48 protein-coding genes, 2 tRNA genes and 2 pseudogenes (2 of these 52 only partly in view) are annotated in these 57,671 nt (G+C 32.0%); 22 read left to right on the top strand and 30 right to left on the bottom strand.

Features of this window, described 5'->3' with window-relative positions:
- Window positions 1-134, top strand: the end of a protein-coding gene (locus AC0L3M_RS15515) for an SRPBCC family protein (protein ID WP_473431330.1). 274 nt of this gene lie to the left of the window's left edge; the window shows 134 of its 408 coding nt (coding positions 275-408); its start codon lies beyond the left edge, outside the window; the stop codon is at window positions 132-134.
- Here AC0L3M_RS15515 and AC0L3M_RS15510 read toward each other — a convergent pair.
- On the bottom strand, window positions 118-783 hold the full coding sequence (locus tag AC0L3M_RS15510; RefSeq protein ID WP_473431329.1) for a biotin--[acetyl-CoA-carboxylase] ligase: 666 nt from the start codon (window positions 781-783) through the stop codon (window positions 118-120). The two genes, AC0L3M_RS15515 and AC0L3M_RS15510, sit on opposite strands and share 17 nt — an antisense overlap.
- Window positions 784-938: 155 nt before the next feature.
- Here AC0L3M_RS15510 and rsfS point away from each other — a divergent pair.
- From rsfS to AC0L3M_RS15475, 7 genes and pseudogenes are all read left to right on the top strand, one after another.
- Window positions 939-1,309 (top strand): annotated as a pseudogene (gene rsfS / locus AC0L3M_RS15505) (ribosome silencing factor).
- A gap of 9 nt (window positions 1,310-1,318) precedes the next feature.
- On the top strand, window positions 1,319-3,283 hold the full coding sequence (ftsH, locus tag AC0L3M_RS15500) for an ATP-dependent zinc metalloprotease FtsH (RefSeq protein ID WP_473431328.1): 1,965 nt from the start codon (window positions 1,319-1,321) through the stop codon (window positions 3,281-3,283).
- Window positions 3,284-3,394: 111 nt separating this feature from the next.
- Window positions 3,395-4,002, top strand: a pseudogene (locus AC0L3M_RS15495) (LUD domain-containing protein).
- A 4-nt stretch (window positions 4,003-4,006) separates the two neighbouring features.
- Window positions 4,007-4,840, top strand: coding sequence for a phosphatidate cytidylyltransferase (locus AC0L3M_RS15490; RefSeq protein ID WP_473431327.1), 834 nt, complete (start codon window positions 4,007-4,009; stop codon window positions 4,838-4,840).
- On the top strand, window positions 4,830-5,480 hold the full coding sequence (locus AC0L3M_RS15485; protein WP_341588372.1) for a phosphatidylserine decarboxylase family protein: 651 nt from the start codon (window positions 4,830-4,832) through the stop codon (window positions 5,478-5,480). The genes AC0L3M_RS15490 and AC0L3M_RS15485 overlap by 11 nt, the downstream gene beginning before the upstream one ends.
- Before the next feature lie 4 nt (window positions 5,481-5,484).
- A complete protein-coding gene (locus AC0L3M_RS15480) occupies window positions 5,485-5,751 on the top strand; it encodes an acyl-CoA-binding protein (RefSeq protein WP_473431326.1) in 267 nt (88 codons plus the stop codon).
- A 7-nt stretch (window positions 5,752-5,758) separates the two neighbouring features.
- Window positions 5,759-6,106 carry an SdpI family protein gene (locus tag AC0L3M_RS15475; RefSeq protein WP_292942389.1) on the top strand — a complete coding sequence of 116 codons (348 nt, stop codon included), beginning with the start codon at window positions 5,759-5,761 and terminating at the stop codon, window positions 6,104-6,106.
- On the opposite strand, the gene pafA is transcribed toward AC0L3M_RS15475, so the two are convergent.
- Window positions 6,103-7,758: an alkaline phosphatase PafA gene (pafA, locus tag AC0L3M_RS15470; RefSeq protein WP_473431325.1), complete on the bottom strand. Its 1,656-nt coding sequence runs from the start codon at window positions 7,756-7,758 to the stop codon at window positions 6,103-6,105. The two genes, AC0L3M_RS15475 and pafA, sit on opposite strands and share 4 nt — an antisense overlap.
- Window positions 7,759-7,868: 110 nt before the next feature.
- Here pafA and AC0L3M_RS15465 point away from each other — a divergent pair, with 110 nt between their 5' ends.
- The gene (locus AC0L3M_RS15465; protein ID WP_028283826.1) at window positions 7,869-8,609 is read left to right on the top strand and encodes an MlaE family ABC transporter permease; all 741 of its coding nucleotides are present in this window, start codon (window positions 7,869-7,871) and stop codon (window positions 8,607-8,609) included.
- On the top strand, window positions 8,606-9,373 hold the full coding sequence (locus tag AC0L3M_RS15460) for an ABC transporter ATP-binding protein (protein WP_292942382.1): 768 nt from the start codon (window positions 8,606-8,608) through the stop codon (window positions 9,371-9,373). Before AC0L3M_RS15465 ends, AC0L3M_RS15460 begins: the two co-directional genes overlap by 4 nt.
- Before the next feature lie 87 nt (window positions 9,374-9,460).
- Here the strand turns inward: AC0L3M_RS15460 and AC0L3M_RS15455 are convergent, their stop codons facing one another.
- Genes AC0L3M_RS15455 through AC0L3M_RS15445 form a run of 3 tightly spaced genes read right to left on the bottom strand, consistent with a single transcriptional unit; the run spans window position 9,461 to window position 12,660 of the window.
- Window positions 9,461-10,942: a DUF389 domain-containing protein gene (locus AC0L3M_RS15455; protein WP_145001000.1), complete on the bottom strand. Its 1,482-nt coding sequence runs from the start codon at window positions 10,940-10,942 to the stop codon at window positions 9,461-9,463.
- A gap of 9 nt (window positions 10,943-10,951) precedes the next feature.
- Window positions 10,952-12,034, bottom strand: coding sequence for a mannose-1-phosphate guanylyltransferase (locus AC0L3M_RS15450; protein WP_473431324.1), 1,083 nt, complete (start codon window positions 12,032-12,034; stop codon window positions 10,952-10,954).
- A gap of 26 nt (window positions 12,035-12,060) precedes the next feature.
- Window positions 12,061-12,660: a SprT-like domain-containing protein gene (locus AC0L3M_RS15445; protein ID WP_145001004.1), complete on the bottom strand. Its 600-nt coding sequence runs from the start codon at window positions 12,658-12,660 to the stop codon at window positions 12,061-12,063.
- A gap of 126 nt (window positions 12,661-12,786) precedes the next feature.
- Between AC0L3M_RS15445 and AC0L3M_RS15440 the strand changes: the two genes are divergently transcribed.
- Complete coding sequence (locus tag AC0L3M_RS15440; RefSeq protein ID WP_292942373.1) at window positions 12,787-13,332, top strand: CIA30 family protein; 546 nt, start codon at window positions 12,787-12,789, stop codon at window positions 13,330-13,332.
- Window positions 13,333-13,441: 109 nt separating this feature from the next.
- On the opposite strand, the gene AC0L3M_RS15435 is transcribed toward AC0L3M_RS15440, so the two are convergent.
- The 4 genes from AC0L3M_RS15435 to AC0L3M_RS15420 all read right to left on the bottom strand — a co-directional run bounded on the left by AC0L3M_RS15435 (window position 13,442) and on the right by AC0L3M_RS15420 (window position 16,736).
- On the bottom strand, window positions 13,442-13,939 hold the full coding sequence (locus AC0L3M_RS15435; RefSeq protein ID WP_473432518.1) for a fasciclin domain-containing protein: 498 nt from the start codon (window positions 13,937-13,939) through the stop codon (window positions 13,442-13,444).
- 262 nt (window positions 13,940-14,201) lie between these two features.
- Window positions 14,202-14,792 carry a porin family protein gene (locus AC0L3M_RS15430; protein WP_473431323.1) on the bottom strand — a complete coding sequence of 197 codons (591 nt, stop codon included), beginning with the start codon at window positions 14,790-14,792 and terminating at the stop codon, window positions 14,202-14,204.
- Window positions 14,793-14,829: 37 nt separating this feature from the next.
- On the bottom strand, window positions 14,830-15,588 hold the full coding sequence (locus AC0L3M_RS15425; protein ID WP_473431322.1) for a membrane metalloprotease: 759 nt from the start codon (window positions 15,586-15,588) through the stop codon (window positions 14,830-14,832).
- 89 nt (window positions 15,589-15,677) lie between these two features.
- Window positions 15,678-16,736 (bottom strand): hypothetical protein, encoded by a 1,059-nt coding sequence (locus AC0L3M_RS15420; protein ID WP_473431321.1) that lies wholly within the window; start codon window positions 16,734-16,736, stop codon window positions 15,678-15,680.
- A 333-nt stretch (window positions 16,737-17,069) separates the two neighbouring features.
- Between AC0L3M_RS15420 and AC0L3M_RS15415 the strand changes: the two genes are divergently transcribed.
- The 4 genes from AC0L3M_RS15415 (at window position 17,070) to AC0L3M_RS15400 (ending at window position 22,083) form a co-directional block, all read left to right on the top strand.
- A complete protein-coding gene (locus tag AC0L3M_RS15415; protein ID WP_473431320.1) occupies window positions 17,070-17,585 on the top strand; it encodes an RNA polymerase sigma factor in 516 nt (171 codons plus the stop codon).
- Between the two features lie 52 nt (window positions 17,586-17,637).
- Window positions 17,638-18,549, top strand: a complete 912-nt coding sequence (locus AC0L3M_RS15410; protein ID WP_473431319.1) for a FecR family protein — start codon at window positions 17,638-17,640, stop codon at window positions 18,547-18,549.
- Window positions 18,509-21,076 carry a TonB-dependent receptor plug domain-containing protein gene (locus AC0L3M_RS15405; protein WP_473431318.1) on the top strand — a complete coding sequence of 856 codons (2,568 nt, stop codon included), beginning with the start codon at window positions 18,509-18,511 and terminating at the stop codon, window positions 21,074-21,076. Before AC0L3M_RS15410 ends, AC0L3M_RS15405 begins: the two co-directional genes overlap by 41 nt.
- Before the next feature lie 77 nt (window positions 21,077-21,153).
- The gene (locus AC0L3M_RS15400) at window positions 21,154-22,083 is read left to right on the top strand and encodes a hypothetical protein (protein ID WP_473431317.1); all 930 of its coding nucleotides are present in this window, start codon (window positions 21,154-21,156) and stop codon (window positions 22,081-22,083) included.
- Between the two features lie 179 nt (window positions 22,084-22,262).
- Here AC0L3M_RS15400 and argS read toward each other — a convergent pair whose 3' ends face one another.
- Entirely contained in the window at window positions 22,263-24,047 is a 1,785-nt protein-coding gene (gene argS, locus AC0L3M_RS15395) for an arginine--tRNA ligase (RefSeq protein WP_473431316.1), read from the bottom strand.
- 356 nt (window positions 24,048-24,403) lie between these two features.
- Between argS and AC0L3M_RS15390 the strand changes: the two genes are divergently transcribed.
- Window positions 24,404-26,536 (top strand): tetratricopeptide repeat-containing sensor histidine kinase, encoded by a 2,133-nt coding sequence (locus AC0L3M_RS15390; RefSeq protein ID WP_473431315.1) that lies wholly within the window; start codon window positions 24,404-24,406, stop codon window positions 26,534-26,536.
- Here AC0L3M_RS15390 and ctlX read toward each other — a convergent pair.
- On the bottom strand, window positions 26,469-27,401 hold the full coding sequence (gene ctlX / locus AC0L3M_RS15385) for a citrulline utilization hydrolase CtlX (protein ID WP_292942343.1): 933 nt from the start codon (window positions 27,399-27,401) through the stop codon (window positions 26,469-26,471). The genes AC0L3M_RS15390 and ctlX overlap by 68 nt on opposite strands.
- Before the next feature lie 83 nt (window positions 27,402-27,484).
- Here ctlX and AC0L3M_RS15380 point away from each other — a divergent pair, with 83 nt between their 5' ends.
- Both AC0L3M_RS15380 and AC0L3M_RS15375 read left to right on the top strand, forming a co-directional pair.
- Window positions 27,485-27,979 (top strand): hypothetical protein, encoded by a 495-nt coding sequence (locus tag AC0L3M_RS15380; RefSeq protein WP_342862541.1) that lies wholly within the window; start codon window positions 27,485-27,487, stop codon window positions 27,977-27,979.
- A gap of 241 nt (window positions 27,980-28,220) precedes the next feature.
- Entirely contained in the window at window positions 28,221-28,658 is a 438-nt protein-coding gene (locus AC0L3M_RS15375; protein WP_473431314.1) for a hypothetical protein, read from the top strand.
- A gap of 71 nt (window positions 28,659-28,729) precedes the next feature.
- Here the strand turns inward: AC0L3M_RS15375 and AC0L3M_RS15370 are convergent, their stop codons facing one another.
- From AC0L3M_RS15370 to porU, 7 genes are all read right to left on the bottom strand, one after another.
- On the bottom strand, window positions 28,730-29,416 hold the full coding sequence (locus AC0L3M_RS15370; protein WP_473431313.1) for an SDR family NAD(P)-dependent oxidoreductase: 687 nt from the start codon (window positions 29,414-29,416) through the stop codon (window positions 28,730-28,732).
- On the bottom strand, window positions 29,406-30,368 hold the full coding sequence (locus AC0L3M_RS15365) for a M28 family peptidase (RefSeq protein ID WP_473431312.1): 963 nt from the start codon (window positions 30,366-30,368) through the stop codon (window positions 29,406-29,408). Before AC0L3M_RS15365 ends, AC0L3M_RS15370 begins: the two co-directional genes overlap by 11 nt.
- A 95-nt stretch (window positions 30,369-30,463) precedes the next feature.
- On the bottom strand, window positions 30,464-32,107 hold the full coding sequence (locus AC0L3M_RS15360) for a pyruvate dehydrogenase complex dihydrolipoamide acetyltransferase (protein ID WP_473431311.1): 1,644 nt from the start codon (window positions 32,105-32,107) through the stop codon (window positions 30,464-30,466).
- A 3-nt stretch (window positions 32,108-32,110) separates the two neighbouring features.
- On the bottom strand, window positions 32,111-33,112 hold the full coding sequence (gene pdhA / locus AC0L3M_RS15355) for a pyruvate dehydrogenase (acetyl-transferring) E1 component subunit alpha (RefSeq protein WP_292942325.1): 1,002 nt from the start codon (window positions 33,110-33,112) through the stop codon (window positions 32,111-32,113).
- A 98-nt stretch (window positions 33,113-33,210) separates the two neighbouring features.
- Window positions 33,211-33,693 (bottom strand): cytidine deaminase, encoded by a 483-nt coding sequence (cdd, locus tag AC0L3M_RS15350; protein ID WP_473431310.1) that lies wholly within the window; start codon window positions 33,691-33,693, stop codon window positions 33,211-33,213.
- An 80-nt stretch (window positions 33,694-33,773) separates the two neighbouring features.
- A complete protein-coding gene (gene porV / locus AC0L3M_RS15345; protein ID WP_473431309.1) occupies window positions 33,774-35,021 on the bottom strand; it encodes a type IX secretion system outer membrane channel protein PorV in 1,248 nt (415 codons plus the stop codon).
- Between the two features lie 33 nt (window positions 35,022-35,054).
- Window positions 35,055-38,948, bottom strand: a complete 3,894-nt coding sequence (gene porU / locus AC0L3M_RS15340) for a type IX secretion system sortase PorU (protein ID WP_473431308.1) — start codon at window positions 38,946-38,948, stop codon at window positions 35,055-35,057.
- A gap of 266 nt (window positions 38,949-39,214) precedes the next feature.
- Between porU and gldJ the strand changes: the two genes are divergently transcribed.
- Together gldJ and AC0L3M_RS15330 are read left to right on the top strand one after the other, a co-directional pair.
- Window positions 39,215-40,897 (top strand): gliding motility lipoprotein GldJ, encoded by a 1,683-nt coding sequence (gldJ, locus tag AC0L3M_RS15335; protein WP_341588402.1) that lies wholly within the window; start codon window positions 39,215-39,217, stop codon window positions 40,895-40,897.
- A gap of 66 nt (window positions 40,898-40,963) precedes the next feature.
- Complete coding sequence (locus AC0L3M_RS15330; RefSeq protein WP_473431307.1) at window positions 40,964-42,241, top strand: UDP-N-acetylmuramoyl-tripeptide--D-alanyl-D-alanine ligase; 1,278 nt, start codon at window positions 40,964-40,966, stop codon at window positions 42,239-42,241.
- Window positions 42,242-42,278: 37 nt separating this feature from the next.
- Here the strand turns inward: AC0L3M_RS15330 and AC0L3M_RS15325 are convergent.
- Both AC0L3M_RS15325 and AC0L3M_RS15320 read right to left on the bottom strand, forming a co-directional pair.
- Window positions 42,279-42,353 (bottom strand) — tRNA-Val (locus tag AC0L3M_RS15325).
- Between the two features lie 101 nt (window positions 42,354-42,454).
- Window positions 42,455-42,529, bottom strand: a tRNA-Val gene (locus AC0L3M_RS15320).
- A 168-nt stretch (window positions 42,530-42,697) separates the two neighbouring features.
- On the opposite strand from AC0L3M_RS15320, the gene AC0L3M_RS15315 reads away from it, so the two are divergent.
- On the top strand, window positions 42,698-44,362 hold the full coding sequence (locus tag AC0L3M_RS15315) for a hypothetical protein (protein WP_473431306.1): 1,665 nt from the start codon (window positions 42,698-42,700) through the stop codon (window positions 44,360-44,362).
- Here AC0L3M_RS15315 and AC0L3M_RS15310 read toward each other — a convergent pair.
- The 9 genes from AC0L3M_RS15310 to AC0L3M_RS15270 all read right to left on the bottom strand — a co-directional run bounded on the left by AC0L3M_RS15310 (window position 44,359) and on the right by AC0L3M_RS15270 (window position 54,355).
- Window positions 44,359-46,848 (bottom strand): Hsp70 family protein, encoded by a 2,490-nt coding sequence (locus tag AC0L3M_RS15310; RefSeq protein WP_473431305.1) that lies wholly within the window; start codon window positions 46,846-46,848, stop codon window positions 44,359-44,361. The two genes, AC0L3M_RS15315 and AC0L3M_RS15310, sit on opposite strands and share 4 nt — an antisense overlap.
- A 6-nt stretch (window positions 46,849-46,854) precedes the next feature.
- Window positions 46,855-47,148 (bottom strand): hypothetical protein, encoded by a 294-nt coding sequence (locus AC0L3M_RS15305; protein WP_292942300.1) that lies wholly within the window; start codon window positions 47,146-47,148, stop codon window positions 46,855-46,857.
- Window positions 47,149-47,193: 45 nt separating this feature from the next.
- The gene (locus tag AC0L3M_RS15300; RefSeq protein ID WP_473431304.1) at window positions 47,194-48,411 is read right to left on the bottom strand and encodes a bifunctional folylpolyglutamate synthase/dihydrofolate synthase; all 1,218 of its coding nucleotides are present in this window, start codon (window positions 48,409-48,411) and stop codon (window positions 47,194-47,196) included.
- A gap of 5 nt (window positions 48,412-48,416) precedes the next feature.
- Entirely contained in the window at window positions 48,417-49,301 is an 885-nt protein-coding gene (locus AC0L3M_RS15295) for an energy transducer TonB (protein ID WP_473431303.1), read from the bottom strand.
- Window positions 49,302-49,303: 2 nt separating this feature from the next.
- Window positions 49,304-49,696 (bottom strand): ExbD/TolR family protein, encoded by a 393-nt coding sequence (locus tag AC0L3M_RS15290; protein ID WP_028283795.1) that lies wholly within the window; start codon window positions 49,694-49,696, stop codon window positions 49,304-49,306.
- A gap of 1 nt (window position 49,697) precedes the next feature.
- The gene (locus AC0L3M_RS15285) at window positions 49,698-50,399 is read right to left on the bottom strand and encodes a MotA/TolQ/ExbB proton channel family protein (protein ID WP_145001067.1); all 702 of its coding nucleotides are present in this window, start codon (window positions 50,397-50,399) and stop codon (window positions 49,698-49,700) included.
- Between the two features lie 51 nt (window positions 50,400-50,450).
- Window positions 50,451-51,845, bottom strand: a complete 1,395-nt coding sequence (gene nhaD, locus AC0L3M_RS15280) for a sodium:proton antiporter NhaD (RefSeq protein ID WP_473431302.1) — start codon at window positions 51,843-51,845, stop codon at window positions 50,451-50,453.
- A gap of 1 nt (window position 51,846) precedes the next feature.
- The gene (locus AC0L3M_RS15275) at window positions 51,847-53,073 is read right to left on the bottom strand and encodes a Glu/Leu/Phe/Val dehydrogenase dimerization domain-containing protein (protein ID WP_292942280.1); all 1,227 of its coding nucleotides are present in this window, start codon (window positions 53,071-53,073) and stop codon (window positions 51,847-51,849) included.
- Between the two features lie 211 nt (window positions 53,074-53,284).
- On the bottom strand, window positions 53,285-54,355 hold the full coding sequence (locus AC0L3M_RS15270) for an anhydro-N-acetylmuramic acid kinase (RefSeq protein ID WP_473431301.1): 1,071 nt from the start codon (window positions 54,353-54,355) through the stop codon (window positions 53,285-53,287).
- 93 nt (window positions 54,356-54,448) lie between these two features.
- Here AC0L3M_RS15270 and AC0L3M_RS15265 point away from each other — a divergent pair, with 93 nt between their 5' ends.
- A complete protein-coding gene (locus tag AC0L3M_RS15265; RefSeq protein ID WP_473431300.1) occupies window positions 54,449-55,591 on the top strand; it encodes an acyl-CoA dehydrogenase in 1,143 nt (380 codons plus the stop codon).
- A gap of 59 nt (window positions 55,592-55,650) precedes the next feature.
- On the opposite strand, the gene AC0L3M_RS15260 is transcribed toward AC0L3M_RS15265, so the two are convergent.
- On the bottom strand, window positions 55,651-57,671 hold the 3' portion of the coding sequence (locus AC0L3M_RS15260) for a helix-turn-helix domain-containing protein (protein ID WP_473431299.1). The gene runs 412 nt beyond the window's last position; 2,021 of the gene's 2,433 nt are visible here — the last part of the coding sequence; its start codon lies beyond the right edge, outside the window — the gene reads right to left on this strand; it ends in the stop codon at window positions 55,651-55,653.

Here is a 57,671-nt window from a genome sequence, read left to right as displayed (position 1 = left end):
ATAAAAGTGAAGTACAATTAACTTTTAAAGGCGAATTTAATGCCATGATGGCTATGATGATAAAAGGACCTATCAATAAATTTATTGAAACCTTAGCTACCAACATGCCTCAAGCAATTAATACAATAGCTTAATCGTTTTTAAATCATAGGTTTTTAAAACTTGATCTTCTATTAAGACCTCAAGTAAACCATGCTTAGAAACACCTTTTATAATACCAGAAAACAAACCTTCGGCAGTTTTAAATGTTGAAGGTTTTTCTTTTCTAAATAAATAAGATTCGTATTGCGATTTTATACTATTAGTATCCTTAACTAAAAGGTCTAATTGTATTTCTAGCTGTTTTAGGATTAGATGTAATATTTCATCTAAATTATAATTAACTCCTGTTACACTTTTTAAAGAGCTTGCTTGAGGTAAACCATTAAAATCTAACTGATTTACATTTAGTCCAATACCAATTATTGAAGATTCAATAACGCTTTGTTTTATGACATTTTCAATCAAAACTCCACACACTTTTTGATTAGCTGACAAAATGTCGTTAGGCCATTTTATGCTTAATTTCGGAATATTTAACTGCTCTAATGCTTTAATAATAGCCAAAGCTACAGACATGCTAATATAAAATTGAGACTCAAACGGAAACAAATTTAATTTTTTATAAACACTAAACGTTAGGTTTTTAAAGGGTTGAGATTGCCAAAGTGTACCCATTTGACCACGACCATTTGTTTGATGGCTAGTCACAATTGTTGTAAAATCTTGCACTGGACTGTCCAAACTAAGATTGCGAAGAAACCTATTTGTAGAATCGGTGGCATTAAGTTTGATTATAAGCATATTAAATAATTATCTTCGTATTGTAAAATCTTATGATTTTTTTAGAGTATAAAGAACTTAAAAATAATAACTTTGCACAAATTTAAATTAAATTAATGGCGAAACAACAACCAAATATTGATGCCCTAATCGCTACAGTGATAGAAGGTATTGAAGATGTAAAAGGAAAAGAAATAAATATTCTTGATTTAAGAGAAATTGAAAATACGGTTTGTGACTACTTCGTAATTTGCGAAGGTACTTCTAACACTCAAGTAAACGCTATTGTTAATTCCATACAAAAAAAGTTAGTAAAACACTTAAGGATAAGCCTTGGCATATAGAAGGAGAAGATAATGCTGAGTGGATACTTATGGATTATGTTAACGTTGTGGTACACGTTTTTCAAAAACATATCAGAGAATATTACGATATAGAAAGTCTTTGGGGTGATGCTAAAGTTACTGTTATCGAAACAAACTATTAAACACATTACATGGCAGATAAAAATAAAAAAGCAGCACCTAAAAAACCTAAATTTAGTCCATACTGGATTTATGGAGGAATTATAATTTTCTTTATTGCTCTTCAAATTTTTGGAAGTAGTGCTGGTACAGAAAATAAAACCTCGCCTTCACAGTTTTTTGAATTTTTAAAAGAAGGTGATGTAGAAAAGGTAGAAATAGTAAACAATACTATTGCAAAAGTATACTTAACAAAAGATGCTGAATCTAAAGAGGAGCACAAAAAATCTAAGCCAACCTCTATTTTTCCAACAACAACTAAGCTTCCAAATTATACATTCCAATTTGGTGACTTAACTTTGTTTCAAGAATCTATTAACACTATAAATAAAGATTTAGATCAGGAAAAGAAAGCTCAAGTAACCTTCACACAAGAAAGCAATCCTTGGGGAGAATTACTTTTTAGCTTACTTCCATTTATCCTATTAATTGGTGTTTGGATTTTTATCATGCGTCGTATGTCTTCTGGAGGTGGTGGAGGTGCTGGTGGACAGATTTTTAATATTGGAAAATCTAAAGCTAAGCTATTTGACGAAAACTCTGAAGTTAAGACAACCTTTAAAGATGTAGCTGGATTAGAAGGTGCAAAAGAAGAAGTTCAAGAAATTGTAGACTTCCTTAAAAACCCTTCAAAATACACAAACTTAGGTGGTAAAATACCAAAAGGAGCCTTATTAGTAGGACCTCCAGGAACAGGTAAAACATTATTAGCAAAAGCAGTTGCAGGAGAAGCAAAAGTACCTTTCTTCTCATTATCTGGATCTGACTTTGTCGAAATGTTTGTTGGTGTTGGTGCTTCTAGAGTTAGAGACCTTTTTAAACAAGCTAAAGAAAAATCTCCAGCTATAATTTTTATTGACGAGATTGATGCTATTGGTAGAGCTAGAGGTAAAAACGCAATGTCTGGAAGTAACGACGAGCGTGAAAACACACTTAACCAACTATTAACAGAAATGGATGGTTTTGGTACAAATACAAATGTAATTGTATTAGCTGCCACTAACAGAGCAGATATATTAGACAACGCATTAATGCGTGCAGGTAGATTTGACAGACAAATACATGTTGATTTACCTAACCTAACAGAGCGTAAAGCAATATTTGAAGTTCACCTTAAGCCACTTAAAAAGGCAGAAGGATTAGATATTGAATTTTTATCAAAACAAACACCTGGATTTTCTGGTGCTGACATTGCTAATTTATGTAATGAAGCAGCTTTAATTGCTGCAAGAAAAGATAAAAAAGCAGTTGAAAAACAAGACTTTTTAGACGCAGTTGACCGTATTGTAGGAGGTTTAGAAAAACGAAGCAATTTATTCTCTGTAGAAGAGAAAAAGACCATTGCTTATCACGAAGCTGGACACGCAACAGTTAGCTGGTTTTTAGAACACGCAGATCCATTAGTAAAAGTAACTATTGTACCAAGAGGTCGTAGTTTAGGAGCTGCATGGTACCTACCTCAAGAAGCTTACATTACCAGAACAAGCAAGTTTTTAGACGAGATTTGTGTTACAATGGGTGGACGTGCTGCCGAGAAAATAATCTTTGATCAAATTTCTACTGGAGCTTTAAGTGACCTAGAAAACGTAACCAAAAAAGCTAAAGCTATGGTTATGATATATGGATTAAATGAAAAGGTTGGTAACATTACATTTTATGATCCAGCAGGAGAAAATGGCTTTGTTAAACCATATAGTGAAAAGACTGCAGAGTTAATAGATAACGAAATTAAAAATATCGTTGAAACTGAATTCCAAAGAGCTTTAACACTATTAGAATCTAAAAAAGATGTTCTTAAAAAATTAGCAGAAAGACTAATTGAAAGAGAAGTTATTTTTAAAGATGACCTTGAAGAAATCCTTGGTAAACGCCCATTTGATAACCATGAAACTAAACTTGTTATTGAAGAAGCAACAACCAACAACGAAGAGGAATAGTATATAAAACATAAATAAGTATTAAAAATCTTAGATTATCTCGTTTGATAGTCTAAGATTTTTTATATTTGATATTCCCATTAACGTAATTCTGATTATAGCAAAGTGTAAATGAGCCTTTTTAGAAAATTATTTAGTTCTAAATCTCAAGTAGAAAAGGAGGATCTAAAGTCCGACGACAGAGGCAAATATATGCCTAAAGAAGAGCTACCTATTGACGAAAGTTTTACTATAAACTTTAAAGAAAATGGTGGTAAATTCCTGTATTGTGACTCTTTAGACGAAGTTTACGACAACTTAAATAATATAATACTAGAAAATAACTGGGAAGATCATTCTGCTTATTTTTATGACAATAACTTGAAAGATAAATTTAAATCTTCTCAACTTAAAATCAGTGACAAACTATCAGAATGCACTTATTTTATAACCACTTGCGAAAACCTAATAGCTAATGATGGCTCTTTATTGGTTAGCTCTAACCAGCTAGCTGAAAAAAACTTAACGAATTCCCTAATAACGTCATAGTATTTGCTACTACAAGTCAAATAATATCAAACATAGGCGAAGGATTAAGAGAAATAAAGCATAAGAATAGTGTAAAAATACCCACTAACATCACAACTATTAAACATTTTAAGCTACAAGAGGAAAAAGACTTTTTATCTTACGGAAGCAGTACAAAAAACTTATATTTGCTGCTTTTAGAAGACCTTTAGTTTTATGAACGAAACCCTTACAAGAGCGCTATCAGGATTCTTATACGTAAGTTTACTTGTTGCATCATTATTAAACCAGCACGCATTTATCGTGTTGTTTTTTGTGTTTGGGCTAATTTGTTTAATAGAGTTTTGTAAACTTATACAGCTTAAAAGCGTCGCACCTTATATAATATTCACAATTCTATATTTTGTGTTTGGCTATTGGCAATTTGTAATGAACTCTAACAAAGGACTAGATGAAGCCACGCAAATATTACAAGTACTTACCATTTTTGTGCAGTTAATTTTAATAAAGGATTTATTTTCCGAAAAGAAAATTCCGCTATTTAGCTCAAAACGTTTTATAATCACCACCTTTTATTTGACTAGTGGTTTTGTATTTTTAGTATTAATAGCTAACCACAAAGGATCGTTTACACCAGAGTACATTTTAGGATCCTTTATATTGGTTTGGATTAACGATACCTTTGCTTATTTGGTTGGTAAAAACTTTGGAAAACAAAAACTGTTTCCAAGTATATCACCTAAAAAAACGGTTGAAGGCTTTTTAGGCGGACTATTTTTCGCTTCAATTGCCAGCTATTTTATTCATATATTTACGGAAACAGAAAAAGAAACATTAACCTTTACAGACTGGTTAATTTTAAGTATTATAATTAGTGTATTTGGCACACTTGGAGACTTAATTGAATCCAAATTTAAACGCCAAGCAAACGTAAAGGACAGTGGTGTAATCATGCCAGGACATGGAGGTTTAATGGACCGTTTTGACAGTATGATTTTTGCAGCTCCTTTTATTTATTTATTTCTAAGAATTTTAAAATATGTTTCATAAAGAAGGCTTTAAAATAATTGCAATCACTTTTCTATTAGTGGCAATTTTAGCGGTTGTTGTTGATAAATTTGTAGCATTACAATGGTTACAATATTTACTATTTTTCACGCTTTTTGTTTTTCTATTCCTTATTCTACAGTTTTTTAGAAACCCAAAAAGATTAACCGTATTAAATGACAACACAGTTGTTTCTCCTGTTGATGGAAAAGTAGTTGTTATTGAAGAAGTCTTTGAACCTGAATATTTTAAAGAAAAACGCTTACAAGTAAGTGTATTTATGTCTCCAATTAACGTGCATGTTACACGCTACCCTATTGGTGGACAAGTAGCTTACAGCAAGTATCATCCAGGAAAATACCTTGTAGCTTGGCATCCAAAAGCTAGCACAGAAAACGAACGTACAACAGTAGTGGTAGATAACCCATTATACGGTAAAGTTTTATATAGACAAATTGCTGGAGCATTAGCTAAGCGAATTGTAAATTATGCTAAAGAAGGAGACGCTGCTAACCAAGGAGAAGACTCTGGGTTTATTAAATTTGGTTCGAGAGTAGATTTATTTTTACCTTTGGACACTAACATTAAGGTTGCCTTAAACCAAAAAGTAAAAGGAGGCGAAAGTATTATTGCCGAAATTTAATAGTATGACTACAGAGGAATTAAATAAAACTTTTGAAGATGCTGTGGACCGCATTAACACACATACAGAACCTTTCCTTGCAGATTTCTTGCTTCGATTGTACGCTTATTACAAAAAAGCTACTAATAACTACGAAAGACCTAGTAGCAAAAAGCCTATAATTAACGCTTTTAAAACAAATGCTCTTTTTCAAATTAAAGACATTACTACTGACGAAGCTAAAGAAACCTATATAGAGTTAGTCAACAATTACTTTTTATACCGAAAATAAAATAGATATGCCTTCTTCATTTGAGAGCATATTACTACCTAGTTTTATATCTGGAATAGTTTTTATTATTGCCAGTGTTATTACACTTATTTATCCTCCTAAAAAAATTAATTGGTATTATGGTTATCGCACAGATTTATCCATGAAAAATCAAAATAGTTGGGATTTTGCACAAAAGTACTCCTCTGTACAATTAATTATAGCTGGCTGTTTAATTATGACATTTAGCTGTATTGGTTTAGTCATACAGTTTAGTAAAATGGCACGTATTAGTATTAGTTTAATACTAATTTTTAGCGCCATTCTATTTATGTGGTTAAAAACCGAACGTGCTTTAAAAGCTAAGTTTAATTAATTTTCTAAAACAAACTCAAGCGGTTTCCCTGTAGCTCCATTTGGAAAGCTAATCCCTAACAACGCAGACATTGTTGGTGCTATGTCAGGAATATTAGTATGTTGCATTGTGCTTCCTGTTTTAATTCCTTTTCCAAAAAACAGTAATGGGATATGCGTATCATAGTTTAAGGCAGATCCATGTGTAGATCCCGTTTTACTATAACTTATTACTGCTGGATCTAGCACAAATAAGACATCTCCAGAACGTTTTTGATTAAATCCATTTTGCAACAAGCTTTCAACACCTCCAGAAAACTCGGTAGTAGTCATACTAGTTGCTGTATAAGCTTTTGAAATATGAGGATAGTCTATTATTGTATTTACAATTTCTTGTTGCACACTAGCTAAATTTAAACCATAGCTTTTAATCAATGCTCTATCCAAAAATATTTGGTTATTACTTATGTTTTTAATTAAATTTTCCGCTTTATAATTTAAAATGGTAGTTTCATTTAAGTTAGTTTTAAACGCATCTGTATCAAAATATCCTGAAGGAATTTTCACTGATTCTAGATAAGCAGGCACCTCAACAGCTCCATGATCTGACGATAAAAACAAGGTGTAGTTACCTTCTCCAACTTTTGCATCTAATGCTTCTAAGATGCGCTGTATATCTTTATCTAACCTAATGTAAGTATCTTCTACTTCTTTACTATTAACACCAAAATTATGTCCTACGTAATCTGTACTAGAAAAACTAACGGTTAGCACATCTGTAATATTATCTTTACCTAACTGTTCACCATCAATAGCTGCAATTGCAAAATCTGCTACAATACTGTTTCCGTAAGGTGTTGCTTTAATAATGTCATAACCTCTATTCTCTTTACTTAAAGCCTTTAAATCATAAGGAAACGTTGCTGTGTCTTTTCCCTTAAAACCGCCTTCAAAAGCATTTAAATCGCTTCCACTTTCAGTATACGTATTTATGTCATATAATGTATTCCACTCCTTTAAATAACTTTCAGCAGCAGCTGTATTATTAAAATCTTGTACCCAATTAGGTAACGTATTTAAATAAAAAGTACTAGTTATAAAACGACCTTCATCTGCACCATGAAACCAATAAGCAGCATTTGCTGTATGTCCTGCTGGTAAAATAGCACCTCTATCCTTTACCGAAATCCCAATAGTCTTACCTTTCATTTGCGTAAATAATCTGTTTTCGTCCGCAAAAGTTGTGGTTTTAAGTCTATGTGGAGACATTTGACCTGCATTATTTAAAGTCCCTACAGGCTGTACCAAAGTATCTCCTGCACAATAAACATAACTATCAGATACTTTGTCATACCAATTATTAGAAATAATACCGTGAGTTTTTGGTGTAGCACCTGTAAATATTGAAGCATGTCCTGGTCCAGTATAAGTTGGTACGTAATTAAAGTGATTATTTTTACAATTAAAACCGTCGTTTATTAATCGTTTAAATCCTCCATCTCCATACTTATTATAAAATCTAGTTAAATAATCGTATCTCATCTGGTCTACTACAATTCCAACCACTAACTTTGGTTGCGAATTTAACTTAGTACTGTTTGATGTTATAGTGCTTTTTTGTGATTGGCAACTAAGAAGAAAACAAATAATAAATAACGATAGAATAGCTCTCATTGTGACAAATTTAATTTTGAACCCCAAAAATACAGCTTTTAAAACATCTAATTTGAAATTAACATTAAATACCTGTTATAATTTTATATTTTAGCAGTAACAAATAACTAATGAATTACCTACACTATATTGGAACCTACTTTTTAATGGTTGTCGAAATGTTTCGAAAGCCCACAAAGTGGTCTGTAATGAAAAAATTAATACTTAAAGATATAGACGATTTAATTATCGGATCTCTAGGTATTGTTGCCTTTATATCATTTTTTGTTGGTGGTGTTGTTACCATACAAACTGCTTTAAATATTGACAACCCATTAATCCCAAAAAACTTAGTTGGATTTGCAACTAGACAATCTATTATTTTAGAGTTTGCTCCAACTTTTATGTCCATAATTATGGCTGGTAAAGTAGGCTCTTTTATTACTTCTAGCATTGGTACAATGCGTGTGACAGAGCAAATTGACGCTTTAGAAGTTATGGGAATAAACAGTTTAAACTATTTAGTGTTTCCTAAATTTATAGCATTAACACTGTATCCTTTTGTAATTTCAATATCCATGTTTTTAGGCATCATGGGTGGATTAGCTGCTTGTGTTTATGGTGGTTACGCTACAATGCCAGATTATATTGAAGGAATACAACTTGATTTTAAGCCTTTTCATATGGCTTATGCCTTTATTAAAACATTACTATTTGCCTTTATATTAGCCACAGTACCATCATACCATGGATATTACATGAAAGGTGGCGCATTGGAAGTTGGTAAAGCTAGTACAACCTCTTTTGTTTGGACCAGTGTCATGATTATCCTTTTAAACTATATATTAACTCAACTCCTGCTAAGTCAATGATAGAAGTAAAGAATCTACACAAATCGTTTGGAGATGCGCATATTTTAAAAGGCGTTACTACCACTTTTGAAAAAGGAAAAACTAACCTTATTATTGGGCAAAGTGGTTCTGGTAAAACCGTATTTTTAAAATGCCTTTTAGGTCTTTTTGATTACGAAGAAGGTAGTATTGCTTACGATGGTAAAATCTTTGCTAAATTAAGCGAAGACGAAAAACGTGATATTAGAGCTGATATTGGTATGGTGTTTCAAGGAAGCGCGTTGTTTGACTCGATGACTATTGCCGAAAACGTTATGTTTCCTCTAAAAATGTTTACCAAACAAAGTAAAAGCGAAATGGAAGATCGTGTAAACTTTGTTTTAAAAAGAGTTAATCTTGGAGATGCACATAATAAAAAACCAAGTGAAGCCTCTGGAGGTATGCAAAAACGTGTTGCAATTGCACGTGCGATTGTAAATAAGCCAAAATATTTATTTTGTGACGAACCTAATTCTGGGTTAGATCCAAAAACATCGATTGTTATTGACGACTTAATTAAAGAAATCACTGAAGAATATCAGATTACAACTGTAATTAACTCGCATGACATGAACTCAGTTATGCAAATTGGAGAAAAAATTATTTTTCTTAAAAATGGTTTAAAAGAATGGGAAGGGTCTCGATACGACATTTTTAAAACAGATAATGAAGCGGTTACAGACTTTGTATACTCTTCAGAATTGTTTAAAAAAGTACGTCAAATGTACCTAGAGGAACGTAGTTAAACACTCTATTATTTAAAGTCAAACTAACTTCTCCGAAAAATATATTTTCAACTAAATTAATAGCTAAACTTATTGCTATACGTGATTTTAGTTATTAGTTTGCTTAACAACCAAGGTGTCTAGTTTCAGCTTTAGCTTTAACCAACGATATAACTTATCTTTCTCTTTAGACAATTGATTAGCGTCTACTATAGTATCATTCCATTTAACAGTAAAAACAGCTAACGTGTCAATGCTTTTAAAATTAGAGTTTACAACACTAGCATAAGATAAGGATTCAATATTTTCATAATTAATATTCACCTCTTTAGATAATTCTTCAAAAGGAATATAACCACGCTCTAGCTTAGATAACTCTTTTACTTTTTCTTCTAAAAATGTAATTTTTTGTTGCTGAGTCATTAAGTCTAAAGAGTCTCTTGTACGTAACTCTTCCATATATTCTAGATTATTAATCTCTCTGTTTTTAGTTTGATTAATTAATAATTTAGAATTTTTTAAGTACGTATACTCTTGTAATCTATTTTCTAAAAAATGCTTCATGTCATCTGAAATTACATCTGTTCCAAATGTTGTTAACTCAATGTTAGAGTCACCATTTGGTGTGTAATTAGGCGTCGCATATTTTTGGATATAACTTGCGTTAGGTAAGGACTTAAGCTCATTAGTAATAAAGTCTTTAGCATCTACTTTAAATTGACTTTCTCTTAACACACTTAAAAACGTGAACATAGCAGGAATCATTACAATAATAGCTACTAAAGAGGCAATTCTTGCAGTACGTTTACGCTTAGCAGAATTAGCATATTTAAGCATTGGAAAACGTAAAATTTTAAGTACTAAAAATGTTGCTAAAGCAATAAATATTGTATTAATGGTAAACAAATACATAGCTTGACCAAAGTAAGTCCAATTACCTTTGGCTAATCCATAACCTGCTGTACATAAAGGTGGCATTAAAGCAGTTGCAATAGCTACTCCAAAAATTACAGAAGCAATAGTCCCACGTTTAGTACGTGCAATAATTAAAGCTAAACCTCCAAAAAAGGCTATTAAAACATCACGTATATCTGGTTGAACACGACCTAGTAACTCTGAAGTATCTTCACTTAATGGAAAAAATCTAAAAAACAAAAAGGCTGTTAACAAACTTAATACGATCATAATCGCTAAATTTATTAGCGATCGTTTAAGTGTATCAATATCATTAATTGCAATAGATAAACCTACACCTAAAATTGGTCCCATTAATGGCGAAATTAACATGGCTCCAATTACCACAGCAGTACTATTAGCATTTAAACCAATAGAGGCTACAAATATTGAGCAAATTAAAATCCATGCAGTAGCACCTTTAAAAGGGATGTCTGCTTTAATAGCTTCGATAGTGGCATCTCTGTCAGTATCGTCTCTAAAATCAAGTAATTCTTGAAGAAAGGTTTTTATACTTTTAAATAGGCCTTCAGCATCTTTTTTTACTGCTTCCTTTTTTTGATTAACCGCTTCGTTTTGTTTCTCTTCATTAGAGAAATTAAACTTATTCTCTTTAGGCTCGTTGTTTTGTTCCATAGTTAAAACCTATCCGTAATGCTCTCCAAAATTATCTTTTACTTTTTGAAGTACTTTTTTAATATCTTGTTCTTTTGACTTCGGAAAGATAAGTAAAACTTCGTCCTTGTCTACAATAATATAATCATTCAATCCATCGACAACAACAACTTTATCCGCTTTAGTTCGTATCATATTTCCTGAAGCATCTTCCGTTAAGGTTTTTGCATTGACTACAGCATTATTGTTCTGGTCTTTATCTAATTTATCGTATAAACTTCCCCAAGTTCCTAAATCATTCCAATCAAAAGTTGCTGGAATTACGTATACATTAGTAGAGGATTCCATGATGGCATAATCCACAGAAATATTTTCTGCTTTAGGATAATTATCTCTTATAAAATCATCTTCAAATTCCGTATTATAAGTAGCCATACCTGTTTTAAACAAGTCAAATAATTCTGGCTGATTACTCTCAAAAGCTTTTATTACACTTGTTGCAGACCACATAAATATACCTGCATTCCATAGAAAGTTACCTTTTGACAAAAATTGTTTTGCAGTTTCATAATTAGGTTTTTCTCTAAACTGCACTACAGGACTTATATTATCCTCAGATGCAGTTCCTGTTTCAATATAACCATATCCTGTATTTGGAAATGTAGGCGTAACACCTAATGTCATTAAGGCATCGTTATCCTGACAATAGGTAAATGCTTGCTTGACATTTGTAGTAAAAGCAACTTCGTCTTCAATCCAATGATCACTTGGTGCTACAATCATTATTGCATCAGGATTTTCCTTTTGTATTTTTAAACTTGCATACAAAATACAAGGTGCTGTATTACGCATAGCTGGCTCCAACACAACTTGACGTTGGGTTACTTCCGGAAGTTGCTCTAAGACTAAGTCGTTATATTTTTCGTTAGTTAAAATGAAAATATTTTCTTTAGGTATTAGTTTACTTAATCGGCTAAATGTTTTTTGGATCAGCGTATCTCCTGTCCCTAGCATGTCATGAAACTGCTTAGGAAACTCCTCTGTACTTACTGGCCAAAAACGTGAACCAACTCCACCTGCCATTAATATTGCGTAATAATTTTTATTCTGCATGTCCTTGTTATTGTATTAAGCTTAACTTAATTATTTAAAATTTCTACCTCAGCATTGGCATTAAACAAATAGGTTTTACCTGTTTTTACCTCGACACACTCATGTCTAGTGCGTCTTTTTGCTCCTTTTTTAAACACACGTCCATTGTGTATTTTAAAAGTCTGATGTAAAGGTACTTCAAATATAAAGCTTTTATTATTTGGAGCGTCCAATAGCTTTAAAGCTAAGGCGAGTTGCACATCTGTGTCGCTAGACGCTTTTGGATTTATAAAATGTTTTGCAACTACAGGCAAAATGGACTCCGGAAACACCTGAGGATTAATAAAAGGCAACATTAAATGCTGGAAGGTACGCTTCCACTCTGCTCCATGTGGTTTTATATGTCTGCCAAATTTAGAAAACGCTTCTAAATGGGCTATCTCATGTATTAACGTTATTAAAAATCGATATTTATTTAAACTTCCATTTACCGTAATTTGATGTTTTCCATTTGGTAATCTACGGTAATCACCATGCCTTGTTTTTCTTTCTTTTTTTACCATTACAACCAAATGATCGTGCTCTAAAAGCTGTAAAACTCTAGAGACTGATGCTTCTGGAATGTAATGAGAAATGGTGTTTTGCATGACTACAAAAATAATAGTTAATTAATATTATTAACTGAATTGATAAAATAAATTTAAGTTGTTTTAAATATCACAAATTAACAGTTTATAAAAAGTTAACACTACTTTGTTTTTGTATCTTTAAATATGAAACAATTAATTTTTATAGTAACCTTATTTATGAGTACAAACCTAGGATTAACAATAGATTTTGGAACAGAAAAAGCAGGTGATGATTGGCGTATAGTTAACGATGGTGTCATGGGTGGATTATCCACATCCAAAACAACTATATTAGAAAACAGCATTGTATTTAATGGCGAAGTTAGTCTAGAAAACAATGGTGGATTTGCAAGTATCCGCACGTTAATTACTGCAGGTGCATTAAGTGACTGTAAAACAATGACTATGCGATTTAAAAGTAATAGTACAGATCGTACCTTTGGATTATCTCTTAAAAATAGTCAACAATACTTCATACCTTATTATAAATACACCTTTACACCTAAAACTACAGATTGGGATACCATTTCTGTAAATCTATCAGATTTTAAACATTACAGAATAAGTGAAGTTATAGGAAATACAATGCCAATAAAAGCTTTGGATGATGTCTATAATATTGCATTAATTATTAGCGACAAAAAAGCTGGTAATTTTAATATTGAAATAGATTATATCAAGTTTGAATAACACAATAGCCTTTTACCTATAGACCATTAAGTTTTTAATTATGTTACAAAAAGAAACCGCTTCCAATTTCTTGAAAGCGATTTCCCATCATTAAACAACCTAAAAAAAATTACTTAGGCATCACTACTGCATCTATTGCGTGAATTACTCCATTTGAAGCTGCAACATCTGCCATAATAACTTTAGATGTGTTTCCTTTTTCATCCATTAATACAACATCTCCATCTTCTAAAGACGCTGTTAATGATCCACCTTGTACTGTAGCAACAGTAAATTTTCCGTTGTTTGCTTTAATAGCCTCAACTACTGCTGATGCATTAAATTTTCCTGGTACAACATGATACGTTAACACTGCTGTTAACATTTTTTTATTCTCAGGCTTCAATAATGTTTCTACTGTGCCTTCTGGCAATTTGTTAAAAGCATCATTTGTAGGTGCAAATACTGTAAATGGACCTTTACCACTTAACGTTTCTACTAAATCTGCTGCTTTTACTGCTGCAACAAGGGTTGTAAAGTTTTCATTTCCAACAGCTACTCCAACAATATTATCATTGTCTTGTGCTTGCCCTACTTTTGGCGAACTGTCTGTTGTGTTAAGCGCCATTTCTTTTGACTGAGTTTCTACATTTTTTGGTGCTTCTTTACAAGCATTTAATCCAATTAGCCCTACTACTGTAAAAGCCATTAATACATTTTTAGTTTTCATAGTTTTGTTTTTTTTGTTTACCCAAAGATAAAACCAGACAATAAATAAAACTATTATTTTTGTTTAAAGTTTAGTTAAACTTATTAAACAAAATAAATTCGGTCTAAAAAAACCGAAACTGAATATTCCAATTTCGGTTAAACAACACAATGCTACACCACTAAAAACCAAAGCCTAACGAGAACTGCCATACTCTGTTTTTTGGTGATCCATCATCGTAAATATCTCCAAGACCTAAATGGTAGCGCACACCTAAGCTAACATTAGCATCCGATTTAAATCCTATTCCAAAATTTACACCATAATCAAAGCTATTAGGCTCAAACTCTTGTGATGTATCAAATAAATCAAAGTTAGCATCATACGTTTCTTTATGTGAGATAGCATAACCTATTTGTGGTCCAGCCTCTAAGTAAAAGGTACTTACAGGATATAGTTTTAAAGATAATGGCACATTAATATAATTCAGTTTTTGTGTAAACGTCCCACCATTAGTTTCTAGTTCATAACCTTGCTGCGAGTACATCACTTCAATTTGAATAGCTGCAAAATTGCTTAAATAAGATTCGCCATATAATCCTAAATGAAAACCGCTTCTTTGACCAGTTTCTTCATTACCATCGTATTGTACTGATGCTAGATTATAACCACCTTTAATTCCTCCATTAGACTTAGACTTTATATCGTCTTGTGCATTTACTAAAAATAAAGCTCCAAAACTTAGTGCTAGTGTTAAACATAGTTTTTTCATAATTAATAATTTAAGTAAGTGTTAAGTTGTTTAAAAATTATTTTCCTCCATTAGCCTGAAGGTCAGCAATACATTGCGCATCCAATTGTGGTATGGATCCTCCAGAAATCATAGACATTGCTCCATTACCATTTTCTGCTTTCCAATACATTAAGCAAGACTCAATATTACAATGCTTTGGATGCTCTAAATCTTCATGATTAGTTTGCAAAGGCGTACCTAAGTTGGTTAATCCTACAATGTGTCCAAACTCATGCGTAATGACCGTAGATTCTAATATAGGTGTTGTATTTGTTATTGTGCCAGAAGTTAATTGTTGAATTGTCTCTTGATAAATTACAAACGATGTATTTCTATAAGCAGTACCCAAAACAACTCCTGTATCTGTATTGTTAGCAGAAGCACCATCCGCAAAAAAAGCCCAAACTGCTATTTGATTACTATTATTAAACAATAATCTATTAGCATCTTCTATAGCTATTATCTCTTGATTTGTATATGGCGTTAAACCAGGAGACGAGATTGCTCGTTTTTGTACCGTAATTCCATTAGGTTTAAAGGTTCTGTTTTCCAAAAAAGAAACAAAATTAGATATTGCTGTTTGAGAAGGCTCAAATCCTTCGACATATACTACCTCAACAACAAGACTAGAAAACGTAGTATCAGATAATAAATCATTGGCAGATGCACCAACATTTAACTTATTTGCTTGTGTATTGTTTAGTGCATCATTTTGTGAATCGTCGCTACTACATGACATTAATACCAACAATATTATTACGCTTAAATACTTCATATTTTTAATTTTTTTAATAATTAAACAAAACAGCCATCGTATTAAAATAGCTGTTTTGCAAAAGGCATACATCTCTGCGCTATACTAACTTATATTTGTGTTAATACTAATGTTAATGCTGCATTGGTTGTACTTTGTAATGATATGGTCGTGTTATTAAAGCTTGTCACAGCCCAATTTTGATTTAATACATTAAATGTAACATTCCCTGTAAAGGTTAAATCTAAAAACACTTCTGTTTGAGAAGCTACCTGATAAGTCCCTTGTACATCTTGCACAGTTACATTAACCGTATTGACTGCTACTAGAGATAAGTCGTTTGCAAAATCTATAGTAAACTCAGCATAATCTGACGCAGTATCAACACCTGCGTTAATAACCGACTCTACCTGAAACAATCCATCCACCAAAATAGTCTCTAAAGCATCAGCATCTTCAGCTGCTTGCTCCTCAACGACTTGCTCATTTAAACAATCAGAAATTGCTGCTTGTAATTCTGCGTCGCTATTAAATGTTATTGCCTGATTACCACTAGCATCGACAGTAGCTGTAATTGGATAATTTATAGCAAATAATTGATCATCACTAAAGTCACTTATATACGCATATAACTGCTGTTCGGTTTCAAATACAACACTCCCTGTTTGTTCTAAACTTAAACTATACGTTAATAAGGTTATTGGAAAATCAATATCTAAACAAGTAATTGCCTCATCTCCTGCTGCTGTTACTGTTTGACATGCATCAATAAAACCATCATATGTTGATTGATTTTCAACAACAACTTCGGTATAATTACTTAGTCTAATCGTTACCGGAAATTGAAGTTCCACAGTATCGTCATCTGTATTAAATTGCGCTAAAATATCAATCACTTGTTGATAATCAGCCTGACTAATAATGGTAACCTGCGTTCCGTTTACGGTTGCAGTTACTGGTAAAAGTATTGACGAGCATGACGTCCCATCTAAAAAATCATCAAAAGACCCATCGTACATTGAGGTACGCTCTAAATTACTAGCAGTTTGAGAGTTTGAAGTATTAGTGTTTGGATTGTTCCCACTTTCATCATCAATTTCATCTTGACAAGATGTTAGTGTCATTAATGAAGTTAAAAATAAGGCTGTAATAAATTTTAAGTTTTTCATAATTTTAAATGTTTGTAAAGTTAATTTTTCTTTTGTTAATGAAACTATTTTCTTTTTGAAAGCTATTTTTTCGCCATTCTATTGGTAAGACAACTGGATATTATTTTACCCTACTTTAAAATTTCAAATAAGTGATTAATTATATAAATTGAAGCGGTAAAGCTTGTTAACAAGATGATTATTAAAATTGTTTCAATGATGGTTATTAGTTTTTCGGTGTCCATGTTTACTATTTTAGATTGTTCTGCCAATAAGACAACACAAAATATTTTTACCCTACTTTTACGCAAACATTATATTTAGCCTAACTTATTTAAAAGCTAAAATTGGTTTATGAGTGAGAATACAAACAACCTTTGTGAGGAAAAAAACTTTAGTGATTTTTATGTCAAGCATTTACAATCTGCCAGTAATTTTGCATTTTATAAATGTGGCGATTCTGCAAAAAGCCTAGACTTAGTACAAGATGCCTTTTCAAAAATTTGGGAAAATTGTGCTAAAATTAATTTTGATAAAGCCAAGACGTATTTATTTACATCTATTAATAATATGTTTTTAAACACCATAAAACATAATAAAGTGGTTATGGAGTATGCTAAAGCTGCACCTTACTTAGATATGAACAATCAAAGTCCAGAATATTTATTAGAAGAAGAAGAGTTTAAAACAAAATTGCAAAATGCTATTGCATTATTAACCGATGGACAGCGTGAAGTGTTTTTATTAAATAGAATTGAAGGTAAAAAGTATCGTGAGATTGCTACCTTATTAAACCTCTCGCAAAAAGCAGTCGAAAAACGCATGTCAATTGCTTTAAAAACTTTGAAGCAACATATACAGAATATTTAATCAAGTAGGGTAAACAAGACATTAGTTGTCTTAATATTGAAGGACGTTTACAATGAAAAAAGAAAAAAACATATTACAATGGTTTAATAACGAGTTATCTAATGAAGAATTAGATGATTTAAAAAAATCTGAAGACTTTAAAACTTTAGAAAAAATAAAGCATTACAGCTCACAACTTGAAGCTCCTAAAGTTGATGCCCAACAAGCGTTGCAACAATTTAAACAAAGACAATTAACAAAAACAAAACCTAAGGTTATTACTTTAAACTTTAAATCATTTTTAAAGATAGCAGCACTATTAATTGTTATGCTTGGAGGTTCTTATTTTGTGTTTTTTAATAATACAGAATCGTTTAGCACACAAATAGCGCAAAACAAAACGGTTACATTACCTGACAACTCTGAAGTGATTTTAAATGCAAAATCTAAACTGTCCTACAACAAAAAAACGTGGGACAAGCAACGTAACTTAAAATTAGATGGTGAAGCCTTTTTTAAAGTAGAAAAAGGTCAAAAATTTACAGTTAACACTACTACTGGACTAGTGCAAGTTTTAGGTACACAATTTAACGTTAAAGAACGTGACAATTATTTTGAAGTGGTTTGCTACGAAGGCTTAGTAAGTGTTACACATAATAACAAAACCGTAAAACTACCTAAAGGCAATGGCTTTAAGGTTACTAACGGAAGCATTGAACTTATAACAAACAACACGACCACAAAACCCGATTGGATGCAAGCAGAAAGCAGCTTTACAAACATAGCATTACAAGAGGTAATTGCAGAGCTAGAACGTCAATATAACGTCACAATAAAAGCAACAGCTGTAGACACAACCCAACTATTTTCTGGTACTTTTACACACAATAATTTAAACACTGCTTTACAATCCATAACCATACCTTTAAAAATTAGTTTTAAAATTGAAGGACAAACCGTTACATTTTATAATTATGGAGGTTAGACATTGGCTTGTTGGTTTTTATCTATTAATAGTTTCTAGTGGTTTTGGTCAAAACCAACAGATCCCATTGGCTGACTATTTAACAACAATCGAAACCACTTTTAATGTCAAATTTAGTTATGCTGTAAAGGACGTGACTAACATTAATATTACACGACCTAATAATACTTTAGACCTAAACAGTACATTAGACTATCTAAATGCTAATACGCTTTTAAATTTTAAAACAATAGACAACCGTTACATTACCGTTTCGGTGTTAGAAAAAACTATTTCTATTTGCGGTACTGTGCTTTCTGCAGAAACAAACCAAGGTCTTTTAGGTGCTTCAATTACTGTAAACAACACTTACTTAGGCACGACTAGTGATTATAATGGTCAATTTAGTTTAAAAGACATTCCGCTTCAAGCGACAATAACCATTTCGTATCTAGGATTTAAAGATTACATTGTTACTGCTACATCCTTTTTTGATAGCAAACAAAGCTGCAAACCTATTACGCTATTAGTAGACAACCAGATGTTAAGCGAGGTTTTAATTACCAAATATTTAACCACAGGATTACAAAAATTAATAGACGGAAACATCGTGTTAAACACAGAACAATTTGGAATTTTACCAGGTTTAATAGCTCCTGATATTTTACAATCCATTCAAGTACTTCCTGGCGTAGAAAGCGTTAACGAGAGTGTTGCTAATATAAATGTTAGAGGCGGAACCAATGACCAAAACTTAATACTTTGGGATGGCATTAAAATGTACCATTCTGGACATTTTTTTGGTTTAATATCTGCCTATAATCCTTATTTAACCAACAAAGTTATGGTTACCAAAAACGGAACAAGTAGCCAATATAGTGATGGTGTATCTAGTACCATTAATATGTTTACTAAGGATAAAATTACAAACACTTTTTCTGGAGGAGCTGGTGTTAATTTAATTAGTGCAGATGCTTTTTTAGAAATTCCGATATCCAAAAAATTAGCACTACATATCTCAGGACGACGCTCCATTACAGATGCATTTAGCACGCCAACATATGATAATTATTTTGAAAGAAGTTTTCAGGATAGCGACATTAACATCAATCCAAATGTAGGCAATAGCACAACACAATCCGATTTTGTGTTTTATGATTATACTGCAAAAATCCTTTTTGATTTAAACGACAAACACCAATTTAGAGCCAATATTATTGGTATAAATAATAATTTAGATTATACCGAAAGCACTACAGATAGCAACACTACGACCTCTACAAAAAGCAGTAATTTAAGGCAAGATAATTTAGGTTATGGCGCAAACTGGAATGCACAATGGAACAATGCTTTTAGCACTAACGTGTCAGGTAGCTACTCGCAATACAACGTAGACGCTTCGGATTTGCGTGTGCAAACCAATCAGCGTTTAACACAAGCTAATGAGGTCTCAGAAACCAACTTACAACTAAAAACGCAATACCAAATCAATCCTAATCTATCTTTTATTAATGGCTATCAGTTTAACGAAATTGGTATTTTAAACCAAACTACAGTCACTGTTCCATCCTACTCTAAAACTAAAAAAGATGTCTTGCTAAACCATGCTTTTTTTACAGAGGTACAATATCATAAAAACAACACGTACGTAAGACTAGGTGCACGTGCCAATTACTTCCAAAAGTTTGATCAATTACTAATTGAACCTAGATTAAATGTGCGACAAAAACTATCTAACCAATTTGCTATAAAATTGGAAGGCGAATTTAAAAATCAAACTGCAACGCAAATTGTAGATTTTCAGGATGATTTTTTAGGTGTAGAAAATAGACGTTGGATACTTGCAGACAACCAAAGCATACCAATTTCAAAAAGCAAACAAGCCTCTTTTGGTATAGACTTTAAACAACATAATTTTAATTTAGATGTGACTAGTTTTTACAAAGTTGTGCATGGTATTACTGCCAGAAATCAAGGATTTTACAATAATTTTCAATATTTAAACGCAATTGGAGATTACACGTCTAAAGGTGTCGAGTTTTTAGCTAACAAAACAGCAGACCGTTTTAGCACATGGCTAAGTTACACGTACAGTATTAACGACTATCAATTTGACAGTTTTACACCATCCGTATTTCCAAATAATGTGGATATAAGACACTCGGTGTCATTAGGGTTTAATTATACCGTTTTACAAAATTTACAACTCTCAGTAGGTAGTGTTTGGCATTCTGGTCAGCCATATACCAATCCACTTGCCAGTAACCCAACCGTCCAAATCAATAATAATTACTACGTTAATTACGACCAACCAAACAGTCAAAATGTGGATCCATTTTTTAGATTGGACGCGTCTATTAATTATGACTTTAATTTTACAAAGGACTCAAAACTTAGTTTTAGAGCAGGTGTAAAAAATGTAACCAACCACTATAATACCATTAATCGTTATTTTGAAGTCGATCCAGAAGACAACAATAAAACCATCCAAATCGATAATAAATCCCTAGGATTAACACCAAACGCTAGTTTGCGTTACAGCTTTTAATAGCTTATCTTTCTTAATATTAAAGCTTTTTAAAAGCCCCTTTTAAATGCACAATTGATAAGCAACGCCATTTTAAGATGAAAAAAACTATCCTAATACTTTTTCTATTGTTAGCAATAACCGCTTGCAAGGATAATACTAACCAACCACAGTCACCAACCCAAACACCTATTGACTACCAACACATTATTACAACCCATTACCAATTATATAAGCCTACCCAAAAAGCAAAAGCAGTACTAATCCTTTTTGGCGGTTTTCCGGAACAAGCAGAGGACATTAAAAAAGAATTTAAAATTCTGGAACTCGCTAAAAAAAACAACATTGCTGTCCTGCTATCTAACTACAATCAAAAACTATGGTTAGACACAAAAGACAAACAACAACTAGCTACCTTATTACAAAACGCTATTACTGATAACCAATTACCAACAGATGCTATTTATATTGGTGGTTTTTCCAGTGGAGGCGTTGTAAGTTTACTGCTGAGCGATTTTATAACAGCCTCAAAACAGTATAACATTACTCCAAAAGGTGTCTTTATTGTGGACTCACCTATTGACCTAGAAGCCTTATACAAAGCGTCTCAAAAAAATCTAGAGCGTCAATTTTCTGAGGTATCTGTAGAAGAAAGCACATGGATACAAAACACATTAACTGAAGCTTTTGGACCACCAGAAACAAATCTAGATCACTACAAAAACAATAGCGTGTACACCTACAGTAGTAACTACACAAAAAATTTACAACATTTAAAGAATACAAAAATACGATTATACACAGAGCCTGACACACTTTGGTGGAAAACCAACCGAAAGTCAGATTATGACCAAATGAATGCGTATTACATTAAAAAGTTAGCCGAACAACTACAAGCACAACAGTTTAAAAACGTGCAATACATACCAATCAAAAATAAAGGTTACCGATCCAATGGAGACAGACATCCACATAGTTGGTCTATTATAGATGTGGAAGATTTGGTAACATGGATTTTAAACGACTAAATTTACGTAGTTGTACGTATAGATTTTCTTGTAAATTTCAATTAACTTCGTTTGCATTTTCTATATCTTTTTATTAACCAAATTGAACAAGAAACACATTCAACAAACCAAACCTCATAAAACCAAAAAACGCTTTCAAATAATTGAAAGCGTTTTTTTTATATGGTAAAGTATTAAGCTTACATGCGTTCTGGCACTGCAACACCTAATAAGCTAAATGCATTTTTTATAGTATTTGCTACTGTTTTAGATAGCTGTACTCTAAATATAATTTCGTTTTGTGTGTCTGCACCAAGTATAGATACGTTTTGATAAAAACTATTAAAGGCTTTTACCAAGTCGTAAGTATAATTAGCAATTAACGCAGGACTGTGGTTTGTTGCTGCTTGCTGTATTACCTCTGGAAACAATTGTAATTGCTTGATTAACTCACGCTCCTTGTCGTCCAAAGTCACTTGGTCTGCACTTAGCGTGATAGCCTCTGTGATATTAGCCTTACGCAGTATAGATTGGATTCTAGCATACGTATATTGTATAAAAGGCCCTGTATTACCCTGAAAATCGATAGACTCTTTTGGATCAAATAAAATACGTTTTTTAGGATCTACTTTTAAAATGTAATATTTTAAAGCACCTAAACCAATGGTTTTATAAAGGTCTGCTTTTTCTTGATCTGTATAACCGTCTAGCTTACCTAAATCCTCAGAGATGGTTTGTGCTGTGTCAGCCATTTCGACAATTAAATCGTCAGCATCTACAACTGTACCTTCTCTACTTTTCATTTTTCCAGAAGGTAAATCTACCATTCCGTAACTTAAATGAAACAGGTTTTTAGCCCAATCAAAGCCTAGTTTTTTAATAATTAAAAACAGAACTTGAAAGTGGTATTCTTGCTCATTACCAACAGTATACACCATACCTCCAACATCTGGATAATCCTTAACACGTTGGATAGCTGTCCCAATATCTTGGGTCATGTAAACTGCTGTTCCGTCAGAACGTAATACAATTTTTTCGTCTAATCCATCTGCTGTTAAATCGCACCAAACAGATCCATCTTCTTTTTTAAAGAACACGCCAGATTTTAAACCTTCGGCAACAAACTCTTTACCTAAAAGGTAGGTTTGACTTTCATAATATAAGTTATCAAAATCTACACCTAAGTTAGTATACGTTTGTTCAAAACCTTTATATACCCAACCGTTCATGGTTTGCCATAAAGCAACAACATCCTTATCTCCTGCTTCCCATTGTTGTAGCATTTGTTGTGCTGCTACTAAAATTGGTGCTTCTTTTTTTGCGTCGTCTTCGGTTTTACCTTCAGCTATTAACGCTGCAATTTCTTTTTTATATTCTTGGTCAAACTTAACGTAGTAGTTACCTACTAATTTATCGCCTTTTAAACCAGTAGATTCTGGTGTTTCACCATGACCAAAACGTTGCCAAGCTAACATACTTTTACAAATATGTATTCCTCTGTCGTTTATAATTTGTGTTTTGTATACTTTTTTACCAGACGCCTTTAAAATTTCGGCAACACTGTATCCTAATAAGTTGTTTCGGATGTGACCAAGGTGTAATGGTTTGTTTGTATTTGGCGAAGAATACTCAACCATTACGGCTTTATTTTCCGCGGAAGCGTTAACAAAACCAAACGTGTCTTGATCTTTAATAGTATTAAAATAATTTACAAAATACGATGCCTGAATCTCTAGATTTAAAAAGCCTTTAACAACGTTAAACCCTTCCACTTCTGCGACATTATCCACCAAATAGTTACCAATAGCTTCTCCTATTTGCACAGGATTACCTTTTACAACCCTTAACATTGGAAACACAACTACTGTAATATCTCCAGCAAATTCTTTACGTGTTGCTTGGAATTCTACAGTTTCTAAATCTGCGCTATAAACGGATTTAAAGGCTTGTTTAACGTGTTGCTCTAAGATGTTTTGAAGGCTCATTGATTATATTTTTTGAAAGGGCAAATATAGCATTTATTGAGCATAAACTAAGGCTTTTTGTTATCCTTATTAGCTTGGAGTATTGGATTAAAAAAAGTAAAATACAACTTTAACATAATTGTTATTATATATGCTAAGTAAGTCTAAAAATAATAAAAATACCGTTAGTCTAATTTTTTGGCATTACCACTTAAAAATTATGATATCAGCATTTTAATAATCATTTTTAACCCTCGAAGAAAAATCCCTCCAGTTTCTTCTGTAATCAAACTAACTATTAAGTCATTACCCTAATTGCTGTTAGATTGCTTTTATGTGCAATTTATCTTACATTTGTTGTAATGCTGTATATTTAAATGAAGCGACTGATTGTCCTTTTATGCCTACTAAATTTAGCTTTTGGCTTTTCGCAAGAAGAAGAGCTGGAAAGCTTGACTATTCAATTAGCTTATCAGGATCCTGATATCTCTAAAGTTGATACGTCGGTTAGCATTATTAAATTACTTTTTAAAACCGAAGATTACAGCAAAGCATTAAAGTTTATTAAGCAAAGTGAAAAACTAGCTAAAGACTTAGACTACAAAAAAGGATTGGCTGAAATTACATACTACAAAGCTAAAATCCACCATCAAGAAGGACAATACCAAATGGCTGTTGGCGAATTTAAAAACGCTAAAACGTTATTTACCACTATTAAAGACACCATTACTGTTGCTAAAATAAATAGTGATCTTGGCTTTATAGAAATTGAAAATGGTAATTACAAAGTTGGTTTAAACTATGCGTTGTCTGCGATACAAGAGTTAGAAAAACGATCGCTTTTTAATGATTTATCTACCAATTACGAAAGTCTTGCTAATGCCTACCAAAATGCCAATGTTTTAGACAAAGCTATTACCTACAACATAAAAAAGATAGAGGTCGATAATAAAATTAATAATATTAAAGGACTTATTGCTACCAATAAAAAACTAGGAGATATTTATACTTCTAATAAAAATTATAACCAAGCCATTAGTTATTACGAAAGTGCTTTGGGTTATGCTGGCAATAATGACGAAACCACTAGAGCAAACATTTTACCTTATTTAGGTAATGCATATTTAATGGATAAGGATTATAAAACGTCTGCAAGATATTTATTAGAATCCATTAACCTAAACAGACGTTTTGAAAACCAAGAAGGTGTGTTGATTGCTTTAAATAGTTTAGGCGAATTATACCTAAAACAAAACCGTTTAAGTACTGCACAGGAACAATTATTGGAGGCTTCCAATTTAAGTCGCTTATTAAACAATGATGAGCAATTACTTAAAAATTATAGATTAATGAACACGTTAGACAGTATTAAAGGCGACTTTGATAATGCTTATGTGTGGCAAAGCCAATATTATAGTTTAAAGGAAAAAATAGATGCTGAAAACAATAAAAAATCGGCAATTATAAAAATAGATACCTTAGATGGTACTACTGCTGAAGTGGATAATATTATTTTACCTGTTACCACTAATGATACGGTTGTTAGCAAGAAAAAATATGACAAATTTAAATTAATCTTTTACGCACTACTAGCTGCTTTTGCTGTGGTCTTAACCTTTTTTGTCCTGTTTTATTTAAAACGAAATAATAGATTAAAATATACTAGAGAGCTAGAGGCTAAGAATAAAAAAATAGAGTTGCAAAACGAAGCTATTTTAGAGCAAAGTAAGCATCTAGAAAACATTAATAAGGTTAAAGACAAATTGTTTTCCATAGTCTCTCACGATTTAAAAGACTCGTTAACCTCTACTAAAGGGTTTATTGATTTATTAAAAGAAGGACAGCTTACGCAAGACGAATTTCATAGTTTATTACCAGAACTAAGCGAAAACGCTAATAACGCATCACTACTACTATTTAATCTATTAAACTGGTCTAAGTCTCAAATGCAGTCTTTAGAGCCAAAACCAACCTTATTTGATATTCAAGAAGTATTTGCAGAGAAGGTAAAACTTATGGATCAAAAATTTGATGCTAAAGGTGTCAAACTAATTGATAAAACATTACGCGATTTTGTTTATGCAGATCGAAGCATGATAGAAATTGTAATACAAAACCTATTAGCTAATGCTGTTAAGTTTTGCAACAGAGGCGACCTTATTACAATTACCAACCAAATTAGTAATGGTAAGTCTATTATTAGCATTGAAGATACAGGTGTTGGTATTACTAAAGAAAACCAAAGCAAACTTTTTGGTAACAATACATTTACCACTAGAGGTACCAACAAAGAAAAAGGTACTGGATTGGGACTAACTATATGCCGAGAGTTAGTAGACTTAAACAATGGTAAAATTTGGGTGGAAAGCGAACTAAATATAGGGAGCACTTTTTATATAGAACTCCCTAAAAGTAGAATTGATAATTTAAGTGATACTAAAACTACACCTTTGGTAGAAACACCTCAGCCATCATACAGCGAGCGCTACCACCTCCACAAGTCTCAATAGTTTCTAAACTACTTGATAATATTGGACAATGTGCTTCAATTAATTGTATTTGAGTTGGTGTTAAACTGTCATGAGCAGCTTGGCTCATCACTAAATAAAGTTTATCATCCTTACCTTTAACTTGCAACATGTTACCAGCAAATTGGTGCATTTGTGCTTCAGTAATTTTAATAACTTTTTTGTTGTTTTTCTCTAAGTTACTCACCACATTTTTGCGTTCTTTTTTATCATCAATAGTATCTAAACATATGACAGCAAAAGTCTCTGCTAAACACATCATCACGTTAGTATGATAAATTGGTAAACGCTTACCATCAACCGTTTGATTTGCAGTAAAAACGACTGGTGTGTATTCAAAATCTTCGCAAAACTCGATAAATAAATCCTCATCAGCTCTTGGTGATAATGCGCAATAAGCAATCTCGTTTACACGATCTAACAATAAACTTCCGGTACCTTCTAAAAATAGCCCTTCGTCCTCTGCAGATGTGTAATCTATAATATTATTAATTTTAAAACCTTCTTGTTCTAATCTTAAAAACACATCTTCGCGTCTTTCTCTTCTTCTATTTTCAGCAAACATAGGATACATAGCGATGTCACCATTTTCATGAAAACTCACCCAATTGTTTGGAAAAATAGAGTCTGGAGTATCCAAAGATGCCTTATCATCTATCACAATTACATTTACACCTACAGCTCTAAGTTTATCTACATAAGCATCAAACTCGTCTTGAGCTTTTTTATTTATTTCGACATTTTTAAGATCTAAATCCTCTTGAAAATAGTTATTTACTGCTGTTTGCTCATTCATCCTAAAATTTACAGGACGAATCATTAATATTGTATTTGTTGTTTGATGCATATTAAAATTTTTCACAAAAGTAAATTAATTTAAAAAGAAAAGCATTTAAAAAATAAGTAAATTGAAATCTTAAAAATCACCTTATGGAATTTGTACAACAATATTTACAAAGTGAGCGTTTACTTGGCTTAAGCGCAGGAATTATAGGCTTATTATCTATTACTACTGGTATAATTTTTTACGTTAACAAACCACAATTTAAAGTCTTTGCGATTACCATGTTAATCATTGGATTAATAGAAGCTGGATTATTTATAACTGGTTACTTTTTAGTAAACAATCAAAATAACGTAAATAAAAAAATAGAACAATTTGAAAGTAATAAAGACAACTATTTAAAGACTGACAAAATAGTTGTGGATAAAAACCTGAAAGCCTTTTTTATCCTTAAATTAATTTATGCCATAACATTTATAACCTTAGCTATTGTGTTATCTAAGATTAACCTTAAACCCATCTATTTTGGCATATTTACAGCTTTAATGATCCATCTAGCTGCTGCTATTGTAATTGATACATTTGGAGAACGTTATACCAAAATATATAAGACCAATATTGAAACTACATTAAAATTATAATCACTTAATAATTAGTTTTTATAGCGATACGCTTAATAATTAATCCCTGATAATAGGGATTTAATAAAAGGATAAAAACATCGATATCCAACATAAACCAACCAAAGACTATTAATAATTTAGATTAAATGTTAAAAACATACGATTAAACAATAGAAAAATTTGTTTTATAATTAAAAATATCTTTTCTTAGTGGTATATTAATAGCATTCCCTTTGCACCTAACTGATTAATAGCAACTATGAGATTTTCCCTTATTCTCTTGTTTGTGCTTTCCCTAAGTACATTACAAGCTCAGCAAAACAACGTTGAAACAGCAAATTCTACCGACTATCTGCAAGTCACTAGATATAGATTACAACCAAAAGATTTAAATCTAGACCATGTTATTGACAATGAAAAAGTCTATATAAAAATATATTATAATGAAACCGCTAGTATTGTGGATGATTATAATTTTTTTAAACCTAAAAAAAACGAAATCTTATTTTTTTACGGAACCAATGCTGAGAACCAAAAATCAGAAATGTTTTTTAAAGTTCATGACAGCTTAAAAGACGTCTATAAAAAGAAAGATTTTAATCAATTAATGCAAGTCATTAAGGTTTTAGAATACAATGTCTTTTCTGAAGATAAGTTTTCAAGTGCTGAAGCCTATGCTGCATTAGAACGTGTGTAATACAAGTATTATATTTAAAAAAATGGCTGACTTTTAATTAAGTCAGCCATTTTTATTTGGTATAGTTTTTTTTATGGTGTGGAGTTAGAAACTTGTAATAGTTTACCGTTGTATAATTTATGTCCAGTCAATGCAAAATTAGCCATATAATCTGCCATTTGCTTAGCTGTAGTTGGTGCTTGATAACCTGGAAATGCTTCTTCTAACATTTCAGTTTGCACAGCGCCTAACGCTAACACGTTAAATGAAGGTCCAGTTTCTTTATACTCCTCAGCTAACAGCTCAGTAAGCGTAATAACAGCACCTTTACTTGAGCTATAAGCAGACAGTCCTGCAAACTTCATGCTACCCTGTACGCCTCCCATTGAGCTAACTGTAACAACATGACTATCTTTATTCATATAAGATAAAACAGTCCTTGTCATTTCGGCAACACCAAACACGTTTGTTTTATAGATGTTTTCAAATTCGTGCATGCTTGTTTCTGCAAAAGGTTTATTTAAAACAGCTCCTGCATTATTGATTAAAATATCTACTTGTTTCCAATTATCATTGATAAAAGCATTCACTTTTTTATAATCTTCAGTATTACCTAAATCAAACGAAAAGGAAGTTATATTATCAAAATGAAGGTTATTTACAGGTTGTGCATTTCTAGACAACGCTAAAACGTTATGGCCTTGATTAGCAAAAATGTGCACTAATTCAAACCCAATACCACGACTTGTTCCTGTTATAATTATATTTTTAATTTTCATTTAATGTAATTTCTTTTGTTGGTGTATTACTCATTTTTTCAATACCTGGAATAATACTATTAATTAATTGTACCATATGATTGTAATCTAACTTATCTGCTTCATCATCTACGTGGTGATAATAGTCGTAATTAGATAAATCACATGAAGAGATCGTATGACATGGTAAGTTGAACTCTTTGTAAAAAGCATAATTATCTGACTGTCTAAATAGATTATATTTGGCAGCAACCTCTGAATAACCTACTACTTTAGCACCAGAATATTCATTAATTTTTTGTGCTATATTAGACTTATCAAAACCTGTAACAAATGCAATGTAATCTCTGTCTTTAAAAGGCACACCAATCATTTCAAGATTAATCATTGTGTACATATTAAAATTATCTTGTTTTAATCGTTTTGCTAAATGAGAAGAACCTAACAACCCTTTTTCTTCCGCAGAAAAAGTTACAAAAAGTAAACTTCTTTTATTAGTCTTTTTAGTACCAAAATATTTTGCTAAGGCTAAAACACCACTAGTTCCAGCTGCATTATCATTAGCTCCATTAGCTATACTGTCATTTGCAACCGTCTTACTTTGACCTATATGGTCATAATGTGCACCAATTACAATAAATTCATTTTTTAATGTAGCATCATTACCTTCTAAATAGCCAACCACATTATAAGCGTCCAAATCACCTACTTTAAAATTGTCACGATAAGTATCAAAAAATGGCTTAATACCATAAGCATTAAACTTAGACTCAACATAGTTTGCTGCTTCACCAATACCTTCTGTTCCTGTATTTCTTCCTTTTAGATCGTCAGATGCCAAAAAAGTTACAATATCTTCAATTTCTTGGGTAGTAACGGTATAATCTTTTGGATCTAAAGTGGTCGTATCAACTTTTGTTTTACAAGCATTAACCATTACAGCTAATGCGCATACTAATAATATTTTTTTCATATTTAGTTTGATTTGAGTTTAAAGATAAAAAAATCCCAAATCAAATATATTGAAATGGGATTTTATATAATTTAAATTTTTGCTATTGCAAAACCTTATACTAACATCGTTACTGGATTTTCAATATACCCTTTTAATGTTTGTAAGAATTGTGCTCCTGTTGCTCCATCTACAGTTCTGTGATCACAAGCCAACGTTAACTTCATAGTATTTCCTGGTACCACTTGACCATTTTTTACTACTGGTTTTTGAACTATTGCTCCTACTGAAAGTATTGCTGAGTTAGGTTGATTGATGATAGACGTAAAACTCTCTATACCAAACATCCCTAAATTAGAAATAGTAAAAGTACTACCTTCCATCTCATCTAATGATAGTTTTTTATTTCTAGCACGACCTGCATAGTCTTTAACTGCTGCTCCAATTTGTGGTAAAGACTGCTCATTTGCAAACTTAACAACTGGTACTAACAATCCGTCTTCAACAGCTACTGCTACTCCGATATGAACGTGATTATTTAATCTCATTTTATCGTCAAACCATTGTGAGTTGACTTGTGGATGTTGACGTAATGCTAAAGCACATGCTTTAACAATCATATCATTAAAAGAAATTTTAACATCTGGAATTGAATTATACTGAGCTCTAAACGCCATAGCATTATCCATATCAAACTCTACATTTAAATAGTAATGTGGTGCAGAAAACTTAGATTTAGCTAGGTTTTTAGCAATTGCTTTACGCATTTGAGAGTTTGGTTTCTCATCAAAATCTTCTTGACCTGAAGCAACAAATTTAGCAACTGGTGCAGATGATTGTGCTGCTGCAGCTGGTGTAAAGTTTTCGATATCGCGTTTAACAATACGTCCATTTTCTCCAGATCCTTTTACAAGAGATAAAGTAATCCCTTTTTCTTCAGCAATTTTTTTAGCTAAAGGCGATACAAATATACGACCTGTAGACGTGTTAGATGTTTCTGCTTGAGCAGTTGCTGCTGGCTTATTATCTTGTTTAGCCTCTTGCTTAGGCGCATCCTTTTTAGGTGCTTCTTTTGGCTTATCGTCTGTTTTAGTATCACTACCTGATACTTTAAAGTTTTTAGCTATACCAGAAACATCAGTCCCTTCAGGTCCAATAATTGCTAATAATGCATCTACTTTAGCAGAGTCCCCTTCTTCTAATCCGATATATAATAATGTACCAGACTGGAATGATTCAAACTCCATAGTAGCTTTATCGGTTTCAATTTCTGCAAGGATATCTCCTTCTTCTACTACATCACCTACTTTTTTTAACCATGTTGCTACAGTACCTTCTTCCATGGTATCACTTAACCTTGGCATTGTAACTACTGTTACACCTTCTGGAATGTCTTGTGTACCTGAGCTAGATTGATCTTCTTCAGTTACACTATCTTCTGTACTCTCTTCAGATTTGTCGTCAGTCGTTTCTGGAGAAGACGCTTCTTTACTACCGTTTAGCAACTCAGAGATATCTTCACCTTCTTCACCAATAATAGCTAAAAGTTGATCAACTTTAGTTGTTTCGCCTTCCTGTACGCCAATGTGTAATAAAACACCTTCATGAAAAGACTCAAACTCCATCGTTGCCTTATCGGTTTCGATTTCTGCTAAAATATCTCCTTCTTCTATTTTATCTCCTACCTTTTTTAACCAAGCAGCAACAGTCCCTTCTTCCATGGTGTCACTTAAACGTGGCATGTTTATAATTTCTGCCATAGCTTATTTTATTTTATGGTCTATAAATGGATAATCTTCTTGATCATAAACAGCGTCGTACATCACATTTTTTTCTGGATATGGAGACTCTTCTGCAAATTTCTCACACTCAGCAACCTGTTGTTTAACACGCTTATCAATTACTTTGATATCTGCTTCTGTAGCATAATCATTATCAAGTATGATTTGTTTAACCTGAGTTATAGGATCTAATTTTTTGTATTCTTCTACTTCGTCTTTTGTTCTGTAGTGTTGTGCATCAGACATAGAGTGACCTCTATAACGATACGTTTTAACCTCTAAAAATGTTGGTCCATCACCACGACGTGCACGTTGTATAGCTTCGTCAAATGCTTCTGCTACTTTGATTGGATTCATACCGTCAACAGGTCCACAAGGCATTTCATAACCTAAACCTAATTTCCAGATATCCGTATGGTTAGCTGTACGCTCTACAGATGTACCCATTGCGTAACCGTTGTTTTCACAAACAAAAACTACTGGCAACTTCCATAACATTGCTAAGTTAAAAGACTCATGCAAAGACCCTTGTCTAGCTGCACCATCACCAAAACAACATATGGTTACACCATCAACACCATGATATTTGTCTCCAAAAGCAATACCTGCTCCTAAAGGAATTTGTCCTCCAACAATACCATGACCTCCATAAAAACGGTGTTCTTTAGAAAATATATGCATAGAACCACCTAAACCTTGAGAGGTTCCAGTTGCTTTACCAAATAATTCAGCCATAACACGCTTAGGATCCACACCCATACCAATTGGCTGTACGTGGTTACGGTAAGCAGTTATCATTTTATCTTTGGTTAAATCCATTGCATGTAAAGCTCCTGCTAACACAGCTTCTTGCCCATTATACAAGTGTAGAAAACCTCTAACTTTTTGTTGAATGTAGACTGCTGCAAGCTTGTCTTCAAACTTTCTCCAAAACAACATGTCTTCATACCATTTTATATACGTTTCTTTTGTTACTTTTTGCATTGGTGACGTTTGTATTTTTTTAACGAATAACAAAAGTAACACTTTAGTTATTAATGAAAAAACTGAAAATAGTTATTTTTGTTACGAAAACGATATAGTTACAGTGCTGATTTATCAAAAATAAGCGGAAGTAGGTTTGCTAATGAATTTGAGCGTACTACTTTACCTGTTTCTCCCATAAAAAACAGCTCGATTGGAATATCTTGTTTTACTTCGTATTCTGCAATTGCCTGTCTACAAGCTCCACATGGTGGAATTGGTGTTAGCGTTGGATGTACTTGAGATCCAGCTATTATAGCCATTTTTACAAATTTTGCTTTTGGGTATTTTGCACCAGCATAATAAATAGCTGTACGCTCTGCACATAATCCTGATGGATAAGAGGCGTTTTCTTGATTACTTCCGGTAACAATTTCTCCGTTATCTAGTAATAAGGCTGCTCCTACACTAAACTTTGAGTAAGGTGCATAGGCATTGTTTCTAGCTTCTGAAGCTTTACTCATTAATGACTGTACATCTACTGCGACGTCACTAATATTATCAAATACCTGTAATGTTGTTTCAATTTTTACTTCCTTCATAATTTAAATATACGCAACTATTTTAGACAAAAAAACTATTGTTTTCACAATAGTTTTTAAGTTATTTTATTTATTACTAATTAATACTCATCGTACGTTCCTGCACCTAAATTAAAGGTTAAAGAAAAACGAAGTGTACTTTCCAGTGGGCTTTGTACTTGAGAGGCTGAGAATAAATATGATAAATCTACATTTATAACATTATATTTAAATCCTGCTCCTAATGCAAAAAACTTACGTGCACCTTTTGTTTCGTGCTCATTAAAATATCCTGCTCTAAATGCAAATGAATCTTGATAAGTATACTCTGCACCTAAGGCATAGGTAAATTCTTGTAATTCTTCTTTAAAACCTCCTGGAGCATCTCCAAATGATTGAAATACACCAGATAAAAATGGTACGTCTGGATCTTGACCAGATAAGATATAATCCGAATCATTACTTATTAAAACATCTCCATCACTTTCATTAAATGCACCATCTCCATTAGCATCCGTAAACTCAAGTCTTGAACCTTTTAAAGGAGGTGTTGGCACTAATAACTTAGAAAACTCTGCAGTTACACCAACAGTATTGTATTGATCTAATATAAAATCAAAACCTGCTCCTAATCTTAAATTAGTTGGTTGGAAATTATCTTGACCAGCTTCATCATACTTAAATTTTGGACCTAAATTCTGGATAGCAAATCCACCTCTCCAACGACCATTAAAATCGTTATAGGCTTGCTCTTCACTTTGATAATATCCTGAAATATCCACACCAAAAGTACTTGCTGCTTTAGTATCATTATCTCCAATATTAAGTTTTAGATCAGATTGCAAATAACGCATAGCTACAGACATCCCGAATTGATCGCTTAATCGTAAGGCATAAGATACATCTACTGTAAACTCGTTTGGTCTTTGTACCAACGCTTCAGAAAACTCGTCCTGAACAAACTCGATATCACCTAAAGAGAAATATTTAAAACTAGCTGCAAAAGCACTATTATCATTTAGTCTATTAAAATAAGTTACGTTACCTAAAAAGATATCGTTTACTAACTTACTTAAATAAGGTGTGTAACTTATTGCCACACCAGATTTAGTTTCTGAAAACACATATTTAGCAGAATTCCATTGCTGAGAAAATGCGTCAGGAGAGGTTGCCACACCCATATCACCCATTGCTGCTGCTCTAGCATCTGGAGCTATTAATAAAAACGGTACTCCTGTAGTAATTACACGTGAGTCATTGACGTTTGGTGTTATTAACACTACATTATCTTGCGAAATACCCTTAAGAGATAAAAAGAAAGCTATCGCTATTAAAATTTTATTTTTCATGAATCAATTTTAGTTAACAAATATAATTTTTTATTAGAGGATTACAAGTTTCTCTATTTTTTCTACTGATTTATTGGTGCTTTTAGAATGGACTTTTAGTTTATAAACATAGGTTCCTTTACCTATTTTGTCTCCAAAATCGTCACGACCATCCCAAATAATGTCTCTAGAAGTAGATTTTACTGTTTTACCACCTACTAATGATGTTTGACCATTTAGCGTTTTTACTAATTTACCAGAGATAGTAAATATTTGCACAGAGATATCTAAAACCTCTGAGCTGTTATGACTAAACCAAAACTCGGTGTAATTAACAAATGGATTTGGATAGTTTAATACGTTATTAATAACTAAACTTTCGTTTTCATTGTACACTACAAATTGGATTTCAGCTGTAGCTGAATTATTATACACGTCCCAAGCTTTAAGGGATAATGTATGTAAACCTGGTTCTAAATTCCTGAAAGGAAACCCTAAAGACCCTCTTGTATAATCGTCAACATCTGTTAAGTAATAGTCATTTAAAACGTATGGATTAACCTCGTCACCATCCAATAAAGCTACAATATCATGACCAATTCCGCTTGCGGTATTTATTCCGTTTTCATCCTGAAATTTAGCTATAAGTGTTGGCGACTCGTTGGTAATTCCGCCAGAAACAAAAGCCTCATCATTCATAAACAACGTAATAACTGGTCCAATATTATCCTCTGCTGCATCAGGATTAATACCACCGATTTTAACGGTTTCGATACTAGCACCTGACTTATCGTTTAATGTATTATCTTGGGTTGCATAAAAACTAACTTTTCCAGTTCCGACAGGAATACCAATATCTTTAGGAACTATAAAATCAAATTCAAATTGTCCATTAGTAATAGTGGCTTGACCTCTAAAAACAATAGATCCCAATGTTTTATAATTTAGCTTAATTAGCGATGTGCTATTGTAAGTATTATCATTTGCTAACGTTTCTCTTTCAATTTCTTTATCAAAAATGGTCGTTGTTAAGATACCATTATAATTAGTTAACACATTACCATTTACATCTGTTACTTCTCCTGCTAATTTAGCATAACTTAATGCTTGTAATACATCTGTATCCTGAGTAATTGGCACATCGTTAATTTTAGTAAGTCTAATGTTTGGATCTGGAAATGCTAATTTTAGCGCTGGATCACCAATACAAAATGCTAAGTTTTTTTGAGAGTTAGAAAAATTGGGATCATTTTTAGCTAATCTTAGTGCTTCTGCAACAGATGGATATTCGTAATCACTATATGTATCTAATGTACTGTATGAGAATAAATACTCTTTTAAAATCTTATTAAAGTCTTTTCCTACCGTTACAAAAATTTGTCTTGTAGTAGTTACTAACGCAATTGCTCCAGCGGATTTATTCCAATAAATTAACTCTCCTGCAGTTACCCTTAAAGGGTTATCAAATCTTGTAAACTCACAAGTCACTGTTACAAATAGATTTAGCTTACAATCGTTATTTAAAGCTTCAGCATCGTCTTTTTGAAAAATACGTTCAAAAGCCAAACCGTCTTCTCCTCCATGCCCAAAATAGTTAACCATAATGGCTCCTTTTTCGATAGCATTAGTAATAGCCTCTGTTACTTCTGGATATCTATCTCCTCCAGCAGATGCTTCTTGTTGGTAGGAGTCCGTGTGTATTTTAGTTACATTTATAAAAGGTTTAAATTGTGCAACTTCATCTGCAATCTCGTCTGTTGTTTCTTGTAATGTTGCTTCCCAAGCCTCATCGACATCATCAGATATTACTACAAAATTATTACGCCAACTACCTAAGGCTCCTTTTGAATAATAGACTTCAATTTTATCTACCATTTCTTTAGCGCGTTGCGGTGTATCTGCTACTATTCTACCAACTGCTACATCTAATTTATGCGAATTATTGTAAGCATCAATATTACCTTCATTTGCATCTAAATAAGCATAAAAGTCATCCGATATAAATGAATTTGACAAGTTAAAACTACTGTAAGCATTCCAAGTTGGAAAATTATATGTATTATCGGATATTCTACCCTTATAGTCAAATGAAGAATCTCCAAAAATGCATAAATACTTTACGCGATTATTTGGTGTACTAGCATTATCATAAACATATTTTACAAAATTCCTGATACCTGCTATATCTGGATTACCATTAGAAAACTCGTTATAAATTTGATCTAATGTTACAACCTTTACATTAAGATTATTTTTATCTCTGTTAATTTGCGCCAATCGTTGTGCTTGAGACAAATGAGAACTGGTGGTCAGCATTAAATAGTCAACATCCTGAAAGCTACCTTGATTATTTAAAAATATGGTTCCTTTTAAATTTTGATTATTTACTCTACTGTTACTTGCCAAATTTGGTTCAAAATAATCCTGAGAACTAACAGTCACAAACTTTTTTAAACTACCCATTGGTGCGTTAAAACTAATTGTACCTGCTGCTGCAGAATTACTTATTGAAGAAACATCATATAAATTAGTCACATCCCAAACCTCTTGCACTTGAGCTGCGTTAGAAACCACATAATTAGCTACACCTGCAGTTGACGCTGTTTGATTATTTTTAAATATAAATTGTTTTCCGCTAAAAGTTAAAGCTCTTGTGGCTTCTACCGCAACATAATCTAAATAAGAGGTAGCACTAGGGTTTCCTTGATTATTAAAATCCAAAGTAACGTTTACACTATTGCTAGCCACAGATGTTGTCCCTTGATAAGAACCTCCTGTTACATAAACACCATCTATTGGACTAGTCGCATTCATGGATATATTACCAACAGCATTACTATTTACACTCAAAGCAAAACCACTAGCACTAGACGAAGTAGATACTGTAACCACTTTTAAACTTACAGGAACAGAGGTTACTAAATTAGGAAAATCAAAATTAAAGGATTGCGAGTTTTCTACTCCAAAACGCTCGCCAAACCATCGTCTTCCAACAAAAATTATATTCGTTTCATCTACTTCATGAAACTTATAATCTTGAAAGGTATTTACCACCAAATCCGGAGTACCTGTTGCCTGACTAAAATTTTGGATCCTTTTACCTTGTCCAGAACTAATATTAAGATAGTAAACCGCTTTATTGGTATACGGATTAATATTGGTATTAATATTACTATCCGACACATTTGCAGAAGGTCCGACAGCATAAAACAACACATAATCGTTATCATTAAAAACACCATCTTCCTCACCTACTACTTTAATAGCATTTTCAGTGGGATCAAAAGGAAAATTAGCACTATTTGCAAAAGGCATCATCATACCTCCATTACCATAAATTTTTAAATTTCTTGGATCAAAACTAGAAACGTTAATTCCCATTTGATTTAAAAACGACTTTGAAAGCTTAAAAACTCCAGTTTTAGGTATTTCAAACTTATACCATTCACCACTATTCAAAACAGAGTTTGTGATAACTTGAGAATTGTTTAGTCTGCTACTATTATTAGTTGCTGCGTTATTATACTTAATAGTAAAGCTAGTTACCTTCTTATAATTATTACCTTCTTTTATAATAGGACTTAAAGTAAAAACAGCATAATTAGTGGTTCTAGCAGCTCCATTTTTTAAAGAAAATTGTAATGTCGTTGGTATTGTGGATAGGTTAACATCCTTTAAATCTTCTAAAGCAATAGGAAGATAATTAACGTTGGTTACTTCAATAGAGTTTTCGGCAACAAAACCATTTACAATCCATTGCTCAACAAACTGCAAACCTTCTGACAAATCAAAAGAGAAGTTTTTAGAAGGTGAAAACGTAGGTATATTTAAAGAATAACTATCTGTAGCATAAGTTTGGGTATTATCCCATGCTAAGTTAAACTTTTTTTCTTGTGAAAATATTGGCGTTAGGTAGAGTACTAGTAGTACTAATAAAATCTTTTTCATTGCATTAATAACGTCTTATTTTAAATGATATTACTTAAATCTTAATAATTTCATAAAAACAAGTCAAAATTACGATAATAATTTTTAATAACCTGCGTTATACAGTTCCAAAACATCGATTAAAAGCAAATTTAATATCGATGTAACGTAAAAAAATAGGATGAAATGCATTTAAATTTTACTCAAAAATAACATTTTATGTTGTTTTGTTGGGTTTAATTATTATATTGCGACTCCAAAAAAACATTATTAGCTTACATAAACGCATGAATATGAAAAAAGTAATTGTATCAAGGTTGTTATTCGTTTTAGCGATTTCTTTGACCTTGGTTGGTTGTAAAAGATCTGGTAGCGGTAGTAATACCTCAAGAGCTACTGGATGGCAGATTAACTCTAAAGATGGTGGTTTTCAATACAATACCAAATTTAAAGAACAAGAGACTGCTCCAGGATTAGTTTTTGTAGAAGGTGGAACTTTTACAATGGGTAGAGTCCAAGACGACGTTATGCATGATTGGAATAATACTCCTAATCAACAACACGTTCAGTCTTTTTATATGGACGAAACTGAAGTAACTAATAAAATGTATTTAGAATATTTAGATTGGATTAAAAGAACATATCCACCTGAAGAAGAAAATTTCAGAGCTATCTACAATGGTGTTTTACCTGACACGTTAGTTTGGAGAAACCGTTTAGGTTACAACGAAGTTATGACAGAAAACTACTTACGTCATCCAGGTTACGGAGAATATCCTGTAGTTGGAGTAAGTTGGATTCAAGCTGTTGAGTTTGCTAACTGGAGAACTGATCGTGTAAATGAGCTTTACTTACAACAAGATGGTTACTTAAAGCAAGGAAGCCAATTAGAAGCTACTGCAGATGCTAATTTTAGTACAGATACTTACATCAATGCTCCAACACAAACATTTGGTGGTAATGAAGACATTATAAAAGGAGGAAAACTTAAACCTCAAACTAATGCTGCAGGTGACGAAATTAATGTTTTTGCATCAAGAGAAACAGGTATTATATCTCCTAAATACAGACTACCTACTGAAACTGAATGGGAATATGCTGCTTTAGGATTATCAGAAATAAGAAGCTACAACGTCTACAGAGGTCGTAAAAAATATCCATGGGATGGACAGTACACACGTTCTGGAAGTCGTAAAATAAAAGGAGACCAATTAGCTAACTTTAAACAAGGTAAAGGGGATTATGGTGGAATTGCAGGATGGTCTGACGATGGTGCAGATATTACTGCTCAAGTTAAATCTTACGCTCCTAATGATTACGGTTTATATGATATGGCAGGAAACGTTGCAGAATGGGTTGCCGATGTTTACAGACCAATAGTAGATGATGAGTTTAACGACTTTAACTACTATAGAGGTAACGTATATACTAAAAATGCAATCAACGATGATGGTACAGTTAAAATTGTAACTACAGACGAAATTGTTTTTGATACACTTCCAAACGGAAAAGTAGTACCTAGAGATTTACCAGGAGAAATTGCTACACAACCAATAGACGAAGAAGAAACTTACTTAAGAACAAACTTTGATAGAAGTGACAACCGTAACTTTAGAGATGGTGACTCACAATCTTCAAGATACTACGCTGATAGATTTGGAGATGATGAAGGAGAAGCTAACGAAGATGCTTCTACACGTAAAATGTACAATGCACCTAAGCATAACATAGAAATGGATTCTTCAGGAAATATGATCAGAGAGTATGACAAATCTAACAAACGTACCTCTTTAATAAACGATGAGGTAAGAGTTTACAAAGGAGGATCATGGAAAGATAGAGAGTACTGGTTAGATCCTGCACAAAGACGTTATTACCCACAAAATATGGCAACAGACTATATTGGGTTTAGATGTGCAATGTCTAGAGTTGGTTCTAAATCTAAAGGAACACGTAAGTCTAAAAACTAAAAATATTATTTTTAATATATTAAAAAGTCCTAACAAATGTTAGGACTTTTTTTATACTTTTATTTCATGAAAATAGACGCATTACACCAACTTTTTTTATCCTGTACATCCATAAGTACAGACACTAGAAAAGTAAAAGATAACTGTATGTTTTTCGCTTTAAGCGGAGAAAATTTTAATGGCAATACCTTTGCAACCGAAGCTTTAAATAAAGGCGCTAAATATGCGATTATAGACGACCCTAAGTATAAGACTACAGACAATACTATTTTAGTAAACAACAGTCTTAAAACACTACAAGAGTTAGCCACATACCATAGGGATTACTTGGGTTTAAAAATAATTGCCTTAACTGGAAGTAACGGAAAAACAACAACCAAAGAGCTTATTAATGCAGTAATATCTCAAAAATATAATACTACAGCAACCATAGGTAACCTAAATAATCACATTGGTGTACCTTTAACATTACTATCAATGGATAAAAATACTGAAATTGGTATTGTTGAAATGGGAGCAAATCATAAAAAAGAAATTGCCTTTTTATGTAACATAGCTAAACCTGATTATGGATACATTACCAACTTTGGTAAAGCACACTTAGAAGGCTTTGGAGGAATTGAAGGCGTTATTGAAGGTAAAAGTGAAATGTATGAGTATTTGATAAGCAATAACAAACAAGTATTTTTTAATGCTGAGGATCCTATTCAAAAAGATATACTGAGTACTTATAATAATAAGATAGGTTTCAACGATAATACAACAAACAATTACAATTACACCTTATTAGACACCAATCCATTTGTTTCGTTTAAAACAGAAGACAAGGTTATCAACTCTAATTTAATAGGCACATACAATTACACTAATTTATGTGCAGCTTGTACAATTGGTAGACATTTTAAGTTGACAATACATCAAATACAAAATGCATTTAAAAACTATGTGCCAACAAATAATAGGTCTCAAATAATTGACAAAGATAGCAACACCATTATTCTAGATGCCTATAATGCTAATCCATCTAGTATGGACGTGGCATTAAATAACTTTAGCATCCATAAAGCTAAAAACAAAATAGCAATATTAGGAGACATGTTTGAATTAGGGATTTCTGCTGCTGCAGAACATCAAAATATAGTAAACCTATTAGCTGATTTAGATATTAATAAAGTAATTTTAATTGGTGAAAATTTTTACAAAACTAAATCAGAGCATACCAATTTAGAACACTATAAATCCTTTGAAGATTTTAAAAACAATTATAAAACAATTAAAGACAGTGCGTTATTAATTAAAGGATCTAGAGGAATGGCTTTGGAACGCGTATTAGAATTATTATAAATAAAAAAATCCGAAACAAATGTTTCGGATTTTTTTGTGGGCGACAAGGGATTCGAACCCCTGACCCCTTGGGTGTAAACCAAGTGCTCTGAACCAACTGAGCTAGTCGCCCTAATAACAGGTTTGCAAATATATGTTAGATTTTGATTAAAAACAAAATTCCATATCAAATAATAACATAAAAAAATCCAAAACTAAGTTCTGGATTTTTTGTGGGCGACAAGGGATTCGAACCCCTGACCCCTTGGGTGTAAACCAAGTGCTCTGAACCAACTGAGCTAGTCGCCCTATTTATTAGGTGTGCAAATATACATTAGTTTTTGACATCTCAAAACCTTTTATTCAAAAAAAAACAACATTTTTTTAATTTAAAAATTAACTCATTAATATATAGTCCCTAACAAAATAACTTTTTATAAAAATTTTAATATTTTTGGGAACAAATACACTCCAAATTTGAAATACATCTCTATAATTGATCAATTAGGCATAGATATTAACGCTATTATTACCTTAGATGACACTAAAATAATTAGACTACAAAAGCAATTAAAAGCTAATGCTGTACTAAATAATACAAGTAACCTTGGAGAATTAGCCCTATTAATTGATCAGCTTAAAGATGAAACGATAAGAAAACATCATGTTTTTATTGAACAACATGATTGGTTAAAACAAATAATTAGCGGAAACTATAGTAACATTCCACAAAGCTCGATTAACCTTTACGAAGATAACATAGAAGATCTTTATGAATTAAAACATTTTTTAGCACCATATTTTAGAGCGCATCTTAAACCGTTTTTAACCGAAACACTAAATAAAGGCAAATACATATTACTATTTAATGTTATAAAAAACTATAAATTATTTACTGAAGAGATTGAACAAATTATTATCAACTTTATTAGTGCTAAACTAAATTTTGCTACAGTTTATATTCAAAATAACCGATTAGAACTATCTCATGCACCTGTAGGTTATATTACAAATAGAAACTTTATAAATTGCTTGAGTCACTATCCAAATTCGTTTACAGAGGAGGTTAATGACTTAAATTCAGTGATCATAGACACGTACAATTCTAAACGAAAAAATGTAAATGATTCTGACTTTAATTTTGCTGCTAAAACGATGGTTGCTTTTGGAGCATTAGAGGTATCAAGTTATATGCTAAAGGATATATTAATTTCTAATGCAGAAATTGCAAAACCATATGCTTATAAGACTACTGGTAAATCCAAATCTGGAACAACAGTCGGAATTTGGAGTATTGTAGTCTTTATACTAATTATTATTAGACTTGCCTCATTAGGAATTAATAGCTCTAATCGAAATGATTCGCGCATTAATATTGATAATCAAGAATTATTTGAAGCTGTTAGAAAAATTAAACAGCGTCAAGACTATCAAAATAAGATAGACTTACCACTAAAAGAAACCTTAGCAACTGAGGATGTAGTTGAAACAACAATAAACAATGAACCTATAATTAGTAATGAGAAGATAACATTACCGGATGATAATAGTAAGCATAAAGCAAAAGATCATACTAGGTTTATTTATTCTTTGAAATTAAAAACTAATAGAAAAGAACCAGAAATAGACAATAGTGCACCTACTAAACTAAATGAATTTACGAATCCATATCCTAAAACCTTTAATAAGATTGAAGCTTATGCTTATGGTGTAGCAAATAATACCGAATACAGTTTGGTTAAAAACAGCAGTAGTAAAGATTTAATAGTATTTAAACTTCAAAAAGGAATTGATCAATCGATTTACATACCAAAAGACGAAAAAATTTACATCAATTTAAAACCTGAAGATTCATTACTATTTTATACTGGAAATGGATTTGTAGTCGATAACTTTTCTCATTTTAAAAATGATGCTGAATTATCTAAACTTTATGTCGTCAAAACTATTGGTCCAAAATTAAATCTTGAAATTAACGTGCTTCCTTATAAGTTAAGTATTTACGAAAAAAGTGTAATTAATTCTGATATTAAAATAAAAGACACCAGTAAATTGGATGTAATAGATAGCAAGAATATTAATTTAAATGGTATTAATATTGATAAAATTTACACTAATTGGTACAAGAAAAAACACAACTAACGCAACCCTGTTTTGCTATCGTCTTTAAATAGTTTTTGTTTATCCTTTTCTCTATCTGGAAATAAAGCATACAGTGCATAAACTATGTGTTTTAATGAAGTATAATCCTTACGCTCTAGTACTTGATCACCTTCCTTTATTAACTGCTCTGCTTTTTTCTTGTTTTCAAATTCTGAGCTATACTTTAATCCTAAATAATAACCAATAAAGTTTTCATCGCTAGACTGAATTATAGAATTATATAAAACATCAAGTTCTTTAATTTTGGCTCTAAGCAAATATTTGTCTCCAGAGTTAACAACCTCCTTTTCATTAGCTATAACTTTAAGATATTTGGGTCTGTATTTCTCGTTTTCGTCTTTATTAATTTCCCACTCTACACCTTCTTTAGACAACTTATACTCTTCTATTTCTAGAGCTATAACTTTATTTCTTGTTAAAGTATCAAACGCTTGAATTAACTTTCGTTTTTTATCATCCAATTGATATTTTTGATCAGATACATCATTATCATCAAGTAACGTGGTTTCAATCTGTATTTCAATTAAACCAACTCGTATTTGTTCTAAAGTATTAGAATATTCAAAATTTTCACCTTCGACTTGCTCTCTTATCAAATGTTCTACCTCAGACAATACTGCATTTATTTCCATGTTAATCTTACTAATACTTATCGCACGTTCTGACTGGCTAAATACATTTTTAAATTCTTGATCGCAAGCTTGTAAATAAACATTTATTTTTAAGTCTCTGGACTCGGTTACTTCTAATTCAATCTCTATATCTGTACCTTTAATTAAATCATCTTCCAAATCTTTACCCGAAAACTCAATATAACCAATGCTTAATCCAGAACTAGGTAATCCATTGGATTGACCTTCGACAATATTGATTATTAAATTAGCATCAGTATTTTTAAGTATGGTTTTAGAGGCTGTTTTATATATTTTTTTCTTTAAAGGTAAAATGCTTCCTTTTCTAAATATTTGTTCCAAACGTGTAGTTGACGCATCAATATCGTCTATTTCCATACAAATATCAATAGGTAATGGTTGACCTAAAACATTGTAACTACCTTGATTAATAGCCACAGTACTAATAGTTTTTACAACATTTAAATCCTGATCTAACACTTGGATTTTAAACCGGTTTAATTGTCCTTTTAGTAATGGGACAAACTCAGAAAACCCATTATTTACAATAGTCTTGATTCCAGAATCATAACCACCATCAACCCTTGTAATTCTATAATTAAAATTATCACTAGCCACTTTACAAGTAATTAACTCTTCTAAATCTCTAGTATTTTGCTCATAAAAAAGTTGAGTCTCCACTGTATCAACTTCAACTTCTTGTACAACTGCGTCTTCCTCTTTTATAGTCGTTGGTTTTGATCCAGCAAAATAAGCTGCACCCTCAACCACTGCGGATGTTGGGTCAATACTTGAGTCTACAAGTATCCCTGTTTCTTCCTTAATACGCTGTTTTATTAATGGCACATAAGTACTACCACCAATTAAAATTAGGCGATCTATTTGAGAATTTAAAAGTTGATTTTGAGAAATCACTTTTTTAATAAACGCTATGGTTTGCTCAACTTTTGGCAAGATAACAGCTTCAAATTCTGCTCTTGTAATAATTATTTGTTCAAATAAATTATCATTATTTATATCTATATCTAATTCAATTTCTGTTTCAGGATAAACCGATAGTTCTTTTTTAGCTTCTTCTGCTTTTTTAAGTAATTCAAAATATAGCCCTTTGTATTGACTTGATTTGGATTTAATTGCTTTAAACAGATTTGTAATATTTGTTTTAGCTTCTATTTTAGGAATTATAATTTTTTCGACAATAAGATTATCAAAATCTGCTCCACCTAAAAAATTATCACCTTCATTATCAATCACCTTTAATTCTCTGTCATTGACTTCAACTAAAGCCACATCAAACGTACCTCCTCCAAAATCATAAACTATCCAATTTTTAGACGTTTGAATGTCTAAATTGGATTGATTTGCAAACGCTAAGCACGCAGCAATAGGTTCTTGTAGTAAAACAACTTCTTTAAATCCAGCCAAATATCCAGCTTTTTTGGTTGCGTTAGATTGTATTGTATCAAAAGAAGCAGGAATTGTGATTACTGCAGATTGCAGTTGTATATCATCCAAAACAAAGTTTCTAAGTTCTTTTAATAATAACGAAGACAACTCGATTGGACTAATTTCTTTATTAATGGAAGGTATAAAGTAAGTTTCCTGAGTTCCCATTTTACGCTTAAAAAGCATACACACGTTTTCGGCATCCTTTTCTAAATAATCCAAAGCTTTATCTCCAATAATGGTACGGTTTCCTCTAAAAGCAACACAAGAAGGTAACGTCTGTTTTAAACCTAAAGGGTTATTATATATCTTTACTGCACCATTATTATAGTTAGCAATTAAACTGTTTGTGGTACCTAAATCTATAGCAAAATTAATAGTTTTCATTGGTGCTTATTCTACAATTACAATTCCTTTTTGTACTAAAGTATTTTGGTCATTTGTCTTTTTATAGACTATAGGTTTAAGTACTTTAACAATCTTCATTTGTGTATTAATTTCACCAGTAATATTGGCTTCGACATCAGTCATTTCGTTACGATAGGTTTGACCAATAGGATTTATAATATTGTAACCTAAGTTTTCAAACTCATGATTAATTCTGTCTACATTTCTATTAAACAACGATAAATTTTCTTTATTGCTTTTAAGTTGAATAGAAAATACTTGATTGATAATTTCTAACATTTAAAGAGGAATTAGATGAAAGTGTAAGATACAATTTATATGAAATTAAACCACTTCGGCAACCACAAAAGTACTTCCTCCAATGTAGATAACATCATCAACCGAAGCTGCTTTGAGTGCAAAATTATAAGCCTCACTAACCGAAGCATAGGAGTTACCACTAAAACCATTATCTAGAAAAAGTGTGGACAAAATATTTTGATCCAAACCTCTTGGCACATCTGGTTTGCAAAAGTAGTACGTTGCCTTTTTAGGTAATAAAGGCAATATAGACATAACATCTTTATCATTAACAACACCAAATACAATATGTAAATGTTGATGTGTTTCTTTTAATAATTGTTGTATGGCTAACGTCAAGCCTTCTTTATTATGCGCAGTATCACAGATTACTTTAGGATTAGTTCCTAACGTCTGCCAACGACCTTTTAAATCTGTGTTTTTAACAGTATTGAGTAGCCCTATTTTAATGTTTTGATTAGAAATTACAAATCCTTTTTGTTGTAATTGCTTCATGGATTGTATAACGCCTTTAATATTTTTTGATTGGTAACTTCCCTTAAGGTCAGTTGTAAAATCTTCACTTGCTACTTGATCTGCAAAATGTATTGGACTATTATTCTTTTCAGCGAAAGCGGTAAAAACAGACTGCGTCTCAGGTTGCGTTTCACTAATAACAACAGGAATATTAGGTTTAATTATTCCCGCTTTTTCTGAAGCTATTAAACTTAAGGTGTTACCCAAAAACTGAACATGGTCTAAACCAATATTAGTAATTAAAGACACTTCTGGTGTAATAATATTTGTAGAGTCTAAACGACCACCTAATCCAACCTCTATAACAGCTATATCTACTTTTTGTTTGGCAAAATAGTCAAATGCCATACCAACTGTCATTTCAAAAAAAGACAATTTATTAGCATCTAAAAACGTTTTGTTTCGTTTTATAAAACCAATTACAAAGGGTTTACTAACCACTTTACCATTAATTTTAATACGCTCTCTAAAATCTTTTAAATGCGGAGAAGTATATAAACCTACTTTATATCCTGCTTCTTGTAAAATAGACGCCAACATATGACTACTAGAGCCTTTACCATTGGTTCCTGCTACATGTATAGATTTAAATTTATGCTGTGGATTTTTAAGATGCTTAGCTAAATTTATGGTATTAGTTAAGTCTTTTTTAAAAGCAGTCTGACCTTGTTTTTGATACATTGGAAGTTGAGAGAACATCCAATTTACGGTCTCTAAATAAGTCATGATTATTATTGACCTAATTTAAAATTGATACTAACATATCCAATTTGACGCTCTGGAGCTTTAGGATCTGCTTTCCATTTGTGGGATTCTGCAATTTTTTTAGCAGGAATCAATAAACACTCAGCGGTATTTTTTGTTCCTTTTACTCCTGGCACTGCATTTACAACTTTACCAGAACGATCCACTTCAATTCTAACAACAACTAATCCAGCCTCGTTACAATCTTGTCTAAAAATTTGATTGGTAGGACGACCTCTTCCATTCAGACCATAACCAACACCATCTCCATTTCCGTTTCCTTGACCAGAACCACCAAAATTACTAGGTCCATAAGCGTTACCTGTACCTGGTCCATTTCCAGGACCATTACCTGGACCATCATTATTGGAATCTGAAGGGTTTTCAGAATTACTTATCCCGTTAATTAAAGCATCATTTGCTTTTTTAATATCATCTTGTCTCTTTTTTTCAGCTGCATCTGCTGCTGCTTTTGCTGCCTTAGCAGCTTTTTCTTGAGCCAACTTATCTGCTTTAGCTTTTGCTATAGCATCATTTTCTTTTTTAGCTTGCTCCTTTTGTTTTTTAATTAAAACCGCTTCTTCATCGTCTTGTGTTAAAACATCTTCTTTTGAAGTTGCAGCTGCTGCCTCTTGTTTTTGTTCTACTTCAGGCTTTGTTTCTTCTGGTTTAGTTTCTGTTGGTGCTGCAGCTTGGGCAGGTGCACCTCCACCACCACCTGACGATCCTCCAAAATTAATAGCTACTCCAAACTCTTCTGGTGGATCCATATAATTTTGACCAACCACAAAAAGTAGCAATACCAATATCAGCGTAATTAATGCTGTGATTTTTGCCGAATTGCGTTCGTGTTTGGTTTGAAGGTACTTCATTATTATTGTGCTTTAACTGCCAATGTGGATTTAATCTTGTTTCGGTTTGCTATATCCATAATATAAACAACGTGTTGCATCTCTACACTTTCATCAGATCTAATTGTAATTGTCGGAGACTCTACGTTACCAACTTTGGCTAATACTTCTGCCTCTAATTGGTCTTTAGAAACCTGTTTCATGTCTACATAATAATTGACGTTTTTGTCAACACTTACAGATACATTTTTAGTTTGTGTAGTCTTGCTAGTAGATTTTGGTAATAACAAGTCTATAGCTTCTGCAGATACTAACGTTGATGCAATCATAAAAAAGATAAGCAGCAGAAAAACTATGTCTGTCATAGACGACATATTAAATTCTGGTGTAACTTTATTTCTTCCTCTTAATCGCATATTAGCTAGGTTCGTTTAATAAATCTAAAAATTCAAGCGAGTTAGCTTCCATTTGATACACCACTTTATCTGTTTTTACAACTAAGTGGTTATATGCAACGTAAGCTACAATACCAACAATTAGACCACCAACAGTGGTGGTCATTGCTGTGTAAAGTCCGTCTGCTAACGTTTTAATATCTATTGATCCTCCTGAATTAGCAATTTCAAAGATTGATAAAATCATTCCAATTACTGTTCCAAGAAACCCAATCATTGGTGCTGCTCCAGATATGGTAGCTAGCACACTAACGTTTTTTTCTAAACTATAAATCTCTAAACGTCCTGCGTTTTCTATTGCTGTATTAATATCCTCTAAAGGTTTTCCTATTCTAGAAATCCCTTTACTAATTAATCTAGACACTGGAGAGTCTACAGTACTACATAAGTTTTGAGCAGATTCTATCTTACCATTACTAACATAGTCTTTAATTTGATTCATAAAATTTGAATCTACTTTGGAAGCATCTTTAATCGCAAACAAGCGTTCAAAATAAATATATACAGCCATAATCAATAATACAAATAGTAATGCAATGATAATTATACCAGCAGTACCTCCTGTTGTAATCAGTTCTATTATTGATAAAGTTTTCTCAACTGGTTCTCCTTCTACTAATGGATCTACCGCTTGAGCAGTGTCTTGAATTAATTTGCTTAGCATATTATAAAATTAGATACGTGTATAACGTTAGATTTTTGTTTTGAGTATATATTAAAATAAAGTTCTGGTCCAGAAAAACACTAATGTTCCTGCTAAAAATCCTGCTAAAGCCAACCAAGAGATTTTTTTGAAATACCAGAAAAAGTCAATTTTCTCCATTCCCATTGCAACAACTCCTGCTGCAGATCCAATGATTAACATACTTCCTCCTGTACCTGCAGAATAAGCAATAAAGTGCCAAAGCTCGTTATCAATAGGTTGAGAAAACATACCTAAACTAGCTGCTACTAATGGTACGTTATCAATAACTGCAGATCCAATACCTAATAAAATAATTACTAAATCCGAAACACCTTCATGATGTAACTCTGTTCCCATCATTGGCATACTATCTTGTAAAGTAGATGCAAATCCAAATAAAATACCTAAAGATTCTAAAGCTGCCACAGCCATTAAAATACCTAAGAAAAATAAGATACTTGGTAACTCAATTTTTGATAATGAATGGTGTACAGGACTATGGTGTGCGTGTGCATCACTTTCTTCTGAATCATGGTTAGATAAACTAAATTTAGCAGAACTATAAATTTCCGCAAAAATTGCTACCACACCTAACGCTAACATCATACCAACATAAGGAGGTAAATGTGTTACTGTTTTAAATATTGGAACAAATACAATTGCACCTAAACCAAGGTATAACATTGTACCACTAAATCTGCTTTTTGGTTTTTCTTCTACTGCTTCCTCAACCGCTAAATCACCTTTAAAAGCTGGTAAAAAAGAAGCTATAAAAGTAGGTACTAACATACATATTAAAGATGGTAATAGTAAGTACCCAACTAAATGTCCTGTGGTAACTTTTTTACCAATCCATAACATAGTCGTTGTAACATCTCCAATTGGTGACCATGCACCACCTGCATTAGCAGCAATAATAATTAAACCTGCAAACCAAATACGTACATTTCTGTCATTAACAATTTTTTGTAAGATAGAAATCAATACAATGGTTGCAGTTAAGTTATCTATTATAGCAGAAAGTATAAATGCTAAGAAGGCAAAAATCCATAATATTTTGGTTTTCTTCTTTGTTTTGATAAAGCTTTTAATAGTAGAAAATCCATCAAAATAATCAATAATCTCTACGATTGTCATAGCGCCTAAAAGAAATACTAAAATCTCTGCTGTTTTACCTAAATGGTGAAGCAATGTTTCTTCCATTAAGTGCATCTTGGTTTCATGTCCTAATGAAGCATACCCTTCTACCAGACCATGATTGGCAGAATCAAACCACTCTGTAAAAGAGTCTAATCCTAATGAAATTAACGCCCAACTTATAGCCATCATGACTAAAGCAGGAATTAACTTATCAATCTTTATATTATGCTCTAATGTTATAGCTAAATAGCCTATAACAAATACTAAAATTATTACTGATTCCATATTATACTAATTGTTTTAATGCTATTTCAAAAGCAGTTTTACTAATTTCTTTTTTAGAAGCGTTTTTTGCATGTACGTTCTGGATTGCTTTTTTAATAATATCAGATGTATCATTAAAAATAGCTTCATCAGTCATTTGCACTTTACGCTCCATAAAGTAAGCAAATACACGTGCCATACCACAGTTTGAAATAAAATCTGGTATTAAGCTTACACGCTCATCTGTTTGTTCCATGATAGATCCAAAGAAAATTTCTTTATCTGCAAAAGGTACATTTGCACCACAAGATACAACCTCTAAACCTGTATTAATCATTTGATCAATTTGATCTTGGGTAATTAATCTTGATGCAGCACAAGGTGCAAAAATCTCAGTTTCTAAAGACCAAATGCGCTCATTCATTTCAGCAAAAGGTATCATGTTGTCCGTTGCTAATGTATTTCCGTTTTTAGTTAAGAAAAAGTCTTTTATTTCTTCAAAAGAAAAACCTTCTTCATTTATAACTCCACCAGAAATATCAATAATTCCAACAATTTTAGCTCCCATTTGTGCTAAATAAAAAGCTGCTGCTGATCCTACATTTCCAAAACCTTGAACTACTGCACGCTTACCTTTTACGCTTCCACCATAAACATCATAATAATGTCTAACAGCTTCTGCTACACCATATCCTGTAATCATGTCTGCTACAGTATACTTTTTTGCTACGTCTGGAGAATAGTTTGTGTTTTCTAAAACTTTAATTACACCTTGACGTAACTGTCCAATACGGTTAATTTTATCTGCTTCAGTTGGCTTAAAGTGTCCATTAAAAACACCTTCTTGAGGATGCCATACTCCAGAATCTTCCGTTATTGGAATTACTTCATGGATTTCATCTACATTTAAATCTCCTCCTGTACCGTAATAACTTTTTAACAATGGAGACACTGCTTTGTACCAACGCTCTAAAACACCACGTTTTCTTGGGTCTTTTGGATCAAAATTAATTCCTGATTTTGCACCACCAATAGCTGGTCCAGATACAGTAAACTTTACCTCCATAGTTTTGGCAAGGGATAAAACTTCATTCATATCCAATCCTTTTCTCATTCTGGTACCACCACCTGCAGCACCACCTCTTAAAGAATTTATAACTGTCCAGCCTTCTGCTTCTGTTTCAGAATCTTTCCAATTAAATACTATTTCTGGTTCTTTATTTTCGTAAATTTTTAATAAGTCTTTCATGTTTAATTTTTGGTTTCAACTTTAATATTTTTCTCTCTGGATTAACATTTAAAGTAGCTAAAGTTGATTCATCTTACGAAGTGTTAGATTAATTAATTTAACAAATATAAAAAAACAAAAAATGGCTTTTAATAGTCTGGTCATTTTTATTATAATAAATTATTGTTAATAATTATTGACTTGGCTTCTTGCAATAATTTATCACTATTATTTATTTTTTTATATTGAATATTTTCCCTGACGAATGATCTTTTAAAGCCCCTGTCACTGATTTTAGACAGTTGTTTTCTCCTCGTAATTTTAATATACCTAAGAAGCCAAAAATTAAGGCTTCTTTAAATTCTATAATGTTTTTTGAAGGTATTATTATTTGATTTGATGTTAATTTAGTTATTTCTTCAAGTAAAAAATCGTTAAACACGCCTCCTCCTGTTGCTAAAACCAACGTGTTTTGTTTTTGATTTATAACTTTAGCTATCTGAAATGCTATATGTTTAACATACGTATGTAAAACATCATTGATTGGTAAATTAAAACTATCAACTAGTGGAAAAATATTAGTCTTTACCCACTCCAACCCTAATGATTTAGGAGCTGTTTCATGATAAAAAGCTAATTGATTTAGCTGATGAAATAATTTGTGATGAAATTTACCTTGTCTAGCAAGTTTACCTTTATCATCAAAATCAAAACCTAATACGCCTACATATTTATTTAGGACAATATTTACAGGACAAATATCAAAAGCAATTCTATTTGTATTTTCTTGTGAAGAGATATTAGCAAAACCTCCTAAATTTAAACACCAATGATATTGCGGAAACAAAAATTGATCACCAATTGGAACTAATGGTGCACCTTGACCACCTAATTCAACATCTTGAATTCTAAAATCACACACTACAGTCTGTTGAATTAAATTTGATAATTGAGGTAAGTTACCTATCTGTAAAGTATAGCCTAATTCTGGTCTGTGTAGTGCTGTATGACCATGAGAGCAAACTGCATCAATATTACTAATGTTATTAGTTTTTATGAAATTGTTGATAACAGAAGCCAAAAAGGTAGTATACTCTTTATCTAACTCGCTTAGATCAGAAGTAGCTAAATTTATTAAATTTTTAAGCCTATTTAGCCAAGTTTTAGGATAAACTACAGTCTGAGCAATTTCAATTTTAAAATTCCAATTAGTAGCTTTTTTAAATGAAATTAAAGCAAGATCAATACCATCCAAAGACGTCCCTGACATCACGCCAATCACTGTATAATTGTCTTTTATCATATAATGTAAAAATAACTATAACGATTGAAAATATGCTAATAAAAACTTATCTTTGTATCCAAATTTTATTAAATCAACAATCTTACATAAATTATGGATTTTAGCCTTACTGAAGAACATATAATGATTCGCGATGCAGCTCGCGATTTTGCACAAACAGAATTATTACCTGGTGTTATCGAACGTGATAATGCACAAACGTTTCCTGATGAATTAGTTAGAAAAATGGGAGCACTTGGTTTTATGGGTATTATGGTAGACCCAAAATATGGAGGAAGTGGAATGGATGCTATTTCTTACGTATTAATTATGGAAGAATTATCTAAAATTGATGCTTCTGCTTCTGTTATGGTTTCTGTAAACAACTCTTTAGTTTGTTACGGACTTGAAACTTATGGTACCGAAGAGCAAAAACAAAAGTACTTAACTAAACTAGCAACTGGAGAATCTATTGGTGCTTTTTGTTTAAGTGAACCTGAAGCTGGTAGTGACGCAACATCACAAAAAACAACAGCTATAGATAAAGGTGACCATTATGTTATTAATGGTACAAAAAACTGGATTACCAATGGTGGTCGAAGTGATGTATATTTAGTTATAGCGCAAACTGACAGAGATAAAGCTCATAAAGGTATTAATGCTTTTATAGTAGAAAAAGGAACACCAGGATTTGATATTGGTCCTAAAGAAGATAAATTAGGAATTAGAGGTAGTGATACACACACATTACAATTTAATGACGTAAAAGTACCAAAAGAAAATAGAATTGGTGAAGATGGATTTGGTTTTAAATTCGCAATGAAAACTTTATCTGGTGGACGTATTGGTATTGCTGCACAAGCTTTAGGTATTGCTGCAGGTGCTTATGAGTTAGCCTTAAAATATAGTAAAGAACGTAAGGCATTTGGTACAGAAATCTGTAATCACCAAGCGATCGCATTTAAATTAGCTGATATGTATACAGAAATTGAAGCTGCACGTATGTTAGTAATGAAAGCTGCTTGGGATAAAGACCAAGGTAATAGTTACGATATGTCAAGTGCAATGGCTAAATTATATGCTAGTAAAGTAGCAATGGAACAAACTGTTGAAGCTGTGCAAATACATGGTGGTAATGGTTTTGTTAAAGAATACCATGTAGAACGTATGATGCGAGATGCTAAAATCACACAGATATATGAAGGAACTTCAGAAATTCAGAAAATAGTAATTTCAAGAGGTGTTATCAAAGGATAATCCTGAATACATAAATATAAAAAAAGGCTTTAAAATTAATTTTAAAGCCTTTTTTATTTCTAAGATATATCATCTAAAACTAATCTAATCTCTCCATAACTATACTTGTCAGCTATTTGAGATTTTAAATCTGAAAGATTTTCAAAAGTATGTTTAGGGATTAATGCTTTCAATTCCTTATAATGCTTTTCAGAGATCAAGTCTGTAATTTTAACTTCACCTGAAGGTATAAAACTTGCAAGGTGCCCAAAGATAGTATTCACATTTAAATCACGCTCAAAAGCTATTTGATCTATTGATTTACCTGCTTTAAAAATCTGTAAAGACGTTTCTTTTGTATCTCCCTTTTTGCGTTTTGGTTTAACCTTTTCAAAAATCTCTTTACTATTGGAAACCTCAATGTCATTCTCCTCGCAATACTCTCTTATTATTTGTATAATTTCGTTACCATATTTGGCAACCCGTGTTTTACCAAATCCATTGACATTTAATAATTCCGTTTGACTAGTTGGCAATGTTTCGCACATTTCATATAATGACTTTTGTGTGAATATTTGAAAATGAACCAAATCTTCTCTTTCGGCAATAGTATTTCTTAACTCTCTTAATAATTCAAATAATTCTACATTAGTAGTTCCATCTATAACAGTCTTTCTTGGAGTTTTAGGTTTTTCTTTTGTCAGAAATACAGCTTTAGCTCTTAATTCTAAAAATAGTTTAATTGAAAATCCAGAATTCAAATTAGAAAAATATAACTGTTTAACACCTATTAACTCTTCTAAAGTATCTAATTGTTTATTAAAATCCGTGTCTAGTGTTTTATTATCTGTAGTAAAATTAAAGGTTTTATAAATTTGAATTATGTTAACATCCAATTGCTGTTTATAATACGCTAGAGCTTTTTTAAATCTAGACTGAATTTCATCACTAGTCTCCGGAGTAGTAGACTCTTTTGAAATTTCTAATAACTGCGCTTTAAATCCATTCGCAACTTTTAATAAAGCAGCGACGCAATCTTTTATACTAGTTAATGGATCTTCTATGTTACCCTTAAAACTTCCTCTATTTTTATAATAGATATCTAAAAGTCTATTAGTCGGATATAAAAATTGATAAAAATCGAAAATCTCAGAGATTAAACTTAACTGAAAATGCGTTTTAGATTGTTGCAAAATGCTCTCGTCAGGTTGATTTTTCTCTGCTTCAAGATTAAAATTGATAACATTAGTATCACTTATAATTTGACTAGAATTAATCTTACTTTTCAACACTAAACCTTCTAAAGATTTACATCTACTTAAAGCGACATAAGTCTGTCCATGTGCAAATGCACCTTCCGAATCTATAATTGCCTTTTCAAAAGTCAAACCTTGACTTTTATGGATGGTAATTGACCAAGCCAAACGTAAGGGGATTTGAGTGAAGGATCCAATTTTGTTTTCAGAAATGGCCTTAGTATCCTTATCAACCGAGTAATTAATATTTTCCCAAATCTCTGGTTTCGTAATTATATTGAAATCATCATCTGGACACTTAACAACAACTTCATCTTTATCGAGTAGTATAACCTTACCTATCTTTCCATTAAAATATCGTTTGTCCGTAGAACTATCATTTTTAACAAACATGACTTGAGATCCGACTTTAAGTACAAGCGATTCCTTATTAGGATATGAAAACTCAGGAAACTTACCCTCTACTTTTGCTTTATATGTCTGAGGCCTACCTTTTAGCTTCTCAAGTTTAGCTTTATTAGTGTATTCTGCCTTGTTATTATGTGTAGTTAATGAAATATACCCATCATCTTCCTTAGGTTCAAAATCTGGCTGATATCTTTTATTTAATTCATTTGCTGACTCAAGAGACAATGTGTTTGTTCTAATTTCGTTTAATATATTAATGAATAAAGGGTTATCTTGTCTATAAATATGCTTTAATTCAACTGAAATAGGATTACATTGTTGGTAAGCATGACTACTAAAAAAGAAGGCGTTATTATAAAATGGTTTAAGTAAGTGCCACTCATTATCTTTTACAACGGGAGATAGTTGTTGTAAATCACCAATCATCAACACTTGAA

The organism is Olleya sp. KJ81-1, from assembly GCF_055808135.1.
This window is presented reverse-complemented; position numbering and strand designations above follow the sequence as displayed.

Bases quoted from the DNA above. Each gene is read 5' to 3' on its own strand.
- gldJ (WP_341588402.1), top strand. From the start codon at position 39,215: ATGAATATGAAAAAAGTAATTGTATCAAGGTTGTTATTCGTTTTAGCG.
- AC0L3M_RS15415 (WP_473431320.1), top strand. From the start codon at position 17,070: ATGAGTGAGAATACAAACAACCTTTGTGAGGAAAAAAACTTTAGTGAT.
- cdd (WP_473431310.1), bottom strand. From the start codon at position 33,693: ATGAAGGAAGTAAAAATTGAAACAACATTACAGGTATTTGATAATATT.
- pafA (WP_473431325.1), bottom strand. From the start codon at position 7,758: ATGAGAGCTATTCTATCGTTATTTATTATTTGTTTTCTTCTTAGTTGC.
- AC0L3M_RS15390 (WP_473431315.1), top strand. From the start codon at position 24,404: ATGAAGCGACTGATTGTCCTTTTATGCCTACTAAATTTAGCTTTTGGC.
- AC0L3M_RS15285 (WP_145001067.1), bottom strand. From the start codon at position 50,399: ATGCTAAGCAAATTAATTCAAGACACTGCTCAAGCGGTAGATCCATTA.
- ftsH (WP_473431328.1), top strand. From the start codon at position 1,319: ATGGCAGATAAAAATAAAAAAGCAGCACCTAAAAAACCTAAATTTAGT.
- AC0L3M_RS15435 (WP_473432518.1), bottom strand. From the start codon at position 13,939: ATGGCGCTTAACACAACAGACAGTTCGCCAAAAGTAGGGCAAGCACAA.
- AC0L3M_RS15275 (WP_292942280.1), bottom strand. From the start codon at position 53,073: ATGAAAGACTTATTAAAAATTTACGAAAATAAAGAACCAGAAATAGTA.
- AC0L3M_RS15425 (WP_473431322.1), bottom strand. From the start codon at position 15,588: ATGAAGTATTTAAGCGTAATAATATTGTTGGTATTAATGTCATGTAGT.
- AC0L3M_RS15400 (WP_473431317.1), top strand. From the start codon at position 21,154: ATGAAAAAAACTATCCTAATACTTTTTCTATTGTTAGCAATAACCGCT.
- AC0L3M_RS15450 (WP_473431324.1), bottom strand. From the start codon at position 12,034: ATGCAGAATAAAAATTATTACGCAATATTAATGGCAGGTGGAGTTGGT.
- porV (WP_473431309.1), bottom strand. From the start codon at position 35,021: ATGAAAAATAAAATTTTAATAGCGATAGCTTTCTTTTTATCTCTTAAG.
- AC0L3M_RS15445 (WP_145001004.1), bottom strand. From the start codon at position 12,660: ATGCAAAACACCATTTCTCATTACATTCCAGAAGCATCAGTCTCTAGA.
- AC0L3M_RS15265 (WP_473431300.1), top strand. From the start codon at position 54,449: ATGGATTTTAGCCTTACTGAAGAACATATAATGATTCGCGATGCAGCT.
- AC0L3M_RS15310 (WP_473431305.1), bottom strand. From the start codon at position 46,848: ATGAAAACTATTAATTTTGCTATAGATTTAGGTACCACAAACAGTTTA.
- AC0L3M_RS15475 (WP_292942389.1), top strand. From the start codon at position 5,759: ATGCCTTCTTCATTTGAGAGCATATTACTACCTAGTTTTATATCTGGA.
- AC0L3M_RS15375 (WP_473431314.1), top strand. From the start codon at position 28,221: ATGAGATTTTCCCTTATTCTCTTGTTTGTGCTTTCCCTAAGTACATTA.
- AC0L3M_RS15300 (WP_473431304.1), bottom strand. From the start codon at position 48,411: ATGACTTATTTAGAGACCGTAAATTGGATGTTCTCTCAACTTCCAATG.
- AC0L3M_RS15420 (WP_473431321.1), bottom strand. From the start codon at position 16,736: ATGAAAAACTTAAAATTTATTACAGCCTTATTTTTAACTTCATTAATG.
- pdhA (WP_292942325.1), bottom strand. From the start codon at position 33,112: ATGCAAAAAGTAACAAAAGAAACGTATATAAAATGGTATGAAGACATG.
- AC0L3M_RS15410 (WP_473431319.1), top strand. From the start codon at position 17,638: ATGAAAAAAGAAAAAAACATATTACAATGGTTTAATAACGAGTTATCT.
- porU (WP_473431308.1), bottom strand. From the start codon at position 38,948: ATGAAAAAGATTTTATTAGTACTACTAGTACTCTACCTAACGCCAATA.
- nhaD (WP_473431302.1), bottom strand. From the start codon at position 51,845: ATGGAATCAGTAATAATTTTAGTATTTGTTATAGGCTATTTAGCTATA.
- AC0L3M_RS15290 (WP_028283795.1), bottom strand. From the start codon at position 49,696: ATGCGATTAAGAGGAAGAAATAAAGTTACACCAGAATTTAATATGTCG.
- AC0L3M_RS15330 (WP_473431307.1), top strand. From the start codon at position 40,964: ATGAAAATAGACGCATTACACCAACTTTTTTTATCCTGTACATCCATA.
- AC0L3M_RS15460 (WP_292942382.1), top strand. From the start codon at position 8,606: ATGATAGAAGTAAAGAATCTACACAAATCGTTTGGAGATGCGCATATT.
- AC0L3M_RS15360 (WP_473431311.1), bottom strand. From the start codon at position 32,107: ATGGCAGAAATTATAAACATGCCACGTTTAAGTGACACCATGGAAGAA.
- AC0L3M_RS15295 (WP_473431303.1), bottom strand. From the start codon at position 49,301: ATGAAGTACCTTCAAACCAAACACGAACGCAATTCGGCAAAAATCACA.
- AC0L3M_RS15370 (WP_473431313.1), bottom strand. From the start codon at position 29,416: ATGAAAATTAAAAATATAATTATAACAGGAACAAGTCGTGGTATTGGG.
- AC0L3M_RS15365 (WP_473431312.1), bottom strand. From the start codon at position 30,368: ATGAAAAAAATATTATTAGTATGCGCATTAGCTGTAATGGTTAATGCT.
- AC0L3M_RS15440 (WP_292942373.1), top strand. From the start codon at position 12,787: ATGAAACAATTAATTTTTATAGTAACCTTATTTATGAGTACAAACCTA.
- AC0L3M_RS15270 (WP_473431301.1), bottom strand. From the start codon at position 54,355: ATGATAAAAGACAATTATACAGTGATTGGCGTGATGTCAGGGACGTCT.
- AC0L3M_RS15485 (WP_341588372.1), top strand. From the start codon at position 4,830: ATGTTTCATAAAGAAGGCTTTAAAATAATTGCAATCACTTTTCTATTA.
- AC0L3M_RS15480 (WP_473431326.1), top strand. From the start codon at position 5,485: ATGACTACAGAGGAATTAAATAAAACTTTTGAAGATGCTGTGGACCGC.
- AC0L3M_RS15380 (WP_342862541.1), top strand. From the start codon at position 27,485: ATGGAATTTGTACAACAATATTTACAAAGTGAGCGTTTACTTGGCTTA.
- argS (WP_473431316.1), bottom strand. From the start codon at position 24,047: ATGAGCCTTCAAAACATCTTAGAGCAACACGTTAAACAAGCCTTTAAA.
- AC0L3M_RS15465 (WP_028283826.1), top strand. From the start codon at position 7,869: ATGAATTACCTACACTATATTGGAACCTACTTTTTAATGGTTGTCGAA.
- AC0L3M_RS15305 (WP_292942300.1), bottom strand. From the start codon at position 47,148: ATGTTAGAAATTATCAATCAAGTATTTTCTATTCAACTTAAAAGCAAT.
- AC0L3M_RS15455 (WP_145001000.1), bottom strand. From the start codon at position 10,942: ATGGAACAAAACAACGAGCCTAAAGAGAATAAGTTTAATTTCTCTAAT.
- AC0L3M_RS15430 (WP_473431323.1), bottom strand. From the start codon at position 14,792: ATGAAAAAACTATGTTTAACACTAGCACTAAGTTTTGGAGCTTTATTT.
- ctlX (WP_292942343.1), bottom strand. From the start codon at position 27,401: ATGCATCAAACAACAAATACAATATTAATGATTCGTCCTGTAAATTTT.
- AC0L3M_RS15490 (WP_473431327.1), top strand. From the start codon at position 4,007: ATGAACGAAACCCTTACAAGAGCGCTATCAGGATTCTTATACGTAAGT.